Raw genomic sequence first — 57,671 nt, 5'->3', positions numbered from 1 at the left:
GGTCGTCAGCTGGCACACGAGGAGCCCGTCGAGGCCGACCTGGTCATTGGCGTGCCCGACTCCGGCCTGCCGCCCGCGGAGGGGTATTCGCACGAGAGCGGTATTCCCTTTGGCGAGGGCCTCATCAAGAACCGCTACGTGGGCCGTACGTTTATCGAGCCCACGCAGGAGCTGCGCGCCATGGGCGTGCGCATGAAACTCAACCCGCTGCGCGACAACATCGAGGGCAAGCGCCTGGTCGTCATCGACGACTCCATCGTGCGCGGCACCACCATGGTGCAGCTCGTCAAGATGCTGCGCAACGCTGGCGCCAAGGAGATTCATATCCGCATCAACTCGCCCGAGGTCATCTGGCCGTGTTTCTACGGTATCGATACCGACGTGCAGTCGCAGCTTATCAGCGCCAACAAGACGGTCGACGAGATTTGCGAGTATATCGGCGCCGATTCGCTGGCCTTCCTTTCGGTCGAGGGCCTGCTGAAGGTCATGCCCAAGGGCGGTTACTGCGATGCGTGCTTTACCGGCCGCTACCCCGTAGCGATTCCCGAGAGCTTTGGCCGCGATAAGTTTATGGAGGGCTTTAAGCCCCGCAACCTGGATAAGCCGCTGCATTTTGACGACGACGCCGTGGTCGAGAAATACGACGACCGCAGCTGGGAAGAGAAGCACGGCGAGGCCTAAAACCTGCCATGTAGGGACAGGTTCATTTTGGTAGGTTTTACCTGCTGTTTTGTTGATATGACGGCGCGTGCTGTTATGGCGCGCGCCGAAATGAACGCAACTATGAGCACCGTTTGGCGCCCGCGCGGCGCCACGGTAGTGGGAGAGGAAGGCTCAGATGAGCGACAGCAAGCATGTGACGTATGAGGATGCCGGCGTCGATACCGCTGAGGGCGGCCGCGCCGTTGACGCTATTAAGCAGATGGTCAAGGACACCAACCGACCCGAGGTTATCGGCGGCATCGGTGGCTTCGGTGGCCTGTTCTCGGCCGCCGCGCTTAAGGATATGGAAGATCCGATCCTGATCAGCGGCACCGACGGCGTGGGCACCAAGCTCGTGCTCGCCCAGATCATGGACCGTCACGAGACGGTGGGCCAGGACCTGGTCGCCATGTGCGTCAATGACATTTTGGCTTCGGGCGCCGAGCCGCTGTTCTTCCTGGACTACGTTGCCATCGGTCACATCGAGGCCGAGCACATGGCAAAGATCATTAAGGGCGTGGCCGACGGCTGCAAGTTCGCGGGCTGCGCGCTCGTGGGCGGCGAGATGGCCGAGCACCCTGGCGTCATGGCTCCTGCCGACTACGACCTCGCCGGCTTTACCGTGGGTGTCGTCGATCGCCCCAAGATGCTCGACCCCGCGAACGTCCGCCCCGGCGACGTGATTCTGGGCCTGCCTTCCACCGGCGTGCACTCCAACGGCTACTCGCTCGTGCGTAAGGTCATCGGCGTCGACGGCATTAAGCCGGGCACGCCCGGGGCCGCCGCTAAGGCCGAGGAACTGAGCCGTCCGCTCGAGGAACTCGGCGGCGCATCGCTGGCAGACGCCCTGTTGGCCCCCACGCGCATCTACGTCAAGCCGATTCTAGAGCTGCTGCGCGGCGGCGCCAACGTGCACGCCATCGCCCACATCACTGGCGGCGGTATTACCGAGAACCTCAACCGCGCGCTCGCCGACGACGTCGACGCCGTGGTCACCCGCAACGGTGTCGAGATGGGCTGGGACGTTCCGCCCGTCATCACCTACGTGTCGCGCCAGGCCGAGCTTGCGCCCAACGAGGCATGCAAGACCTTCAACATGGGCGTTGGCCTGTGCCTGATCGTCGCCCCCGAGGACGAGGCCGCGGTTACCGAGGCCCTGGTCGCGCTGGGCGAGAAGCCGTTCCGCGTGGGCGAGTGCGTCGAGGGTTCCGGTAGGGTCGTGTACTCCGATGAGCGCTAACGAGCAGATGGCTGCTGCCGAGAGCCTGGGCTTTGTGCCCTACACCCGTCCGACCGGCACCGATACGGCTGAGCCGCTCAAGCTCGGTGTGCTCATCAGCGGTTCGGGTACCAACCTGCAGGCGCTGATCGATCTGATCGCCGCTGGTAAGCTCAATGCGTCGATTGAGCTTGTGGTGTCGAGCCGTCCTTCGGCTAAGGGTTTGCAGCGCGCTGAGCGCGCGGGCATCCAGACGCTCACACTGTCCAAGGATGTCTATGCCGACCCTATTGCCGCCGACGAGATCATCGCGCACGAGCTTCTCGAGCGCGGCTGCGAGTATGTGGCCATGGCCGGCTACATGCGCATGGTGCACACGCCTCTGTTGGCGGCGTTTCCCAACCGCGTGGTCAACTTGCATCCGGCGCTGCTGCCGAGCTTTACCGGTGCGCATGCGATTGGCGACGCCTTTGCGCGCGGCGTCAAGGTAACTGGCGTGACCGTGCATTTTGCCAACGAGATCTACGACAACGGTCCCATCATCGCCCAGCGTGCGCTGGCTGTTGAGGAGGGCTGGGATGTCGACACGCTCGAGGAGCACATCCACGCGATTGAGCACGTGCTGTATCCCGAGGTCGTGCAAATGCTCGCCGACGGCCGCGTCCACGTGCTGGAGAGCGGCAAGGTCGCAATTGACGCGCCTCGCGGCTAGCGGCGCACAGTACAATTTAGCCGAGTAGTCAGGGTGGTCATTGGCGCCAAGGCGCGCGTGGCCACCTTTTGTTTTTGGGTAGTCATCGGGGACGGTCTTTAACGACTAGTCATTCAAGAACGTCGCAGGTGACTAGGTGAGAGAGGTGAGCGCATGGCGGATAACGAAGCTCTGTTTACGCCTGAGCTGGTGTTTTTTGATTGGGAGTGTGCGACGCCGGATGAGGTGTTTGCGCGGCTCGAGGGCGAGCTTGCACCACGTGGCTACATTGCCGACGGTTGGCTCGACGCCGTTCGCACGCGCGAGGATGCCTATCCCACGGGTCTTGCCATGCCGGCGGCAAACATTGCCATTCCGCATACCGATCCGGGGTTTGTGGCCAAGCCCTATATCGCGGTGGTGAAGCCCGCCACGTCCGTGACATTTAACGCTATGGCTGGCATGGGCGCTCCGGTGCCGGCGCAGATCGTCATCAATCTGGGTATTGCCGAGCCGGGCGGCCAGGTCGAGGCCCTGCAGGCGCTCATGAACATCTTTATGGACGCCGATGCCGCAGCCGACGTACTCGGCCAGACCACGCCCCAGGGCATGGTCGACGCCATCCGCCGCCACTTCTAAGGTGGGGCTGAGTCGGCACTTGGGGACTGTCCCTAACTGCCGGCTGCCAGAGCTGTCCCCTTTGCACCAAAATGGTGCAAATTAACCTGTCCCCAATGCACCAAGCGTGCCGCGGGGGCTGCGTTGTGACACAATGGCGTTTGTTCGATTCGTTATGCGAAAGGCCAACTATGGCAAATAAGAAAAAGAACTCCGAGGCCGCGCCGACGCCCGAGCAGCAGGCCCGCGCTGCCTCCAGCTCTCGCAAGAAGCAGCGCAAGACGTACGTGTCTAAGACCGTCAAGATCGTCCTGGTGGTCATCGGCGTGCTGGCGATGCTGCTTTCCGTCTCGGCGATGGCGTGCTCCGGCCTTATGTCGCAGGCCGAGGACACCTCGGGCTACAAGCTGACCGGCGGTGTTGCTGCAACTATCAACGGCACCAACCTCACCGAGGACACCGTGACCAAGCAGATCATGAGCATGCGCACGTCCTACGGCTACACCAAGGACAAGGACTGGGCGCAGTATCTGGTTGACAACGACCTCACGCCCAAGAAGTACCGCAAGCAACTTATCGACTCCTACACGCAGCAGATTCTGCTTCAACAGGCACAGAAGGAGAACGGCGTGACGGTGTCGGACGAGGAGGTCGAGAAGGCCTGGAAGGACGCGTGCAAGAGCGCGGGCGGTGCCAAGGCCTTTAAGAAGACCCTCAAGACCTACGGCTATACCGAGGACACCTACAAGGATTCGCTCAAGGAGAGCCTGGCGCAGCAGAAACTCAAGGATGCCGTCGCGCCCACGAGCAAGCCCAAGGACAGCGAGATCGTCGATTACATCAACGAGAACCTGTCTAACTACAACGATGCCCGCCGCTCGTCGAACATCCTGATCAAGGTTGATTCCGATGCTTCCGACGAGGACAAGGCTGCCGCCAAGGCCAAGGCACAGGAGTGCCTGGACAAGATCAACTCCGGCGAGCTGAGCTTTGAGGATGCCGTGGAGCAGTACTCCGACGACACCGGCTCCAAGGAGAAGAAGGGCGATGTGGGTTGGGATAAGCTCACTACCTTCGTCGACAGCTACCAGACGGCGCTCGAGGGGCTCAACAAGGGCGACGTGAGCGAAGTCGTCGAGTCGACCTATGGCTACCACGTCATCAAGTGCACCGACTACTTCCATGTCGATAATCAGGTTGATGACATCAACCAGGTGCCCAAGGCCATCAAGAAATACGTTTCCAACGTGGTGAAGACGCAGGCGGCCAGCACCGCGTACAGCGAGTGGCTGGAGCAGTACAAGAAGGACGCCGACATTACCGTCAACCCCATGCCCAAGGACGTGCCCTATAACGTGAGCCTGAAGGGCGTCACCAAGAGCTCGACCGACGATTCGTCGACGACTGAGTAATCATGGGGCGGTGCTCGCACGAGTGCCGCCCACGCTATTAGAGAGGATTTGCAGATGACCAACGAAGAGCTGCAGAAGGAAATGATCGCGGCCATGAAGGCCAAGGACAAGGTTCGCCTGTCCATCATTCGCCAGGTTAAGGCCGAGGTGAAGAATATCGAGGTTAACGAGCGCCGCGATGTGACCGAGGAAGACGTCAACAGCATGATCAAGCGTCTGATCAAGCAGACGAGCGAGACGCTGGAGATGTCCATCAAGGCCGGCACCGACCAGGAGCGTACCGACAACCTGACCGAGCAGGTCAAGATTCTGGAGAGCCTGCTGCCCGCGCAGGTTTCGGGCGAGGAGCTCGAGGCTCTGATCGAGCAGGTCATCGCCGAGCTGGGCGCCACGTCCAAGAAGCAGATGGGCCAGGTTATGGGCGCACTCGGCAAGGCCACCGGCGGCAACTTCGACAAGCCGGCCGCGGCAAAGATCGTCGGAGCAAAGCTTGCGTAAGGGCCGAGCGGTACACAGTTGAGGCTGAGGGGGCGTGACCATTGCGGTCGCGCCCCTTTTTGCTGGGCGGTGCTCATTGGGGACAGACTTAAATGAGTGCCCAATGAGCGGGCACTCATTTAAGTCTGTCCCCAATGAGTGGGTTAAAGGTTGCGGGTTCTTTACGGGAATGTAGTGTGGGCTGCGGAAACGTGGTTCTTTCCGTACAATAGTTCAACTCGTGTAAACGCAGGGAAGGGACATTCATGGCAGACATGATCGAGATCAAGCATCTCAACAAGTACTTTGGCGACCTGCATGTGCTCAAAGATATCAATCTCACCGTCAAGCGCGGCGAGAAGCTCGTAATGATCGGGCCTTCCGGTTCGGGTAAGTCGACGCTCATCCGTTGCGTCGATTATCTGGAGGAGCCCACGTCGGGCGAGGTCGTCATCGACGGTACGCCGCTCACCAAAAAGAATCACCTGGAGATGGCTCGCAAGTATAGTTCCATGGTGTTTCAGCAGTTCAACCTGTATCCCAACATGACGGTGCTCGGCAACCTGACGCTCGCGCCCATCAAGCTGCAAAAGAAGAGCAAGGAGGAGGCGACCGAGATCGCCATCGCTGCGCTCAAGCGCGTCGGCATGGCGCATAAGGCCGGCGAGTATCCGCAGAATCTCTCGGGTGGTCAGCAACAGCGCATCGCCATCGCCCGTGCCCTGTGCACCAAGCAGCCCATCATCCTGTTTGACGAGCCGACCTCGGCGCTCGACCCAGAGATGGTCCAGGAAGTCCTGGACGTTATGATTGAGCTCGCGCAGGAGGATATCACCATGATCTGCGTGACGCATGAGATGGGCTTTGCGCGCCAGGTGGCCGACCGCGTCATCTTTATGGAGGACGGCCGCATCCTGGAGGAGGGCACGCCCGAGCACTTCTTCGATAACCCCGAGAACCCGCGCTGCCGCGAGTTCCTGTCCAAGATTCTGCACTAGGTGCGGTGATGGACATGACGGATATGACGAGGGCGGCCGTGTCGCGCCGTCACTTTTTGCAGCTGGCGGGCGCCGGTGTGCTTACGCTGACGGGGGCCGCGCTTACCGGTTGCGGCAACTCCACCAGCGGCGAGGGCTCCGACAAGGGGTCCAAGCTTGCGGCCATTAAGTCGCGTGGCCATCTGAATGCCGGCGTTAAGAAGGACGTTCCCGGTTACGGCTATTACGACACCGCCAAGGGCCGCTTTGAGGGCATGGAAGTCGATTTGTGCTACCAGATCGCCGCTGCCGTCTTTGGCGTGAGCTACAAGGATGCCCGCGCCCAGGAGCTTGTCGAGTTTACCGATGTAACGCCCAAGACGCGCGGCCCGCTGATCGATAACGGCCAGCTTGACGTGGTCGCGGCGACCTACACCATCACCGACGAGCGCAAGAAGAGTTGGGATTTCTCGACACCGTACCGCACCGACTACGTGGGACTCATGGTCAAGAAGCGTTCGGGCTTTACCTCGATTGAGGACTTGGACGGCAAGGTTATTGGCGTGAGCCAGGGCGCTACCACGCAGGGCCTGATCGAGCAGATGATCAAGGACAACGGCTTTAGCTGTAAGCCCGAGTTTAGGGCCTTTAGCGGCTACCCCATCATCAAGAGTTCGCTCGACGCCGGCAATATCGACGTCTTTGCCATGGACCGCTCCACGCTGGCCGGTTACATGAACGAGACCGTTGAGCTGCTGCAGCCCGAGGTCAAGTTTGGCGAGCAGGGCTACGGCGTGGCGACCAAGAAGGGCTGCGACCTTTCGGCCGTGGTCGATCAGGTGATTTGCGATCGCCTGGCCGACGGCTGGCTCGACCAAGAGGTCAAGACCTGGGGTCTTGTATAGGCGCATCGTCCAAGGAAGGAATCGAATGCTCGAAGGATTATTTGACGCCGACCGTTGGTCGACGACATTTCAAAACATGGGGCCCTTCTGGGAGGGCTTTGGCGTGACGCTGCAGGTGGTCGTTGCCGGTCTGCTGCTGTCGCTGGTGCTGGGCACGCTGCTGGGCGTGTTCTCTACCACCCGTTCGCGCGTGCTGCGCGCCATAAGCCGCGTGTACGTGGAGTTTTACCAGAACACCCCGTTGCCCGTGCAGGTGCTCTTTATGTACATGGCCGGTCCGCAGTTTTTGCAGGCCATAACCGGTGCCGACCAGCCGGTGCGCATCGCGCCGTTCGTGCTGGGCTTCTTGGGCGTGGGCCTGTATCACGCGGCCTACATTTCGGAGGTCATCCGCACTGGTATCGAGGCGGTTCCGCGCGGTCAGATGGAGGCGGCCCAGAGCCAGGGCTTCACCCGTGCGCAGGCATACTGGTACATCGTGCTGCCCCAGACGTTCAAGATCATTCTGCCGCCGCTGTGTAACCAGGCGCTCAACCTGGTCAAGAACACGTCGGTGCTGGCGCTTGTGGCCGGCGGCGACCTTATGTACCGTTCCGACAACTTTGTGAGTCTGTACGGTTACCTGCAGGGATATATCGTCTGCTGCCTTATGTACTTCATCATCTGCTTTCCGCTCGCCATGCTGGTGCAGTGGCTCGAGCGCCGCTCCAAGGAGCGTCCGCGCGGCGTGAGCCTGGCCGAGCTGGGGCTCGACAACGTAGAGGAGGCCTAGCGCATGGAAATCTTCAACGCGACCAACCTGCTCTACATTTGGGGCGGCTTTGTTAAGACGATCGAGATCTCGGCGCTGTCGATCTTTTTCTCGCTCATCTTTGGCACGGTGCTGGCGCTCGTTAAGAGCTATGCGCCCCGCCCGTTCCGTATTTTGGTGAGCGCCTATATCGAGCTGTTCCGCTGCACGCCAAACCTGCTGTGGATCCTGTTTATCTACTTTACGGTGCAGGGTTTGGACATTGTGATTTCGACCATCGCCTTTACGCTGTTTACCAGCGCTGTTATGGCCGAGATTGTGCGCGGCGGCCTTAACTCGATTCCGCGCGGCCAGTTTGAGGCGGCACAGAGCCAGGGCTTTGGCTTCTTTGCCACCATGCGCTACATCATTTTGCCGCAGACGTTTAAGACGATCATTCCGGCGCTGTTTAGCCAGTGCACGACCGTCATCAAGGACAGCTCGTATCTTTCGGGCATTAACGTGGCTGAGCTCATGTACACGGCCAACGTTGTGATGGCCCACGCGATCGATCTGTCGCAGGTGCTTATGCTCTACGGCCTGGTGTTTGCGATGTACTTTGTGCTCAACTTTGGTATCTCGCTGCTGGTCCGAGCCTATCAGCGCCGCATCGTGGCCGCATAGTCCTGCTTCCCCAAGCACGGCACCTTGCCCCTCAATCGTCGCTTGCGTACATTTAGTACGCGGCGCTCCTCTTTCGGGGCAATCTGCCGCACTTGGGAAACCAGGACGGTCGTAAGTGACAAAATGGGAATCAGGAATCGCCTATTTCTCATTTGCTAGAAAGGAATCGCGATGAGCGATCTGGAGAATAAGAAGAATCCTGTGGTCATTACCATCGCGCGCGACTTTGGCGCCGAGGGCCACGAGATTGGTCGCATGCTTGCCGACGAGTTGGGGATTCCGCTGTACGATAACGAGCTGCTGGTGCGCGCATCGCTGCGCGCGGGCGAGTCGCTCGATAAGATGGCCGCCTACGACGAGCGTCTGGCCGTGGAGAACATGGCGTTCCTACCCGACCGCTACGATGCGCGTTCGTACTCGGATAAGTTGTTCCAAAAGATGAGCCAGGTGATTTTGGATCTGGGCGAGACCGAGAGCTGCATTATCGAGGGTCGTCTGTCCGATTATCTGCTGCGCAACAACCCCAACCACATTGCCGTGCTGGTGACAGCCCCCTTTGAGGACCGCGTCGAGATTGTGCGCAAAAAGCGTGGCCTTAACAAAAAGAAGGGCGCCAAGCTGGTCAAACAGCAGCAGAAGGCGCGCGAGGCGTTCTATAAGCGCTACAGTGCCGGCAAATGGAAGATGACGAGCGGTAAGGATATCGTAGTCAACCGCGCCAAGCTGGGCCGCGAAGGCTGCAAGGACGTCATCGCCGCGGCCTACCGCTACAAGGTGGCCCAACTCGAAGGCTAACCGACCAAAACCACCACAAAGGGGACAGGCACCTTTGTGGTGGTGGGACGGCCGGCATAGAAAAAGTCCCCGCCGAGCGTGTGCTCGACAGGGACTTTGCCGTTTAATGGCTAGCGCTGAGGGTGATTACTCGCCCAGCAGGCTCTTGGTGATGGAAGTGGCGGCCTTCTTGCCAGCGCCCATCGCCAGAATGACCGTAGCGGCACCGGTGACGATGTCGCCGCCGGCCCAGATGCGGGGATCGGTGGTCTGGCCGGTCTCCTCGTCGGCGACGATGTAGCCCCACTTGTTGAGCTCCATCTTGCCGCCGATCTTCTTTGCGAAGGGGTTGGCGTTGGTGCCGATAGCCGAGATCGCGACGTCGCAGGGGATCTCCTCGATGGCGCCCTCGATGGGCACCGGGCGACGACGGCCGGACTCGTCGGGCTCGCCGAGCTCCATCTTCTGGACCTTGACGGCGCACACGGAGCCGTCTTCGCCAGCGACAAACTCGAGCGGGGAAACGAGCGGCAGAACCTCGACGCCCTCGGCCTTGGCGTGGTGCAGCTCGGCACGACGGCAGGGCATCTCGTCCTCGGTACGGCGGTAAGCGATGATGGCGTGCTCGGCGCCCAGACGCTTGGCGGTACGGACGGCGTCCATAGCCACGTTGCCGCCGCCAAAGACAACGACGTTCTTGCCGTGCTTGGTGGGGGTGTCGTACTCGGGGAACTTGTTGGCCTTCATCAGGTTCACGCGGGTGAGGTACTCGTTTGCGAAGAAGACGTTGGGCAGGTTCTCGCCGGGGACGTTGAGGAACTTGGGCAGGCCAGCGCCGGTCGCCACGTAGATGGCGTCGAAGCCCTGCTCGAACAGCTCCTCGGCCGTGGCCATGTTGCCCACGACGGAGTTGTACTCAAACTTGACGCCCATGTCCTCCAGGCCGTCAATCTCGCGCTTGACGACCGCCTTGGGCAGACGGAACTCGGGGATGCCGTAGACCAGCACGCCGCCGCCGGTGAAGAAGGCCTCGAAGACGGTAACGTCAAAGCCGTTACGGGCGAGCTCGCCGGCGCAGGTGATGCCGGACGGGCCGGAGCCGACGACGGCGACCTTCTTGCCGTTCTTGGGGGCCATCTTGGGCGTGGAGGCGAGCTCGGGGCGATCACCCAGGAAGCGCTCGAGCTGGCCGATGGCCACGGGCTCGGACTTCTTACCACGGATGCACTTGCCCTCGCACTGGTTCTCCTGCGGGCAGACGCGGCCGCAGATGGCGGGAAGCATGGAGTCCTCGCGGATGGTATCGAGAGCGCCGCCGAAGTCCTTCGCGCGGATCTGCTCGATAAAGCGGGGAATGTTGATGTTGACGGGGCAGCCCTCAACACAGAACGGCTTCTTGCAGTTGAGGCAGCGCTCGGCCTCGGCCAGCGCCATCTCCTCGGTGAAGCCCTTGTCGACGGGGCGGAAGTCGCAGGCGCGCTCGGCAGCCGGCTCCTCGTTATCGGGGGTGCGGGGCGACTTCATATCGGCAACGAAACGACCGTTAACTAGTGGCATGCGCAGCTCTTTTCCTCATAGGCCTTGAGGGACTCGCCCTCTTCGGAACGGTAAGCGGCCTGGCGGGCACGAAGGTCATCCCAGTCGACCAGGGTGGCATCGAAGTCGGGGCCGTCGACGCAAGCGAACTTGGTCACGCCGCCCACCTCGACGCGGCAGCAGCCGCACATACCGGTGCCGTCAACCATGATGGGGTTGAGCGACGCGGTGATGGGGGTATCGTACTTCTGGGCGGTGAGGGTCGAGAACTTCATCATCGGAACGGGGCCGACGCAGAAGACCTGGCTCACGGCCTTGTCCTGCAGCAGGCGCTCCAGCGGAGCGGTGACAACGCCCTGCTCTCCGTAGGAACCGTCGTCGGTGGTGATATGGATGTGGTCCTCGTCGAGGAGCTCGCGGAACTGGTCCTCCATGAGCAGGAGGTCCTTGGTGCGGGCGCCCATGATGGCGTGCACCTCGTGACCGGTCTCGACCAGGTGCTTGGCGACCGGGAAGGCAATTGCCAGGCCGACGCCGCCGCCAATGACGGCGCAGGGGCCCTCGGCCATCTCGGTGGGAACGCCCAGCGGGCCCACGACGTCGCGCAGCGACTCGCCGGCTTCGTAAGTGGACAGCATCTCGGTGGTCTTGCCGATCACCATGAAGATGAACTCGACCCAGCCCTCGTCACCGTTCCAGCCGGCCAGGGTAAACGGGACGCGCTCGCCCGTCTCGTTGGCGCGGACCATGAGGAACTGTCCAGCGTGCGCATGCTTGGCGATTGCGGGCGCCTCGATGCGGAACTTGAACACCTTCTCCGAGAACTGCGTCTTCTCCAGGATCTTATACATAGAACCCCTCTCTTGTTAGGGCCGCCGAACCGTGCCTCCACGGAAATGGACGGTAGCCCGAATAAAACCGTACGCGCACAGGCGTTGTGCAGACATACGGTGCAAATTATACCCTCATGGACATGTCACTTACGTGTGTCTTCGGCGGTTGGGAGCAGGGTTTATCCACTTCGACCTGCCAAAGGGGGAGAGGTTTATTTTGGCAGGTTTTATCAGGCAAAACGGCAAAGGGGGCCGGCCTCGCGCTTCGGTGAGGCCGGCCCCCTTTGGAGCGTTGCATATGTATAGCGGCACAGGGTTTATTGCGACGCAGCCGCCGCGGCGTTTCCGCAGATGAAACCTGCCAAAATAAACATCTCTAAATGGTAGGTTTTAGTGCTTGCCGTTGGCGGAAGCGGCGCCGTTTACGTGATCGCGGGCGTAGATTACGCCGTGGACGATGGCCAGACCGGCGGCATCTGCGGCGCGGGCGCAGGTGTCCTGGAAATCCTCGGCTTCGCGGGCGCGCAGCTGCTTGAGCACGTAGTCTGCCACGGCCATCTTGCCGGGAGGGTTGCCGATGCCGGTGCGGATACGGCTAAAGTCGCGGCTGCCCATCTTGTCGATGATGGAGCGCAGGCCGTTGTGACCGGCATGGCCTCCGCCCACCTTAACACGCACGTCGCCGGCGGGAATATCGAGCTCGTCGTGGATGACGAGCAGCTCCTCGGCCTTGATCTTGTACTCGCGGCAGAGCTTGGAGATGGGCCCGCCCGAGGTGTTCATGTACGACTGCGGCTTGACCAGTACAATCTGGCGCTTGCCGTTCTCTTCCTCGGCATCGTTGATGTTGATGAGCGCGACCTCGGCGCCTGCTTGGTTTTTCCAGTACGTGACGCCGGCCTGACGGGCCAGCTCGTCGATCGCCTTAAAACCGGCGTTGTGGCGGGTCTCGGCATACTCATCGCCAGGGTTGCCAAGTCCGGCAACCATGCGAATCTTAAGCGGCTGTGCAGCTGCCATGTTCATCCTTTCGTTGATTTGTCGCCTGCTATGGTGAGCGACCCTGTTGCCGCTGTCAAATGGAGGGCAATTGAGGTTGTTTGGGGGCGTTTGGACGGCCGTCAAAATCCGAGGTGGACAGTTAGTTCAGATACGTATAAGTTCTGAGGACTCGAATTGCTCAATTCAATGCCGATACGTTGTTTTGGAACTTTAGTTAGTCCATATGACGCTGTTTTGAAGTCTACCCCGCTTTCAAATAGGGCGAATGGTATAGAGATAGCTGCAAAACAGCCTAATTCAATGTGTCTATTTATACGTATTTGAACTAACTGTCCAGCCCTGTTCGACGGCGCACGGGTGATTCGCCGTTTAGACCGGCGCAAGGCCGATTCCGGCCCGCAGAGCGTTGAGCCAAGCGGCCTGACGCTTGCGATAGCCCTTGATGCGATATCGGAATCGGACTCCTGCGAGTCGATGCATCGTTTGGGCGAAGGCTTCGAGTGCAACAAGGTCTTTCATTTGGTCGCGATTGATAACCAGGACGTGGATGCCCATTGCCTTGAGGCCATTATTTCGATTGCCATCGTGGATGCGAGCGTTTTGAAGCTCATGCCCAATTCCGTTGTATTCGTTGTCGACTCCGGCGGCCGGGCAATATAGGTCGCAGATGGCGTAAGGGATGCCGGAGGACATGTTAACCGCAAGAGTGTCGAAGTCGATTCGATAGTTGAGTAGCAGGCCTCCCATGGGCAGGCTGCAACATCCGAATCCGCCAAAGCGCATGGGCGCTCCGAGAACGGCTAACATTAGGGATTCGGCTGGGGATGCAGATCCGGGTCGGGCAAGCTTGACTGCCGTGCGAAACGAGGTGTATGAGCTACTTTTGGCGAAGCGCGCGACCGCCTCGAGATCTTCGATGGTCGTGGCGGGCTCGCATTTGTAGTGCGCCTGTTCGTAGCGGGTTTCGTTCTGCTGTTTGGCTGCCGACTGGCCGCCCAGGCAATCAAGATCGCCCGTCGCTGCGCAGCTATCGCCCTTGGGCCAGATGTCGTCATAGGCGATGGGGTAGGTTGCCTCGGGCGGAAGGGAGTAGGTTCCGAGCAGCTCCATAAGGAGCATCAAGGTTTTGGCGACCGATTCATTTTTAGAACAAAGCATGGCTGTCATGGCAGGAGACGTTGCGTAGATGTCGGCCTCGACGTGCATAATTGCACCTTCAGGAAGCGGAGCGGAGAGAATATGCTGAAGAAGTCGCTTGTCGGGGCGTCTGTTGTCTTCGTTTGAAACGAGAAGATCGAGTAGTTCGGAATCATCTTCATTCCAGGCGTCGAGTATCGAAAGTGCGCCAAAGTCTATCGCGTCATTATTGGGAATGCAGCTAGCCAAGGCCTGTGCTTGCTGTTCACTATCAACGGAGTCCCAGGGTAGGGCAGAGTACGCCCGTCGTGCGCGACGAATTGCGCGGAGGGCGGAGAAATGTGAAATCACGGTCGTCATAGCTATAACGTACTAAGTTGGCGGCAGAATGCGACCGCCATACCGTTCTTTTCGCTCAGCGGGGCGCTGTGCGCCATGAACGGCTGGGTGTTATGAAATCGGTGGAATCGGTTGAGGGGATTGCAGGAAATTGAGCTCTGCCGCGAAGGTTGACGATAGCTACTGGACAGTTAGTTCAGATACGTATAAGGCGACGGGCATTCGAGGCGTTTCTAAGGGCCTTCGAGGGTGATTTGAGGGTAAATATGCGGCGGTTGTACTCGAAAACGATGAGCTTTGGGCGGCATGGCATCCGCCGGGGAGCTCAGAAGGCTCCGAACGGCCCTTTGGGGCTTTAAAAAATACGTATCTGAACCAATTGTCCAGGGAAGGTTGGCGAGGGATAGAAAAAGGGCCGGAAGCGAGCTTCCGACCCTTTAAAAGCATCAAAGATGATGCGATGCGCGTTGGACTACAGCGCGAAGTCGCCGCCGACGAGCGTGGAGACGGGCTCCTCGTGGTAAACGGCGGAGATGGCCTGAGCGAACTCCTCGGCGACCGAGATGGTCTTGATCTTGCCGCCGACCTCGACGGGAATGGCGTCGGTGACGAGGCACTCGACGATCGGGGCGTCGTTCAGACGCTCGATGGCCGGACCGGAGAAGATGCCGTGGGTGGCGCAGACGTAGATGTCGCCAGCGCCCATAGCCTTGAGCTCCTTGACGTTGGCGCACAGGGTGCCAGCGGTGTCGATCATGTCGTCGTTGATGATGCAGGTCTTGCCCTTGATGTCACCGATGATGCCCATGACCTCGGCGGCGTTGTGGCGCGGACGGCCCTTGTGGGCGATGGCCAGGTCGCAGCCGAGCATGTCGGACAGCTTCTTGGCGGCCTTGGCGCGGCCCACGTCGGGGGAGACGACAACCAGGTTGTCGGTGTCGAAGTTCATGGCGTTGTAGTACTGGCCAAACAGCGGCAGTGCGGACAGGTGGTTGACCGGGATATCAAAGAAGCCCTGGATCTGACCCTGGTGCAGGTCGAGGGTGATGATGCGGTCGACGCCGGCGCGCTCGAGCAGGTTGGCGACGAGGCGGGCGGTGATGGGCTCGCGCGGGCCGGCCTTGCGGTCCTGGCGGGCATAGCCGTAGTGGGTGATAACGGCGGTGATGGAGCGGGCGGATGCGCGCTTGGCAGCGTCGGTGGCGATGAGCAGCTCCATGAGCATGTCGTTGACGTTGCCGCCGGCCACGGACTGAATCAGGAAGACGTCGGCGCCGCGGACGGTCTCGTCGTAGCGGGCGTAAATCTCACCGTTGGCGAACTGCTTTAGCGTAAGGCCCGAAAGCTCGACCCCAAGGTACTCAGCGATCTTCTGAGCGAGGGGACGGTTGGAGGAACCGGAATACACGCGGATGGACTTGCGCATATTCTCCGACTTCTCGGGATCATTAATCGGCATTACCCTTCTCCTTTATACATCGAATGCCATATAGATGCCTTTTTGCATTGTAACCGTGCGGCGGGGTTAATCGGGTCTTGATAACGTCTTTACCGTCAACGGACACGAACCGACCACTCATCCGGCCGCGCAGGTCACGATAGAAAAAGGAGCCGTCCCCAGGGAACAGCTCCTTTTGTGCTTGGCGAAACGTTATGCCTCGTCGTCCTCGTGCAGACGGCGGCGATAATCGGCGGCCCAGCCCTCAATATTTACCTGACGGGCGCGGCCCAGACCGAGTGCGTCGGCCGGGACCGGCTCGGTGATGACGGAGCCGGCGGCCACGAGTGCGCCGTCGCCAATCTGGGCGGGCGCGACCATCATGGTGTCAGAACCGATGAAGGCATCCTTGCCGATGACGGTCTTGTGCTTGTGGACGCCGTCGTAGTTGCAGGTGATGGAGCCCGCGCCGACATTGACGCCGGAGCCCATGGTCGTGTCGCCGATGTAGGACAGGTGCGGCACCTTGGAGCCCTCGCCGATCGTGGACTTCTTGATCTCCACATGCGTGCCGGCCTTGGAGCCGTCGAGCATGTGGGTGCCCGGGCGCAGGTAGGCGCGCGGGCCGCAGTCGACGCCGTTCTCGATGACGGCCTCGATGGCGATGGTCTCATCGATGATGCAGCCGCTGCCGACGGTGGTGTCGGTGAGGCGGCTGTTGGGGCCGAGCTGGCACTCCTCGCCCACGGTGACGTGGCCGATCAGGTGCGTCTGCGGCCACACGACGGTGTCGCGGCCGATGGTGGCATCGGGGCCGATCCAGGCCTGCGTGGGGTCGATGAAGGTAACGCCCTCGGCCATCCAGTGCTCGTTGATGCGGTCGCGCGCGATAGCGGTGAGCTGCGCGAGCTGGATACGGCTGTTGACGCCCAGGCCATCGCGGTAGTCATCGCAGTGGAAGATGGAGACAGCCTGGCCGTGGCTTTTGAGAATCTCGAGCATGTCGGGCAGGTAGTACTCGGATTGCGCGTTGTCGTTGCCGATCTCGTTAATGTGGGCGGCGAGCTGCGCGCCGTCGAAGGCGTAGCAGCCGGCGTTGCACTCGAGCAGCGTGGCGGCCTGCTCGGGCGTGCAGTCCTTCTGCTCGATGATGCGTTCGATCTGGCCGTCGGCGCCCAGCTTGATGCGGCCGTAGCCGAAGGGGTCGGGCGGGGTCATGGTCATGACGGTGCAGGCGAGCTCGCCGGTAGCGACGGTCTGCGCGAACTTGGCGACGGTGTCGGCGGTGATGAGCGGCAGGTCGCCGTTGAGCACGACGACGGGGCCTTGCGTGATGCCGCAGGCCTCGAGCGCGACCTTTACGGCGTGGCCGGTGCCCAGGCGCTCGGTCTGCTCGACGCACTCGACCTTGGTGGCGCTGTTGGCGTAGGCGCCGTCGATCAGGGCGCGCATCTCGTCGGCGTGGCTGCCGATGACGACCACGACGCGGCTGCAGCCGGCCTTGATGGTAGCGTCGACGATCCACTGGACCATGGGCTTGCCCAGGATCTTGTGCGAAACCTTGCAGTGGTTCGACTTCATGCGGGTGCCCTCGCCGGCAGCGAGGATAATTGCGGTTGCGTCCATGTGATCTCCTGTTACGTTATAGAGACGTGTGTTTGGAAACGATACACGGCGCAATATGATACCGCAGGCATATGATGAGCGCGTAACGATTGGTTTGCGGCGGTTGAGGCTTGCGCCGCCGGCATGGCGTTTGCACTGCTTGCGTGCGGCGTTGGCGGTGCTGCGGAGCTGTCGTTTGAGCGAGGGGACGGGGGTGCCCGTGGACAACATACGAGAGGAGTTTGGCGGCGAGCCCGTCGCGGCGTTCTCGATGTCGCATCCGGCGGTGCCGGCACTCTATATAGTGCTGACGCTGGGGCTCACCATGTTCTCGATGCAGCCGGTGCTGATTGCGCTGTCACTTGCGGGCGGGCTGGCGTATGGATTTGCGACGCGTGGGGCTGCCCGCACGCTGGGCGCACTCCGCTGGCAGCTGCCGGTGATTTTGATTATCGCGCTGGTCAATCCACTGTTTAGCGCCTCGGGCTCGACGGAGGTGTTTCGTATTGGCATGCGTGCGGTGTATCTGGAGAGTATGGTATACGGCCTGTGCATGGGCGGGTTGTTTGTGGCGAGCGTACTGTGGTTTGAGGCTGCGGCGTCGATGCTTGGCTACGACAAGGTGCTTGCGCTTCTGGGTAACGCCGCACCGGTGATCGCGCTCATGATTTCGATGTGCATGCGGCTTATCCCACAGTTTTTGCGCCGCGGTCGTACGGTACTGGCGGTGCAGGATGCGATTGATGTGCCGGGTCGCGCGCCGGCCGATCCCGTGCGTTCGCGCCTACGGGCATCGAGCGTGTTGATGGGCTGGGGCATGGAAGATTCGCTGGAGCGCGCGGACACGATGCGCTCGCGCGGGTGGGGTGCCGCGACGCGTCGTACGACGTATGCGCGGTATCGACTGGGGCACAGCGACGTTGCCGCGCTGGTGGGGCTTGCGCTGTTTGGCGCCGCTGCGGTTGCGGCGGCGTGGGCCGCGACAACGCAGTATTCGTTTTACCCTCAGCTTTCGGTGCCGGCGCCGTGGCCTGGCTATATTGTGTACGCGGCTTGGATGGTGTTGCCCTGTGTGTTGCACGCGATTGACGAGAAGAGGTTTGGCTGATGACCCGGTTGGATAGCTGCTCGGTAACGGGCGGGGCGTGCGGCTCTGATGTGCCTGCGATTGAGGTACGGGGTCTGAGCTTTACCTACCCCGGGGCTGAGGCTGCGGTGCTCGAGGGGCTCGACTGGTCTGTTCCCCAAGGTGCATTTGCGCTGCTTGTTGGCGGTACCGGATCGGGTAAGTCGACGCTGCTGTCGCTGCTCAAGCCCGAGATCGCTCCGGCGGGCGAGCGCACTGGCGAACTGCGCGTGCTGGGCGAGCCCGTCGCCGACATGGATGTGCGGGCATCGGCGGAGCGCGTGGGCTATGTGTTCCAGGATCCCGAGAACCAGATCGTGTGCGAAACCGTGTGGCACGAGATGGCGTTTGGCCTGGAAAACTTGGGGCTAGCGCGTGATGAGATGCGCCGTCGCGTATCTGAGACCAGCTATTTCTTTGGGCTGGAAGATTGGCTTCACCGCGATACTGACACGCTTTCGGGCGGTCGCAAACAGTTGCTGTCGTTGGCGGCCGTTCTGACGCTGCGCCCGCGCGTGCTGCTGCTCGACGAGCCCACGTCTCAGCTTGATCCGGTTGCGGAGAAGAATTTCCTGCACGCGCTGTTTCGTGTGAATCGCGAGCTGGGCTGCACGGTTGCTGTGGCGACGCATCAGCCGCGCCCAATGCTCGAATACGCGACGTGTGCGTACCGGATTGAGGACGGTCGCGTGCGCGAGCTGGCGGATATGGCTTCTTTGGGACGCCGAGAATCGCTGTTTTCCGATGACATGTTGGGGTGGGGTGCCATCCGATGTGCAAATAAAGGAGTATTCAGCAGGCGTGAGGACAATTTGGGCTCTCTGGAGCCGCCCGGGGACGTATCGAGCGCGAAAAAAAGTTCGGAATTGGACAAATCGTCCGAATTTGTGGCGCAAACGTCGCTCGAGAACGGCTCGGAAGCCTTCCCGCGCACGGATGGAAGCAGAATACTCCAAAAAATGCACGGCGGGTCGGCTACCACCCTGTCGGAAGGCTGGTTTCGCTACGATCGAGCGTCCGGCTGGGTGCTGCGCGGGCTCGATGCGTCGTTTTCGGCTGGCGCGGTGCATGCGGTTGTGGGCGGTAACGGCTGCGGCAAGTCGACGATGCTTTCGGTGCTGGCCAAGACTGCCAAGCTGCAGCGTGGTCGTATGGTGCGCGGGGCGGCCTCGGCTGCGCTGCTGCCGCAGAACCCCAAGGCCCTGCTGGTTGCCGAGACGGTGCGCGACGAGCTGATGGAATGGGCCTCGACCTGCGGATATGACGAGAACTTGGCGCGGGAGCGTGCGGCGAGCTTGGGGCTGTCGGGTCTGGATGGGCGCCATCCGTACGATCTTTCGGGCGGGCAGCGTCAACTGCTTGCATTGGCAAAACTGCTGCTAATCGGCCCCGAACTGCTATTGCTCGATGAGCCCACCAAGGGTCTAGACCTGTTCAGCCGCCGCATTATCGCCCGCGCCCTGCGTGACCATGCGAAGGCTGGCGGCACCGTCATCATGGCTACGCACGATTTGGACTTTGCCGAGCAGGTAGCCGACGACGTCGCCATGATGTTTGACGGCGAGATTGCCTGCATGGAGCCCCCGGCCGACTTCTTTGCCGACAACGTGTTCTATAGGGCGTGATGGGATGACAGACTGTCGTTTCTCGCGCTTGCTTGCAAAACTGGAGGTCCCGCTGTTGTTGGCAGTGCCGGCAGTGATGGCTGCGGCGTTGCTGGTGGGCATTGAGCAGGCGGCGCTTGCCATGCTGGTTGTAGTGGCGCTGGTGCTTGCGCTGTTCTTTGCGGGTTACGAGGCATCTCGTCCGGGTTTGCGCCAGATTATGCCCACGCTGGTGCTGGCGTCGCTGGCGGCGGCGGGGCGCATCCTGTTTGGGCCCATTCCCGACTTTAAACCGGTGAGCGCCATCGCCATTATCGCGGGGGCGACGCTTGGCCGTCGCAATGGTTTTATGGTTGGCGCGCTGGCGGCGCTGACCAGCAATTTCTTTTTTGGACAGGGCATGTGGACGCCGTGGCAGATGTATGCTTGGGGGCTCGTGGGATACGTTGGCGGTGCGCTGACGTATGCGGGTGCGTTCGACCGCGCCGACGGCACCGTGCGCATGCCAGCACTGCTGGCGTACGGCTTTGCGTCGGGCCTGCTCTATGGCGTCGTGATCAACGCGTATGACATCATTGGTTTTGTACAGCCGCTTACCTGGGCGGGTACCGTGGCGCGTCTTGCCACGGCGGTGCCGTTCGATATCACACACGGCCTCGCGACCTGCGTGTTCTTGGTCGCCCTGTACAAGCCCTGGTGTCGCCGCATTAACCGTGTCGTCGTGAAATACGGGCTGTAAGGCTGGCTGCGTCGGAGCGGGAATCAATACTGCCGAAGTGCCATTTTAAAACTATGCCGGTTTACGGGGCTAGATTGGCGCAGGCCGACCATACCGGCTTTTTTCAAAATAGAGCAAGCCGTTTACCTGCGGTTTTATTATTACGGAATTGCGCATGGCTGGGGGTTCGCGATTCAGCCCCGTAAACCGGCATAGTTTTGGAATGGCCGGCTGATACGACGGGCATCGTGGCCCCTAGAGAGCCAAATTGATCCATTTTCTTCCGTCTCCAGATGTCCCCAGGAAATCAGTTGACGGCGCTTGCCACGAAACTGGCCCATCTACTACGTTTAGCTTGATACCCCCGACCATGACCGCGTTTTATGAAAAACCGCAGGCTTTCTACCTGCGGTTTTCTTTTTGCGTTGTTCGCTGTGGTTGAGGGTAGTGGCTTAAACGTAGTAGATGGGCTGGTTTCGTGGCGGACGGGGTCACGCGGGCGCCCTTGCGCGGGCAAAAGTGATCTGTATTCCTTCGTCCCCGGGGGATCATTTGGGGGCTAGAGCTCTAGCGTGAGGGTGACAGGGCAGTGGTCGCTGCCGAAGATGTCGCCACGGATACCGGTGTCGCGTACGTTGTCGGCGATTGCGTCGCTTACCAGGAAGTAGTCGATGCGCCAGCCTGCGTTGTTCTTGCGGGCATTAAAGCGGTAGCTCCACCAGCTGTAGACGCCCTCGACGTCGGGGTTTGCCGCGCGCCAGGTATCGGTAAACCCGGCGTTGAGCAGATCGGTAAACTTGCCGCGCTCTTCGTCCGAAAAGCCTGCGTTGCCGCGGTTGGACTTGGGGTTCTTAAGGTCGATCTCTTCGTGCGCCACGTTAAAGTCGCCGCAGGTTACGACGGGCTTGCCGGTTTCGTGCTCAAGCGTGCTCAAAAAGCCGCGATAGGCATCATCCCAGGCCATGCGCACATCGATGCGCGCGAGCTCATTTTGGGCGTTGGGCGTATAGACGTCGACAAACCAAAACTTGTCGAACTCGAGTGCGCAGACGCGGCCCTCGGTTACGGCTTGGGCGACGAGTACGGCCGCCTCGCCCTCGCCGGCGTAGGGTAGCAGCGCGTCGGCGTGCAGCACGCGCTGCGGTTCCTGGCGGCTAAAGACCGCGGTGCCCGAATAGCCTTTACGCTCGGCGTAGCTCCAGGTTTGGTGATAGCCGGGCAGGTCAATATCAACCTGGCCTTCTTGCAACTTGGTTTCTTGCAGCGCCAGGACATCGACATCGAGTTCCTGCGCGATTTGAATAAAGCTCGGGTCCTTTTTGAGCACGGCGCGCAGGCCGTTAACGTTCCACGAGGCAAAGGTGTAAGTCTGAGGCATGGTGTCCTTTCGACGGGGTTGGCAGGCTTAAGATTAACGCAACAAGGGCGGGGTGGGCTCCGTGCATGCTGACTTAAAGGCCGCATGCTGGGACGTCGCCCAACGCTACCCGACCAACAAGGACGGAGAACTCATATGACGCAGGCAATAACGGATCCCAAGCAGGCCTCCGCCGCGCTGGCGGAGCTGTTCGGCACCCACAAGCGCGTGGTCTTCTTTGGCGGCGCGGGTGTTTCCACGGCAAGTGGCATCCCCGATTTCCGCAGCATGGACGGCCTGTATCACCAGCAGTTTGCCTATCCGCCCGAGACCATGCTGTCGCATAGCTTTTACGAGGCGCATCCGGCCGAGTTCTTCGACTTTTACCGCACCAAGATGATCTCGCTTGGCGCCAAGCCCAACCGCTGCCACACCAAGCTGGCCGAGCTGGAGCGCGCCGGTAAGCTTGATGCCGTGGTGACGCAAAATATCGACGGCCTGCATCAGATGGCCGGCTCACAGCGCGTGTTCGAGCTGCACGGATCGGTCCATCGCAACATTTGCCAGTCGTGCGGCGCGGTCTATAGCGCCGAGTGGATTTGCTCGCGCGAGCACGAGGATGCCGCGGGCGTGCCTGCGTGCCCCGCGTGCGGCGGCCGCATCAAGCCCGATGTAGTGCTCTACGAAGAGCCGCTTGACGAGCATGTGTTGACCGGTGCCGTTGCCGCCATCGCCGCGGCCGATGCCCTCATTGTGGGCGGGACCTCGCTCGTGGTGTATCCGGCGGCAGGCCTTACGCGATACTTTACCGGCGATACGCTGGCCATATGCAACCTTGCTCCCACCGATCAGGATGCAAATGCCGACCTGCTGATTTCTTGCGACATCGCGGCCGCGTTTGCGTTCTAGCCCGCGCGCGCGGATACAATAGAAAGACTGAGTGCAAAGCGACCCCGCCGCCAGCTCCCCAAGCTCGGCGGCGTGGGCATTTTAGGAGGATGTTCATGGCGAACGACAGCAAGACATGGCGGTGCGGAAAGTACGAGCTCAGCTTTGACCGTCCGCGCATCATGGGCGTCCTCAACGTGACGCCCGATTCGTTTAGCGATGGCGGGGAGCACTTCGACCCCGATGCCGCCATCGAGTACGGCCTGGCGATGCTCGACGCCGGCGCCGACATCATCGACGTGGGCGGCGAGTCCACGCGCCCTGGTTTTACCCCGGTCAACCCCGACGAGGAGGCTCGCCGCGTGCTGCCCGTGGTGCGCGCGCTGGCCAAGGAGGGCGCCATCGTCTCGATCGACACGCGTCATGTGGCGGTTGCCAAGGCGGCCGTGCGCTGCGGCGCCTCGATCGTCAACGACGTGACCGGCTTCACCGATCCCAAGATGGTCGAGTTCGTTAAGACGAGCACCTGCGGCGTCATCGTGATGCATGCCGGCGAGGTCGCCGCGCCCGCACGCACGCACGCAACGGTGCAGCTCGATACCTCGGCAGCGGCGTTTGTTGCCGAGAAGGCGCGCGAGGCGGCTGCCGAGGCCGCGCGTGAGGCCGAGAAGCCGGCTCGCCGCCGTCGCGGCAAGTTGCTGGGCGAGCCTAAGCCGGAGGCCAAGCTTCCGGGCGGCGTGGTGCAGCCCTCGTTGCCGTTTGGCGAACCGGAGCCCACGTCCGAGCCTTCAAGCGAGCAGGAGACGCCGGCCGCCGAGCAGGCTACTGCCGCCGAGACCGTCGCGCCCGCGCCCGAGGCCACGCCCGCAGCCACCGAGGCCGCATCGGAGTCCAATGACCGCCTGGCCGCCATGATGCGCCGCAGCGCCCGCCGCGAGGAAGCCTACGTGCCCACCTCGCAGCTCCGCCGCTTCACCCTGCCCGATTCGGCGCCCATCATGCGCCGCGTCATGGGCTTTCTGTCCGACCAGGCCCGCACGCTCATCCATGCCGGCGTGTCGCGCGACCGCATCTGCATCGATCCTGGCCCGGGCTTTGGTAAGTCGGCTAACGAAGACATCGTCATCCAGCGCGAGACTGCCAAGATGGCGTCACTGGGCTATCCGCTCATGTGCGCCGTGTCGCGCAAGCGCTTTGTGGGCGCCGTCTCGGGCGTGACCGAGGCCGCCGAGCGCGATGCCGCTACGTTTGGCGTGTGCCTGGGCGCCATCCAGGCCGGTGCCAACATCGTGCGCGTGCACGACGCCGCGGGTTTTGCGCAGTTCCTGAACGGCTACTGGGCGGTTGCCAAGCCGCAGCCGCGCCGCGCGTTTGTGGCCGTGGGCTCCAACCTGGGGCATCGCTGCGACAACATCCGCGCCGCACGCGAGATGATCGCCGAGATTCCACTCACCTGCGTGTCTAACTCCTCCAAGATTTACGAGAGCGAGCCGGCCTACGAGACGCGCCAGGACGCGTTTGCCAACGCCGTCATCGAGATCAAGACCGAGCTGGCGCCGCTGGTGCTGCTCGATGAACTCATGAAGATCGAGGCCGAGCTGGGGCGCGACCGCTCCAAAAAGGCCAAGGCCAACGGTCCGCGCACCATCGACCTGGACCTGCTGTGGATGGATGGCGAGACCCACGGCGGCAAAAAGCTGCGCCTGCCGCATCCTCTCATTGGCGAGCGCGACTTTGTGCTGGTGCCGCTCGAGGACCTGATGCACGACCCGGCGCGGTTCTTCCGCTACAACGGTGTCGAGGTCAAGGAGCCCGAGGACCGCGTGGGCCATATCGTGGGCGAATTGGGGCGTATGTAGATGGTCGAGATGAATGCTGTTGTCGCCGGCACCGAGCTCGACGCGGCGCGCGACGCGGGCCGCGAGGGCGTGTCCGCGGGCTGGTGCGCGTGGAGCGCGGGCGATGCTTCGCTGACGTTTTCGCTGGTTGTGCGCCCCGATGTGAACATGCATGCCTTCCACGGCCTGCCGTTTGTGGCCGCGATGGGCATGATGGACGCGCTCGTGGGCACGGCATCGACGCCGGGGTTGGGCCTTGCCGGTAAGGTGGGTATCCAGTGGCCGAGCGACATTGTGTGCGGCGCGCCCGCATTTGAGACGTCGTTCGCGCGCGTTACCGTGAACGGCGGTGCCGGTGCCGCGGGCATGTTCGGTGCCGTGACGGTGGATATTGAGCTTTCGGCGTTGAGCGAGCTCGGTGTGGATGCGGCCGACGAAGCGCTGGTCGAGGAGTTGGCCGCCGCCGTGCTGACCCGTGTGGACACCTGGGCGGTTGTTGCCAACACGCCGCAGGGCGCTGCCGGTCCGCTGGCTCCCGTGCTGGGCGAGTACTTCGACATGGTGCCGCTGCTGGGCCGCCAAGTTGCGGCGGTGTCGCCCAACGGCTTGCCGCTTGCGGTCGGTGTGTTTGCGGGCCTGGACATCTGGGGTCGTGCGACCATCAAGACCGATGCCGGCGAGCAAGAGTTTCCGCCCGAGGTCGTACGGATTCGCGGGCTGTAACGCGAGGCGCCAGCGCTCAAAGACAACGATGACAACAAGACCCTCCTCGGCAGTGCCGGGGAGGGTTTCGCCTATCTGAGGAATAGGCTTGGCGAACGTTTGCGGGGGAGCTGTGTCATCGGGTGTACTCGACTTAAGCCCCTGCTCTATCCCAGCTCCTGCATGCGGCGGTAGATTTCGCAGATACCCTTGATGGTGAGCTGTCCGTCGACTACGTCGAAGGCATCGGTCGAATCGGCGACGATGCCGGCGAGACCGCCCGTGGCGATAACGGTGGCATCCTCGCGGCCCAGCTCGCGCTTCATGCGCGCGACCAGGCCCTCGGCCATGGCGGCGGCGCCCATCACGGCGCCGACCTTGATGCACTCCTCGGTATCGCGGCCGATGGCGTGCTCGGGCGCCTCGAGCGGCACGCTGGCGAGCTTGGCGGCTCGGGCGGCGAGCGCGTCCATCGAAATGCGGATGCCCGGCGCAATCGCTCCACCAATGTAATAACCGTCCTCATCGATGACGTCGATATTGGTCGCGGTGCCAAAGTCCACCACGATTGCCGGCGCGCCGTAGAAAGTTTCGGCCGCAACGGCGTTAGCGACGCGGTCGGCACCTACGGCCTGGGGACGCGCCGCGCGCAGCTTGGTCACCGCGGCCGTCTGCGGTCCGATGACGATGGCATCTGCGGCAATGCGGTCGGCCACGGCGTGCCATTCGCGCGAGAGCTGCGGCACCACGCCCGCAAAGGCGATCGCGTCGACCGCGTCGAGCGAAAGGCCGTACATCTTAAAGAAACCCATCAGGCGCACATGGATCTCGTCGGCGGTATAAGAGCGGTCGGTGGGCATGCGCCACGACTGCACCAGCTCGTCTCCGTCAAACAGGCCCATGGCCGTCTGCGTGTTTCCCATATCGATAGCGAGCAGCATGTCTACTCCCAGTGTTGGCATAAAAGGACGCGCACCATTGTATACGCGCCGCCGACGGCTCTCGGCTGCGATTCGTTTACGGTGATAGGGGCTGAGGGGTTTAAATATGAAGGAATTATGCTCCACGAGATTTTCCTTGCCGTTTACCGAACTCCCGCGTAATATTCTTTCTTGCGCACATGAGGCGCCCAGACATTGCGGGGTGGAGCAGTCTGGTAGCTCGCCGGGCTCATAACCCGGAGGTCGTAGGTTCAAATCCTGCCCCCGCGACCAAGAACTTGCAGCTCGTCGGCCTAGCCGGCGAGCTTTTTTGTTATTTCGGGACCGTGTTTTCGGTCCAATTCTCGGCCTCTCAAACAAAATCTCGATCTGTAACATCTAGACCCGATTTGGGCGGCTAGGTGTTACAGATCGAGAAAAACCTGTTGTTGGGCTCATCCCATCCGCCTGCCGCTACCTGCTGTCCGCCGATTTCCGTTGCGCTGCTGTATTCCCATGCCATATCCTCTAGACAACTACGCGGCATCATCGCCGCCGCGCCTACAAGAGAGGAATGTCCATGACCGCACCTGCATCCAAGCTGCTCCAGCCCATTACGGTTGGCCCCCTTGAGCTCAAGAACCGCATTATGTTCCCGCCGCTGACCACCGGCTACGAGGAGCGCGACGGCTCCATTGGCGAGCGCAGCCTGGCTTTTTACGAGCGCCTGGCCCGTGGCGGCGTGAGCTACATCGTCATCGGCGACGTTGCTCCCGTCATGACCGCGAGCCCCACGCCCAAGCTGGCGACCGACGCCCAGATCCCCACGTTTAAGGCCCTGGCCGACGCCGTCCACAAGCACGGTGCCAAGGTTGCGCTGCAGCTGTTCCACCCCGAGTACGACGTGCCCGGTGTCGGCCGCATGGTCATGGGATCCATGGCTGCCGCCAAGGCCGCGCAGGAGGCCAAGGCCGCCGGCGACGAGGAGACCTTTGCCGCCAAGATGGCCGAGTCCAACGAGATCCGCAACCAGGCCTACGCCAAGCTGCATCACGACATGCAGCACTTTGTGAACGAGGCGAGCGTAGAGCAGCTCACCCAGATCAAGGAGGCCATCGCTGCCTCGGCCGCTCGCGCGCAGCAGGCCGGCATCGACGCCATCGAGGTCCACGGCGACCGCTTGGTGGGTTCGCTGTGCTCGGCCATCCTCAACCAGCGCACCGACGAGTACGGCGGCTCGTTCGAGAACCGCGTTCGCTACGCGCTGGAGGTCGTCGCTGCCATTAAAGAAGCCGCGCCGCAGCTGATGGTGGAGTACAAGCTCCCCGTGATCATGGAGAACCCCGACGGCACGCCGCGCGGCAAGGGTGGCCTGCAGCCCGACGAGGCCTGCGAGTTTGCCAAGCTGCTCGAGGGCGCGGGCATCGACATGATCCAGGTCGCGCAGGCCAACCACACCGGCAACATGGGCGACACCATTCCGCCCATGGGCGCCATGCCCTACAACTGGACGCTGTCCGTGGCCGAGCGCGTCAAGGCCCTGGTCTCCGTGCCGGTGGCAACCGTGGGCCGTGTTGTCTCGGTCGAGGCCGGCGAGAAGATTCTGGAAGACGGCGCCGCCGACGTCATCGCCTATGGCCGCTCGCTCATGTGCGACCCCGATATTGCGCTGAAGGCCGCCACGGGTGAGCCCATCCGCGAGTGCCTCAACTGCAACAAGGGCTGCGTCGATGCGATTCAAAACCGCAAGTACATCTCGTGCGTGCTCAACGCGGAGAACGGCGACGAGGCGACCATCGCCATTAAACCGGGCGAGGGCGACAAGAAGATCGCCGTGGTGGGCGGCGGCATCGCCGGCCTGGAGGCCGCACGCGTGGCGGCCAAGCGCGGCTACGACGTGACCATCTACGAGGCGAGCGATCATTTGGGCGGCCAGATTGTGCTGGCGGCTGCGCCTCCGCGCAAGGACGAGATCATGCGCTCGGTCGAGTACTACGAGAAGATTCTGCCTGGCCTGGGCGTGAAGGTTGAGCTCAGCCATGCCGCTACCGCTGAGGACCTCAACGCCGCCGACGCCGCGATTGTGGCCGTGGGCGCGCACGACGTGGTCATCCCCGTTCCGGGCGCCGACTCGGAGAAGGTCGTCTCGAGCTGGGACGTGCTGGCCGGCAAGGTGGAGCTCAGCGGGCGCGTCGCCGTCATTGGCGGTGGCCTGGTGGGCACCGAGACTGCCGAGTACCTGCTGCAGCACGGCTGCGAGGTGGCGATTGTCGAGATGCTCGACAAGATTGCCGCGGGCGAGTCCGAGACCATTCTGCCGCTGATTATGAGCGACTTTGCAGAGCACAACGTGGAGCAGCACGTGAAGACCCGCCTGACCGCCATTACCGACGAGGGCGTGGAGGCTGTTCGCACCACCGAGGACGGCGCCGAGGAGCCGGTGAAGATCGCCTGCGATTACGTGGTGATGGCCGTGGGCTCCAAGGCCAACGCGTTTGACTTGGATGGCGTGACGGTGCCCGTGACCCGCGTGGGCGACTGCTCGGGCGAGCGCACCGCCGACATTGCGAGCGCCATTCGCACGGCATATCACGCGGCCAACGAGCTGTAGTTGAACATCGCGGCCAGGCGGGGCGGTAGCACGGATCCGTCTCGCCCGGCTGTGTCCCGTCGGGTGTCAACCGGTGCGGGGCCTGCAAGCGCAGCAGGTCCCGCCCTTTTTGTTTTGCTCCGGTGGATGGCAATGCGCGGTAATCATGAGGAGTGAGGACGTCTACTGTCCTGCAGATCACTCAAAATTATTGGGGGAGGGGTTAATAACTATATCCTCTATACCAAAGGACATAAAGAGATGCCAATTTTGTTGACAAGCGAATGACGATTAGCTGCGAGTCAGCTACCAGCGTAAATAATCGATAAAGAAATGTCGTAATTTGGTGCCAAATGCCCAGATAACGCCGCGTCTATTTTAATTAACTGCTTTGAGCAAACGCTAAAATGCTACTATCTAACTTGCACGTAAGAAAGCAGATTAACGGTTAAGGCTAAGAAGTGGCAGGTATGTCGGAAGCAACTAGGACTCGCACGCATGCGCCCGAGGTTAGGCAGCGCGCCGTCGAGATCCTTCAAGAGGGGGTCGGTCATCGCGCCCTCGCCGCGGAGCTTGGCATTCCCCAGGCCACGGCTCGTCAGTGGGCCCGCGCGTATGCCGTGGGCGGTGCCGACGCCGTTCTCAATGCCGGTTCGCATCATCACACCTATTCGTACGACGTAAAGCTCGCTGTGGTTAAGGACCGTCTGGAAAACGGCTTGACGGTTCGCGAGGCCATGATCAAGCACAAGATTCCCAGCGAGTCTTCGGTCAAGGCTTGGTGCCGTCAGTACCGCGAGGGCGGTGAGGCCGCACTGGTCGATAAGCCGCGCGGTCGCAAGCCGCGCGTTAAAAAGGCGGAATAGCAAACGGGATGGTGCGCCCATAGGGGCGCATTTTTCTTGCCGCGCCAACTTTTTGGACCGGCGCGAGCCTGTCGGGACATCCTCCAAAGTGGCCAATAAACCGCGCGCAGTGGCCCGCGCGCCTGTCGCTGCGATAGGGGAGCGTCGCCCCACTGCTCCAAAGCGGACGTGCCCTTACCCCGTACGCCTAAAACTCCCCAGTTGACCGAAAACCTGCCGCCGCTGCTCCTCAATTGAGCTATAACGTTAAACAATTGCAGCGTTTTTGCATGGGGGAGTGATGGTATGACGCTACTGTATTTCCTTACCCTGTTTCCGCTGGTACCGGCGCTGGGCATGCTGCTCGCGCGCGGTGACCGCGCCCGCGATGCGGTGGGGCTCATAGGTTCCGGCATTATTATGGCGGTGACAGTTGTAGTCGCCGTCATGTTTTTTGGCACGGGTCCGCAGAGCTTTGAGGTTGCCCCCGGCACCTCGCATGTGCTCTCGATCATCAGCTCCGCCATCGATGTCATCCTGTGCGCCGTCATCCTGTACAACGCGTACAAATATAGGAACGCGCTCACCACGGTGCTCGGCATAGTCCAGCTGGTGGGCTCGCTCGCCTTTGCAGCCATGACGCTGCCCGCGGCCGAAGCCGTCACGGCGACGCCGCTCTACCTGGACTACATGAGCGTGATCATGGTCCTCGCCGTCGGCATTGTCGGCAGCCTAATCTGCGTGTATGCCCTGGGCTACATGAAGGACTTCCAGGCCCATGACGAGCACGAGGCCGCGCTGCGCGGGCAGACCGCGCCCGACCGTCGCCCGCAGTTCCTGGCGCTTATGTTCCTGTTCCTCTCGGCCATGTTCGTCATCGTGACGAGCGATAACCTTGAGTGGCTGTTCTGCGGCTGGGAAATCACCACCGTGTGCTCGTTCCTCATGATTGGCTACACGCGCACGCCCGAGGCCATCAAGAACGCCTTCACCCAGATCATCCTCAACATGCTGGGCGGCATCGCGTTTTTGGCCGGACTCATGTACCTGCACGTTAACGGCATGCCGCTGACCATCTCGGGCATGATCGAGCTTTCCGGCGCCGGCACCGCGCAGTCCGCGCTGCTGGTGATGCCGGTCATCTTGCTATCGCTCGCCGCCCTTACCAAGGCCGCACAGATGCCGTTCCACACTTGGCTGCTTGGCGCCATGGTTGCCCCCACGCCCACGAGCGCCCTGCTGCACTCGTCAACCATGGTCAAGGCCGGCGTGTTCCTGATGGTCAAGCTGAGCCCGCTCTATGCCATCTATCCCGTGACCGGCTTTATGGTCACGAGTGTGGGTGCCATCACGTTTTTGCTCGCTGCCCTCATGGCCATCTCGCAGAGCAACGCTAAGCGTGTGCTCGCGTACTCCACCATTTCCAACTTGGGCCTCATCAGTGCCTGCTTGGGTGTCGGCGCGCCCGAGGCCGTATGGGCGGCCATCTTCCTGATCCTGTTCCACACGGTGGCCAAGTCGCTGCTGTTCCTGTGCGTGGGCACGGCCGAGCACCATATCGGCAGCCGCAATATCGAGGACATGGACGGCATGTTCAGCCGCATGCCGCACCTGACGCGTCTGATGATGCTGGGCATTATGGGCATGTTTGTGGCGCCGTTTGGCATGCTCGTGTCCAAGTGGGGTGCCCTGGTGGCGTTTGCGCAGACTGGCAACGTGCTCATGATCATGGTGCTGGCCTTTGGCTCGGCCACGACGTTCTTCTTCTGGGGCAAGTGGCTTGCCAAGCTTTCGGGCGTCGACCCCACGGCTCAAAACGTTGAGGTCAATGTCCATAAGACCGAATGGATGGCCCTCAACACCATCGCCGCGCTGCTGATTCTGTGCTGCGTGGCGTTTCCGGTTATCTCGAGCGGTCTGGTGTCGCCTTACTTGGCCATGGTGTTTGGCCGCGTGCCGTACGTTATTGGCAAGGACGCCATGTATCTGATGGTGGTTATCGTGGCTTTTATCGCCGTGGTGCTGCTGACTTCATTCCGCGTGAGCAACAAGCCGCACGTCAACGTGTACCTTTCGGGTGTGGGAACCGACAAATATCGCCATTTCCGCGGCTCGATGGGACACGAGGTGAAGGCCGAAAAGCGCAATTGGTACTCGGAGGACGCCCTTGGCGAGAAGCGTATTGGCCCCGCGGGCAGCGTCGTGTGCTGCAGCATTATCTTGTTTGCGCTGCTGTGTTGCGCGTGGATTGGGCCCGAGCGGCTTGCCATGAGCGCGCCCTCGGTGCTGCGCGGTAAGTATTTCGAAGGCTCGGGTGTCGTGGGCATATTTATTGGTACCGTGGTGTTTGCCCTGCTGGCGCCGCTTGTGGGCGGCCTGATCGACGGTCTTGACCGTAAGCTTTCGGCTCGCATGCAGGGCCGCGTGGGCCCGCGCCTGCTGCAACCCTTCTACGACGTTGCCAAGCTGCTGCGCAAAGCCCCTGCCAGCGTAAACACCATGGACGATACCTACATGGCGTGCGCGCTCATCTTCACCGTCGTGGGCGGCGGCATCTTTGTGTCGGGCTCCAACACGCTGCTGTGCGCTTTTATGGTGACGCTCGCCGCGATCTTTGTGGTGTTGGCGTCCGCCTCGACGCAAAGCCCGTTTGCCCAGGTCGGCGCCGACCGTGAGTTGCTGCAGGTTATGAGTTACGAGCCCGCCGTTCTGCTGATGAGCGTGGGCCTGTACCTTGCCACCGACAGCTTCGATTCCATCGCCGTGACGGGGCAGTCGGCCCCCATCATCGTGTACAGCGCACCCATTTTCCTCGCGTTGCTCGCGGTGCTCACCATCAAGCTGCGCAAGTCGCCGTTCGATCTTTCGTACTCGCATCACGCGCATCAGGAGATTGTCCAGGGCGTCGCCACCGAGATGAGCGGCGGCACGCTGGCCAAGATGACCCTTATGCACTGGTGCGAGACCGTGCTGTTTTTGATGTGGGTGGGCATGTTCTTTGTCTGGGACAACCCGGTGAGCTGGGTGGTCGCCCTGGTCGTGATGGTCGCGACGTATTTTGTCGAGGTCCTGATCGACAACACCTTCGCACGCAGCACCTGGCGCAGCTGCTTTAGGCTCGGATGGGGCGTGGCGCTGGTGTTTGGCCTGCTCAACCTTATGCCCATCCTCGTCGACGTATTTATTTAGGAGGCGGCATCCATGGATCATAAAATGTCGCGCTCGCCGTGGGTTATTCATTACGACGGTTCGAGCTGCAACGGATGCGATATCGAGGTGCTGGCCTCGCTCACGCCGCTGTTCGATGCGGAGCGCTTTGGCGTGGTCAACACCGGCAACCCCAAGCATGCGGATATCTTTTTGGTGACGGGGTCGGTCAATGCCCAGAACCTGCCTGTCGTGCGCCAGATCTACAACCAGATGCTCGAGCCCAAGTGCGTGGTGGCGTGCGGCATCTGCGCGTGTTCGGGCGGCGTGTTCCGCGATGCCTACAACGTGATCGGCGGCGTGGACCGCGCGATTCCCGTGGACGTGTACGCGCCCGGGTGCGCCATTCGCCCCGAGACGGTGATCGATGCCATCGTGGAGGCGTGTGGCATCCTGGACCAGAAGGAGGCCGTGATGCGCGCCGGCGGCGATCCGCTCACCGTGGGCGGTGCCGCTACTTGGGACGGTGGCGTTGAGCTGGGCGAGGACGGGTTTGTGGCTGCTGCGGAGGCCGGCGACGCGACCGCCGCTGCAAAGGAGGCCGAGTAATGCAAAAGGCTATCTATACCACCGTCGGGATCGACGAGCTGTTGCCGCATGTTCAGGCGCTCAAGGGCGTCGGCGCGCGCTTTGTGCAAATGCACGCCGAGCGCAACGTCGACGACGGCACGTATCGCTTGGTCTATACGTTTATCAACGTTCGTGCTGCTCAGGAGCATATCGCGCAGGACGGCAGCTATGCGATCGAGAACCTGGTGATTGAGGGAATTAATCAGTACCAGGAGATTCCGTCCATCAGCTCGTACTATCCGGCAGTATTCCCGTTTGAAAACGAAGCGCACGACCTGTTTGGTCTTGCCATCACCGACATGCAGGTCGACTTTAAGGGCTTTTTCTACCAGGTTTCGACTGGCGAGCCCATGAGCGTCATCACGCCCGAGGTGAAGGCCGCGCGCGAGAAAGCCATGAAGGTCCGTGCCGCTGCCGAGGCCAAGGCGCGCAAGGCCGCGGCCGAAAAGGCCGCCGCTGCGGCTGCTGCAGGGGAGGGCGCTGCGGGCGCTGCCGTCGCTCAGCCCGCTGCGGCTGCCGGCTCCGATGCCCAGCATGACGATGCCGCTGCCAAGGCCGCGCTCAAGGCTGCCGAGATGGAGGCAAAGCTCGCTGCCATGGATCCCGAGAAAGCGGCCAAGGTCCGCGCGGCGCTTGCCGCCAAGGCCGCCCGCGACAAGCAGAAAAAGGAGGCGTAAGGTCCATGGCTCATCGCTCCGTAATTCCGTTTGGCCCGCAGCACCCGGTGCTGCCCGAGCCGCTTCATCTGGACCTGGTGATCGAGGACGACCGCGTCATCGAAGCAATTCCGCAGATCGGCTTTGTGCACCGCGGACTCGAGAAGCTCACCGAAAAGCGCGATATGCATCAGTTTGGCTACATCGCCGAGCGCATCTGCGGCATCTGCGCCGTGGGCCATAGCTGTGGCTACGCCAGCGCCTGCGAGCGCATGCTCGGCATCGAGGTGCCTGGTCGCGTGCAGTATATCCGCACCATTCTGCATGAGCTTTCGCGCATTCACTCGCACCTGCTGTGGCTGGGCCTGCTCGCCGATGCCTTTGGCTTTGAGGCGCTGTTCTATCGTTCGTGGACGCTGCGCGAGCAGATTCTCAAGATCTTTGAGAGCACTTGCGGCGGTCGCGTGATTCTGTCGATTAACGAGATTGGCGGCCTTAAACACGACATTGAGGATTCCGAGCTGGCGGGTATTGTCCAGACGCTCGACGCTATGCGCCCTGACTACGAGGCCGTGGTGCATACATTTTTGGACGACAATAGCTGCGGCGAGCGCCTGCATAGCGTGGGCGTGATCAGCAAGAAGGACGCGCTGGATCTGTCGATGGTCGGCCCGTTCGGTCGCGCCTCGGGCGTGGATTATGACGTGCGCATGTTCGGTGACGGTGCCTATGCGGACTTGGCTGCGTTTGAGCCGATTGTTGCCACCGATGGCGACTGTTATGCCCGCTGCCAGGTGCGTTGTGCCGAGGTTACGCAGGCCATGGACATTATCAAGGAGCTTGTCGGCAAGATTCCGCACGACGGTATCGGCGGGCGTACCAAGCTCACGCCGGCCGACGGCGCGCGCGGCGAGGTTGTGATTGAACAGCCGCGCGGCGAGGCATATTACTATGTGCGCGGTAACGGCACCAAGAACCTGGACCGTTTCCGCGTGCGCACGCCGACGTCGCAGAACCTGGCGGGTCTGACGCATGCGCTGCAGGGCGTGCTCCTTGCCAACGTGCCCATGATTATCCTGACCATCGACCCCTGCATTAGCTGCACGGAAAGGTAGGCGCGGCATGAGTTTACTGACATTTGCCAAGACGGCCTTGGGCTCTATGGTCAAGCAGCCGGTAACGGTGTGCTATCCGCAGGAGAAGCTCGCGGCACCCGAGCGCCTGCGCGGGCATATCGTTAACGACATGAACGTGTGCATCTGCTGTGGCATGTGCGCGCGCCGCTGCCCGGCGGGCGCACTCGCGGTCGATCGCAAGGGCGGAACGTGGTCGATCGACCCGTATGCCTGTGTGGTGTGCGGCGAGTGCATCGAAAGCTGTCCTAAACACTGCCTGAGCATGGACACCGCCCGCACTCCGGTTGCGGCGGACAAGACTCTCACGGTAGAAACCAAGCCGGAGTAGCGTTTGGATGGGGCCGGTGGGGCAAAAATGCCCCACCGGCCCCGCGCGTGAACGCGCGGTTGGGCCGCCACGAACAAAACTATGCCGGTTTACGGAGCTGGATAGCGAACCTCCGACCATACGGAAAATCCCAAAAACAAAACCGCAGGTAGAACGCCTGCGGTTTTTCATAAAACGCGGTTGTGGTCGGGGGTATCGGGTCAAACGTAGTAGATGGGCCAGTTTCGTGGCGAGCGGTTCCGGCTGATCCCTTGGGGGCGGAGGAAAACGGATCATTTTGGTCCCGTGAGGCTGGCGGAGGCACTCGTGCAGGGCCGCCCGAACAAAACTATGCCGGTTTACGGGGCTGAATCACGAGTCCCCAACCATGCCGATATTCGTGAAAATAAAACCGCAGGTAGACGAGCCGTCATTTTGCAGAAAACGTGGGTATGGATGGGGGCCCTGAGTTTAGCCCCGTAATCCGGCATGGTTTTGAAATGGCATTAAATCGATAACGGCCATTTTGCTATGCCGGGGCGGTCGGTCGTCGGATAATTACCCTCGCAGGTAGGCGATGGCGATCTGCGTGCGGTTACGCAGGCCCATTTTGGCAAGGATTGAGCTGATGTGGTTGCGCACGGTGCCTTCGCCCATGTAGGCGGTGGCGGCAATCTCCTTGTTGTCGAGGCCGCGGGCGATGAGCTCTGTGACTTCGAACTCGCGGTCGGTCAGGCTGGCAAAGGCAGCGGGCCGGCGAGGCGTGTCGGCCTCGGACCCCGCCCCATCAAAGTCGATATCCTCGATCGCCTTGCCCTCGAGTACGCGTTTGCCGTCCATGACCTGCGCCAACGCTGGAGGAATGGCGGCGACATCGGTTTTAATCAGATAGCCGCGGGCGCCCAGTTTAAGCGCCGACACAATGTACTCGTCATCCGAGAATGTCGTCAGAAACACCACGTGCGCCGTGGGGTCGCGCTCAAGGATTTCGCGTGCCGCCGAAAGGCCGTCGCGTCCCGGCATCTGAATGTCGAGCAGCGCGATATCGGGTGCGTGCTCGGCGTAAAGCGCCACCGCATCGTTGCCGTTGGCACCGGTGTCCACCACTTCGATCTGCGGCTGGGCGCCCAGGATAATCTTGAGCGAATCGACCACCAAGCGGTCGTCGTCGACAACGATGAGCCTCATCAGCCCTCATCTCCTTGCTGTTTGGGAACGGTGGCAAACACGCGCCAGCCGGGGGAGCCGGCACGCGGGCCGGCGGAGAAGGTGCCGCCAAGCGCCTCGATGCGCTCGCGCATGGAGGCAAGCCCCATGCCCTCCGCGGCGCCGCGGCTGCTTGCTTGGACCCCGCCCGCGCCATCGTCGGTAACGATGAGCTGGTAAAACGACGGATGCTCCATGCATCGTACAGTGACGGTCTGGGCGCAAGCGTGGCGCATGGTGTTGGAGAGCGCCTCGCGCAGGACCGCCGCAAAGCAGTTGGCGACGTTTGCGGGCGCATGCTCGGTCATAACTTCAAGCTTAATCTGCGGACCGCCGTCCGAGCGCGCGCCTTCAACGATGCGCTCGAGCTGCACGGAAAGCTCGACGGCGTTGTCGTTGAGCGCGTGGACGCTGGTGCGCACAAGCTGGAGCGCCTCGTCAACCGTGCGTTTGACGTCGGCGAAATCGGCGGCAACCCCGGGCTCGTCGGCGTGGACCACGCGTAGGGCTTCGGCCTGCAGTGAAGCGCGCGTGAGCTGGTGCCCGACGTTATCGTGGATCTCGCGCGCGATGCGGGCGCGTTCGGCGAGCGTCGCGAGCTCGACTTCGTAGTCCTGGCGGTCGGCGAGGTCGCGGTTGCGCGCTTCGAGCGCGAGGGCTCGTTCTTGCAGCCCGTCGCGGGTACGGCGCATGCGCTGTTGCTCGCGCTCCAGCTGGGCGGTACGTAGCGATAGCAAGGTGGCGGCAACCGAAAGGATGGCGGTCAGCAGGAGCGTTCGGGTGGTGAGCGCGCCGCCGCGAAGGTCCGCGACGAGTGCAAAGACAAAGGTGGCGCCAATGCCCAGCGCGACCCAGGCGTGCTCACGGCGCACCCGCCGCGCGATGTCATAGAGGGCGAGAGGCGCAAACGGCACAAACGGCGGCACGAAGACAGCCGCGATGATGTAAGCGTAACTTGCGGCCTCGCATATGCGGCGCGTACGTTCCTCCTGTGTGACCTCGGCCAGCGAGGTGGCAATAACGCCAAGGCAAAACGCCGCGACCAGATGAGCGTCCACGGCAAGACCCATGGCGGCCGCAATACAGCACGCCAGCACGATCGATTTGTCGAATAGCCTGTTCATACGGGTATTGTACGCGATGCCGCGCATGGGGGAGGCGCCACCCGGAGCAATCGTGACATTCCTCCCACGCGCCGGGGCGGTCGCGTCGGCGGGCCGCGCGACCAAGCTCCGCACTCGTGACAAAGCTCACTGGTGCGCGCCGTCCGCTCCTGCGATGATGCAATCGTACCGGGCCACGACCAACAGAAGGGCCGCCTCATGACAGACATCGTCCACGTCGAAAACCTCGTCAAGCGCTATGACGATCTTATCGCGCTCGACCACTTTAACCTGAGCATCGCCCCCGGCGAGATCTTTGGCCTGCTGGGTCCCAACGGCTCGGGCAAGACCACGTCCATCAACTGTATCCTGCAGCTGCTTGCCTACGACAAAGGCACCATCGAGCTCTTTGGCGAGCCCATGACGCCCGCTCGCTACGACCTCAAGCGCCGCATCGGCGTGGTGCCGCAACAGGTGGCGGTGTTCGACGAGCTCACCGTGCGCGAGAACATCGACTATTTCTGCAGCCTTTACGTTAGCGACCGCAAGCGCCGCCGCGCGCTGGTGGACGAGGCGATCGACTTTGTCGGCTTGGGCGACTTTACCAAGTTTCGCCCCGGCAAGCTCTCGGGCGGCCTGGCGCGTCGCCTCAACATCGCCTGCGGCATCGCGCACAAGCCCGAGCTCATCTTCTTTGACGAGCCCACGGTGGCGGTCGACCCGCAGAGTCGCAACGCCATCCTGGAGGGCATCTGCCGCCTGCGCGACGAGGGCGCCACGGTGGTGTATACCAGCCATTATATGGAGGAAGTCGAGCAGATCTGCAGCCGCATCATGATCATGGACGGCGGGCGCGTGCTGGCGCAGGGCACCAACGACGAACTCAAGCGCATGATTCAGATGGGCGAGAAGATCGTGATCGAGGTCGGCGAGGTGCCGAGCGCGGCGCTCGGTGCCGTCGCGAGCCTGCCGCATGTCCTGGACCTGTCGGCGACGGCGGGCCAGCTCACGTTTTCGTGCGAGGCGAGCCCGCATAACCTGACGGACATTCTCGATGCGCTGCGCTCGCATGACGTGGCGCTTGGCCGCATTTATTCCGAGCCGCCGACCCTCAACGACGTGTTCCTCGAGATCACCGGCCGCGAGCTGCGCGACTAGGGGGCAGCCATGTTCAACACCATTATCATTACGGTCAAGACGCTGCTGCGCCGACCGAGTACGTGGGTCTGGGGCGCTCTCTTTCCCATCGCGCTTTCCACGATGTTCATGTTTATGTTTGCGAATCTGAGCTCCGACGGCACGGTCGACCCGGTGCCGGTTGCCGTCATAGCGGACGAGGCCTGGGACGCCTCGACCTTTAAGGACGTGGCGACGTCGCTTGCCCAGGAAGGCGACGACCGGCTGCTCGAGATCCACGAGTGCGATGACGCAGCCGATGCGAACCGTGCGCTTAAGGCCGGCGAGGTCGCGGGCATCTATACGGTCGACGATGCGGGCACGCCCAAGCTCACGCTGCTATCGAGCTACGACAGCTCGCGTGCCTCATCGGTGCTCACCGACCGCAGCATCCTGGAGACGGTGGCAAGCTCGTATACGCAAAATGCCGAGCTCATGCGCCAGATTTCCCAGGACAACCCGGCGGCGCTCGCCGACCCGGAGGCGGTTGCGCGCGCCCTGTCGCTCGAGGGCGGCACCCGCCGCGTAAGCCTGACACGCACCACGCCCGATGGCACGGTCATCTACTACTACGCGCTCTTTGGTCTGGTGGCGATGATGTCTGCCGAGTTTGCCGCCTTGAGCGTCGTCGATTTGCAGCCCAATCTGTCGGGCCTTGGGGCGCGCCGCTGCGTGGGCGGTCTTTCCAAGACGGCGTTGCTGGCCGGTATCTTTGTGGGCTCGTGGCTGGTCTCCTTTGCCTCGATGACGATCGCGATCGGCTACGTGCGCCTGGTGGTCGGCTTCGACTTTGGCGGGCGCGAGGGGCTGTGTTTGGTGGGCGGCGCCGCTTCCGCGCTTGCCGCCACGGGCTTGGGACTCTTTGTGGGCACGCTGCCCGTTAAGGGCGGCAAGGCGTCCAAGTCGGGCATCCTCACGGGCTTTGCCACCACGTGCGCCCTGTTCGCCGGCCTCTACGGCGAGCCGGCGATGGCGCTTGCCGACGACGTCGCCCGCGCCTGCCCGGCCGAGTGCTGGCTCAACCCCGTCAAGCTCATCTGCGACATGTTCAACCGCCTGTATTTCTTTGAGGACCTGGGCCCCTTTGTCGTTCGCGCCGGCGCACTGGTCCTTATGGCGCTGCTGTTCGTTGCCGCCGCCACGCTGATCTTTGGAAGGAGCCGCTATGAGCACCTTTAAGACCGCACTTCGCATGGCGCTCGCGCACCCGTTCTACCTGCTTATCTACACGGTGTTCATTTCGCTGATGGGTGTGTTTATCGCGGCATCGGTGAGCTGGAACTCGTCGCAGCTCACCGAGTACAAGCCCTACGATGCCAACGTGATCGTGGTCGACCGCGACGACAGCGACCTTTCGCGTGCGCTTACCAAGCATCTGGGTTCGCGTTTTGAGCTGGTCACGGGCATCGGCGACGATACGTACGACCTTGCGGACGCGCTCTCCAAGAGCAACAGCGCCAAGGGCAGCGCCGACTGCGTGTTCTTTATCCCGGAGGAGTTTGAGGACGACCTCGTTGCGGCTGCCCGCGCGGGGGAGGCCCTGCCCAAGCTCGACGTGACCTACGGTTCCGGCACCATGGCGGCGGCGCTTTCGTCTGCCGAGGCCTCGCGCTGGATCTCGCTCGCGGGCGCTGCGGCGGCGCTTGAGCCCGCTGCTTCTAACGGCGACGTTGCCAAGGCCGCCGAGCATGCCGCTGCAAAGCGCGCGGAGGTCCAGATCGAGCAGGTCAAGGTCGACTCGACGGCTGCCGCCACGCTCGAGTCGTATTTCAACTTTGGCGCGTACGCGATTATCTCGTCGGTCATCGTATCGGTGGGGTTGGTGTTCTCGGGCATGAACGAGCCCGAGCGCGTGCGTCGTATGGATGCCGGCCCGGTCTCCGAGCGCCAGCGCTCGCTTGCCGTGTTCGCGGCTGCCGCAGTGCTCACCGTCTGCATCTGGTTTGTGTCGAGCATGATGGGCGTCGTGGGCTTTGCCGGCGCGGTTGCCGAGGTCGGCGTGGGTCGTGTGTGCCTGGCGCTGGCGGCGACGTTTGCCCTGGCGTGCACGCCTCTGGCCGTTGGCTTTGCCCTTTCGAGCCTGGGTGCGCGTGAGGAGCTGCTCAACGGTGTGGGCAACCTGCTCGGCATGCTCATGACGTTTTTGGGCGGCGCTTGGATGCCGCTGTCGCTCATGGGCTCGGCCGTGCAGACGGTGGCGCACTTTGTGCCGACGTATTGGGTGAACGACGCGATCGGCAAGGCGCTTGCTTCGGACCTGACGTCTGCCGTGTTGGGCGACATCGCCTGCGACCTGGGCGTCACCGTGCTCTTCGCCGCCGCCATTGCCGCCGTAGGCCTGGCTCTCGCACGCGCCAAATCCCGCGCCTAGTCTGAAATAAATCCTAGGCCTCGCCCCAAAATAGTTCGCCAAGGTTTACTATTACGTTCATAAAGTAGTACGAGGCTAACAATGGGGGGATACCATGGCAACGCAGGAAGCCTATGTCCAGGTCAAGGATCTCAAAAAGCACTACGGCGACGGTGATGCGCGCCTGACGGTACTCGATGGCATCGACACGTCCATCAATCGCGGCGAGATCTGCGTCATGCTGGGACCCTCGGGCTCGGGCAAGTCGACCTTTCTCAACCTGATCGGCGGCCTGGAGGATGCCGACGGCGGCTCCATCATGGTGGACGGCTGCGACCTCACGGTGCTCAAGCCTGCCGACCTGGGCGAGTATCGCCGCCGTGAGCTGGGCTTTGTCTTCCAGTTCTACAACCTGGTGCCCGACCTCACCATCAAGGAGAACATCGAGGTCACGGCGCACCTGTCCAAAAACCCGCTCAATGTCGACAACCTGCTGCGTTCGCTGGGCCTTTACGAGCACCGCAACAAGTTCCCGCGCCAGGTCTCGGGCGGCCAACAGCAGCGCTGCGCCATCGGCCGTGCGCTCGTCAAAAACCCGGGCCTGCTGCTGTGCGACGAGCCCACGGGCGCGCTTGACTATAAGACGTCCAAGGAAATCTTGCAGCTCATGGAGGATGTCAACCGCACCTACGGCTGCACCATCATCATTGTCACCCACAATGCCGCCATCGCGCGCATGGCCAATCGCGTGCTGCGCCTGCGCGACGGGCACATCGTCGAGGATGAGCTCAACGAGTCGCCCGTCGCGGCCGCCGAACTCGATTGGTAGGCGGCGCCATGACACCTCTCGCAAAACGTCTCCCGCGCGAGCTGCGCCGCAATATCGGCAAGTACCTGGGCATCTTTTTGCTTATGTGCGGAAGCATCGCTCTCACCTCGGGCTTTTTGCTCGCAGCGCATTCCATCGGCTGCCTTATCGACGACATGCGCGATGCGTACACGATTGAGGACGGCCGCGTGACCACCTCCTTCGAGGTCACCAAAGACCAGCTCAAGGCCGCCGAGGACGCGGCCGACGACGTCGGCGGCGTCACGCTCTACAAGAATTTTTCCATCGACGCCATCATCAAAAAGACCGCCGGCGACGACGGCACCAAGCGCACGCTGCGCACCTATGCGCACCGCACCAAGGTCGATATCGCGTCCTACTGTGAGGGCAGGGAACCCAAGGCGGACGACGAGGTGGCCATCGACCGTGTCTTTGCCACCAATAACAACCTGTCCGTGGGCGATAAGGTCGAGCTTGAGGGCCGCACCTATACCATCTGCGGCATCATGACCCAGCCCGATAGCCAGGCGCTGTTCCTCAACAATTCGGACTTTACGGTGAACACCATCACCTATGGCGTGGCCGAGGTCACCGACGCCGGCTTTGCCGCGCTCGAGGATGCCGGCGGCGCGCCTGCCTACACCTACTCCTTTACCTTTACCGATCGCGACCTCCCCACCGCGGATCGCATCGATGCGGAGCAGGATATGGTCGAGGCGCTGACCGATGCCGATGCGCGCGTGGACGATCTGGTCGATGCCGATTCCAATCAGGGCATTGGCTATGCGCGCGATGACGTGGACGGCGACTCCATGATGTGGATGACGCTGCTCGACATCATCATCGTGATCATGGCGTTTGTCTTTGTGGTCCTTACCGACGCCACCATCGAGGAGGAGAGCGCCATCATCGGCACGCTGCTCGCCAGCGGCTATCGTCGACGCGAGATCGTGCTGCACTACCTTGCGCTTCCCGCCATCGTGGGCGTGGTCGCGGCGCTTTTGGGCACTGCGCTCGGCGTTGTGTTCTTTACCGAGCCCATGCGCAGCCTCTATTACGGTTCGTATAGCCTGCCGCCCTTCCAGGTGTACTGGAGCTGGGAGATCTTTGTGAAGTGCGCCGTGGTTCCCGCCGCCGCGCTCATCCTCATCACGCTGGTGGGCCTGCTTCGCAAGATGGGCAAGACGCCGTTGCAGTTCCTTCGTCACGAGGCGAGCGGCAAATCGGGCACCAAGCGCGGCTTGCAGCTGCCGGAGCGCATGGGTTTTGTTTCCCGCTTCCGCCTGCGTATCTTCCTGCGCAACCTGGGCAACTTCGCCACACTCTTCGTGGGCATTGCGTTTGCGTCGCTGCTGCTGCTCTTTGGCCTGGCGATTCTGCCCACGATGACGCACTATGCGGACAACCTCGAGACAGGCCTGGTCGCCGAGCACCAGTACACGCTCAAGGCGCCGCTGGAGCTCGAGGGCACTGCCGAGGAGCGCGAGCAGTGGTCGGCACTCGAGCACTTGCAGTCGGTTGACGGCGCACTGCTTTCTGCCGCCCAGGATGCCGATGACGAGCTTGACGACGCGGCCGATGCTGCGCAGGCGGCAGCCGATGCCGCGACCGCATCTCCGTCTGCCGAGAGCCTGACCGCAGCGCAGGATGCGCTTGCCAAGGTCCAGGACAAGAAGGGTGCGCTCTACGCGCGCCTCGATGACCTTGCCGATGCCCTCGGCTGCGACCGCGACGAGGCTATCGACCTGATTGACAAGGCCTCTAAGATCGACACTGACAACGATGATATCCACCCGGTCAACACGACCGACAACGGCGCGGGCGCAATCGCACAGGCCGAGAAATATGCCGTTTACCAGCTGCAATACGACCGCGGCGATGGTAATGGCGAGGAGACGATTTCCGTCTACGGCATCTCGCCCGATTCGCGCTATTGGAAAGATCTCAACGTCGGCGATGGGCGCGTTGTCTTTGGCGGCGGTCTGCTCGATAAGTTTGGCTGGAGCGAGGGTCAGAAGGTCACGCTCAGCGACAAGTACGAGGGCGAGCATTATTCCCTTGAGTACGCGGGCAAGGACTGTGCCTGGGGCTCCAAGTCGGACATGAATATCTATATGAGTATCGACGACTTTAACGAGCTGTTCGGCAACGACGCCGCCTACTTTAACGGCTATGTGAGCGACGAGAAGCTCGACCTCGATGCTCGTTACTTTGCCGGCGACACCACGCCCGACGACATGCGGGCCGTGGGCGACCAGTTCATCGGCATGATGAGCAAAATGATCGGAATGATGATCGGGCTCGCGGTGTTTATCTTCCTGCTGTTTATGTACCTGCTGACCAAGGCGGTGATCGACCACAGCGCCCGTTCGATCAGCTACATGAAAGTCTTTGGCTATCGCGATAGCGAGATCTCGCATCTGTACATCCGCTCGATCACGCTGTGCGTGGCGGCGTCGCTCGTGCTGAGCCTGCCCGTGATCATTAGTTCGCTCACGGCCATCTTCCGCTCGATGCTGCTCGCCTACAACGGCAATATCGAGATCTATGTGCCCGCTTGGTCTATGGCTGCATGCGTTGGCATTGGCTTCGCGACCTACCTGGTCGTGGCGCTGCTGCACACGCGCTCCATCAAGCGTGTGAGCCTGGCCGAAGCTCTCAAGGTGCAGGAGTAGTCATCGGGGACAGTCTTTGCCGATTCGCCGGTTCGCCGGCCGTGCTGGCAAGGACTGTCCCCAGCTGCCGGCAGGAAAGGAACGTCCCTGGCTGTCAGGTGGCGAGGCACTCATTTAAGTCCGTCCCCAATGAGTGGTTTCAGTCATTTAAGTCTGTCCCCAATGACTAGGTGCCGTACTTGACTTTAACTCTGCTTTAACTGGTACCATCCTCTATGTCTGTAACGCCATATAGACCGAGGGGATATATCTATGACCGCAACTACACCCGCAGCACCCGCCAAGGTGTACTTCACCAACCTGCGCACGCATGCTCGTGAGAGCCAGCTCGACAAGCTCAAGCGCCTCATCCGTCACGCCGGTATCGAGCAGATCGACTTTGAGAACAAGTTCGTCGCCATCAAGATTCACTTTGGCGAGCTGGGCAACCTGAGCTTTTTGCGCCCCAACTACGCCCGCGCCGTCGTGGATGTCGTGAAGGAGCTGGGCGGCAAGCCCTTCCTCACTGACTGCAATACGCTCTATGTCGGTAGCCGCAAAAACGCGCTCGAGCACATCGACACCGCCTACCAGAACGGCTTTACCCCGTATGCCACGGGTTGCCAGATCATCATCGCCGACGGCCTCAAAGGCACCGACGAGGCGCTCGTCCCGGTCGAGGGCGGAGAGTACGTGCACGAGGCTAAGATCGGTCAGGCGCTCATGGATGCCGATATCGTGATTAGCCTCACCCACTTTAAGGGCCATGAGCAGGCCGGCTTTGGCGGTGCCATGAAGAACCTGGGCATGGGAGGCGGCAGCCGTGCCGGCAAGATGGAGCAGCATGCCGCCGGCAAGCCGAACGTCGCGACCGAGCACTGCATTGGCTGCCATGCCTGCGAAAAGATCTGCGCGCACAACGCCATCTCGTTTGACGACATCCGCGAGCGCGAGCTTGCCAACGGTAACACCCGCACGGTTCACGTCGCCGCTATCGACCACGATCGCTGCGTGGGCTGCGGCCGCTGCATTGCGGCATGCAACCAGGACTGTATCAAGCCCGGCTATGACGCTGCGGCCGACGTGCTCAACTGCAAGATCGCCGAGTACACCAAGGCCGTCGTCGACGGCCGCCCGAGCTTCCATATCTCGCTTGCCATGGATATCAGCCCCAACTGCGATTGCCATCCCGAAAACGACACGCCTATCGTCAACGACATCGGCATGTTTGCGAGCTTCGACCCGGTCGCCATCGACCAGGCCTGCGCCGATGCCGTCATGGCATCCGAGCCGCTGCCCAACACCGAGCTTACCGATAGTGCTGCCAAGATGGAGCACAATCACGAGCATCTGGAGGGCGAGCAGGCCAAGGACCCCTTCTGCATCACGCATCCCGACACCGACTGGCGCGCGTGCATCGCGCATGCCGAGAAGATCGGCCTGGGCACGAGCAAGTACGAGCTCATCGAGGTCAAGTAGCGCCTAGCTATTGGACAAATCAAGCGCCTTTGTAGCGTAAGCTGAGCAAAAGCCGCCCGTGAGCACAGTGCCCACGGGCGGCTTTTTGGAAGTGCTAGGGGGTTAGATAGACCAGTAAACCGTACTATTTGCCTAAAAATACTCGTCGAGGAAGTCGTCGACCGTATTCCAGTAAAGCTCTGGGTCAACTTGCGCACTCTTGGCGTGGGTGGCGCCATGGATAGTGAGCTTTTGCTTGACCTTGCTGGCGCACGCGTCGTAGTTTTGGTCGAGCATGTCGTACGGTACAAAGGTGTCCTGGTCGCCGTGGATAAACAGCATGGGAACCGTCGCGTGTTTGAGTTGCTCCACACTGCTCGCCTTATGAAAGTCGTAGCCCGCGCGCACGTTGCACACCAAGTTTGCTACATCGAGCAAGGGAAAGCTGGGCAGGCCGAACACGTCCTTGAGCTGCAGGGAAAACTCGTCCCAAACACTCGTATAACCGCAGTCCTCGATAATGCATTTTACGTTTGCAGGCAGAAATTCCCCCGCGACGTTCATAGCGGTTGCTGCACCCATCGATTCGCCAAAGACCAGGATGCGCGCCTGGGGGTCAGCCTGAACGATCCGCCCAATCCATGCAACGACATCGAGCCGCTCGGGCCAGCCCATGCCGATATAGTCGCCGCCGGAGCGCTCGTGGGCGCGGGCGGCGGGTGCGAGTACGTTCATGCCGCGGTCGTGGAATCGCTTGACGTATCGGGCCATACCGATGGGCTCGTTGGTATATCCATGCAGGCAGACGGCGTAGTCGTGCGTGCTCTCCGACGCAGCAAAATACCAGGCGGCAAGCTCGGTCCCGTCGTCCGCGGTGAGGCTGCTGCTCTCGCGGTTCTCTTTAAACCACGCCCGCGCCTCGGTTTCCTCGGCATCCATCTGCTCGCCCTTTTCGGCGTCCTTGCCGTCCTGCATCATCTTCATGGTGTAGGACGCTTGGGGATTCAGGGCAAAGTCGAACAAGAAGTTGCCGGCAAACCCCAGCAGCGCGATAACGAGCACCAGCGCAACGACGCCAGCTATCTTGAGCTTTCGATGGGAACGTGCGTTTTGAGACATAAGAAGCTTTCCTATAAGATGTTAATACATCAACATTTAATGCAAGCGCATTATGGACGTTCGCCGTTGATGCGTCAACAGACAAAGAATGGGTAAACAAAGGGTCACGTATGGTGCAAATTTCGCACGTACCTAGACGCTTTGATATAGTGTTGAGAACTCTTTACGTTGGAGGATGTAACCGGCATGTCCGATTCGAGCGACAGTTCTAAGCCGCGACCCAAGATCGCGGCCGTTCCACACTACACGGTGGGTGAGGAGATCATGAACTCCGTCACCCATGGTGTCGGCTGCCTGCTGGGTATCGCGGGCCTGGTGCTCCTGATCGTATTCGCTGCCCTGCGCGGCGGAGGCCCGGCCCACATGGCCGCGGCAATTGTCTATGGCGTCAGCATTATCCTCGAATACCTAGCCTCCACGCTCTACCACGCGATTCAGCCCGCGCGCGCCAAGCGCGTGTTTCGCATCATCGACCACAGCTGCATCTACCTGCTCATAGCCGGCAGCTATACGCCGTTTTGCCTCATCACGCTCGCAAACGACGGCGGCGCTGTGCTGTTCTTTGCCGTATGGGCCATCGCCATCATCGGCATCGCCCTCGAGTGCTTCCTACGCGAGCGCCAGCCGCATTGGGTAAGCGGCCTGGTCTATCTGCTGATGGGCTGGCTCGTCGTCTTTAAGCTGCCCGAGCTCGTGTCGCTGCTCAACCCCGTGGCACTCGCCCTGCTCGCCGTCGGCGGCGTGTGCTACACCGTGGGCGTGCCGTTCTATATCGCCAAAAACGTGCGCTACCTGCACAGCGTGTTCCACCTGTGGGTACTCGCCGGCAGCATCTTCCAGTTCATGGCGGTGATCCTCTTCGTAATCTAGCGATCGCGCCTGCGCCCGCGGGCCCGTCCGGGTGCCCGCCTGGTGCAACTGCCCTATCCGCCATCAACGTTTTGACCTGACGTCCCGAATCTTGGAGGTTCGAGAAACTCCCGATGGACATAACCATCTCCCTTATCACCACCCTCGTTTTGACCCTCATCAACGGCTACTTCTCTATGTCCGAGATGGCGCTCACCACGGCCAAGCGCGCCGTGCTGGAGCACGAGGCCGAGGAAGGCGACAAGCGCGCCGAGCGTGCCATTAAGCTAGCTGCCGACTCCGACCAGCTGCTCGCCACCATCCAGGTTGCCATTACGCTCGTGGGCTTCGCCTCGTCCGCCGTCGCCTCGACGAGTCTGTCCGACCCGCTCGCCACGTGGCTCATGAGCTTTGGCATCGCGCCGCTCTCCGCCATCGCGCGCGGCCTGGCGCCGGTCATCATTACCGTCGCGGTCGCCTTCGTATCCATCGTGATCGGCGAGCTCGTCCCCAAGCGCATCGGCCTGGCCAATGCCGAGGGCGTGTCCAAGCAGGTCGTGGGCCCGCTTTCCGTGTTCCAGAAGATCGCCCGTCCGCTCGTGTGGCTGACTGGCGCTTGCTCCGATGGCCTGGCCCGCATCCTGCGCATCAAGAGTGCCGACGACCGCCAGAACGTCTCGGAAGAAGAGATCAAGTACATGGTCTCGGAGCAGGACGACCTGCTCGACGAGGAAAAGCGCATGATCCACGAGATCTTCGACCTGGGCGACACCGTTGCCCGCGAGGTCATGGTGCCGCGCGTGGACACCACCATGTGTGAGGACGACGAGACGGTCGCCGACGTGTTGTCCACCATGCGCCAGACCGGCTTTAGCCGCATCCCCGTCTATCACGAGGATCCCGACAACGTCGCCGGCATTGCGCACATCAAGGACCTGATTCAGCCCGCGCTCGACGGCAAGGGCGACCAGCCCATCGCCGGTTTTTTGCGCGACGCCACTTTTGTGCCCGACACCAAGGACATCCTGCCGCTGCTGTCCGAGATGCAGACCTCTCACGACCAGATCGTGGTGGTCGTGGACGAGTACGGCGGTACGGCCGGCATTATCACCATCGAGGACATCGTCGAGGAGATCGTCGGCGAGATCGAGGACGAGTTCGACCCCGACAACAAGTATCTCACGCGCCTTTCGCGCCGCGAGTGGCTCGTTGATGGGCGTTTTTCGTGCGATGACGCGATTGAGCTTGGTTGGCCGCTCGAGGAAAGCGATGATTATGAGACCATCGCCGGCTGGATTTTGGAGCTTTGCGACTCGGTGCCCGACATCGGAGAGGTGTTTGAGGTCGCGGGGTACAAGTTTAAAGTGCAGTCGATGCGTGGCCAGCGCATCTCGCTCATTCGCGTGATCGCTCCGGCCGAAACCGATAAGAAGGATTCCGAGTCTTCGGCAGAGAAGCCGGCGGCGTCGGGTGCGGGCTCTGTGGATCCGCACGATGGCGACGAGTAGGGCAAGGAAGAGTAGGGGAGAGTTATGGCAGGCCTGTTCAACATCCTTAAGGTCACCGTCAGCGAGGACAAGATCTGCGCGCATGTGCTGGTGAACCCCGGCATGCCGCTCATGACCTCGGAGGATATCGAGGCCACGGCGCGCGTGTATTACCTGGTGCCGGCGATTGCCAAGCACCTGTGCCTGGGTGATTCCGGTCGCGAGTTCCAGGACTGCATGGGCCAGACCGAGCTCTGCCACCTGCTGGAGCACGTGACGGTTGAGCTCATGAACGAGACCGGGCTTGCCGGCAGCATCTCGTGCGGCCGCACGCGCGTAAGCGAGCACGACGAGCGCGTTTTTGAGGTTGAGCTTTCGTGCCCCGACGACGCGCTGGCCATCGGCGCGCTGTCTTCGGCCACCTTTATGATGGACTGGGCGTACCTGCACGCCGACCAGCCTGCCCCCGACGTGGAGGGCACGGTCGCGGGCCTGCGCAACCTGGTGCTGGGCATGCGCGCCGGGGCCGAGGGCAAGGATCCTCACGAGGCCGTCGCCGCTGCGAACGGCGAAGATGCTGCCGAGGACGAGGGCGCTGACGAGGGCGATGCGCCGGTCGACGCCGAGCCCGTTTCCGATGCGACCGCCGAGCCCGTTCCCACCGAGCCCCAGGGTGTCCCCAACTTTGACGACGAGCCCCAGGTGGCGATTGATACCGAGGGCGCGGTTGCCGAGAACCACGAGGCCTCCGCTGCCGTCTTTGGCGGTGCTGCGACGGTTCCGGCAGGACCTGCGCATGAGGGCAGCCTGCCGCTCGTGGACGGCGCCGGCGAGGACCCGGGTGCCACGGTGGCCATGCCGGCTATGCCTCAGGAGTAGGCCTACGCGTTTATCACCATCACGTACCTGCGCCTTTGCCGTACGCAGATGAGCGGAGCGGCAAGTGATGCGCTGCGGGTATAATGGACAGCATTCAAACGGTGGGCACCGACGTGCCCGCAGGAGAGGAATGATCATGGGTAAGACTTTCAGCTTTGTCTCCGGCGCACTTTTTGGTGCCGCTGCCGGCGCTATTGTCGGCGTTGCTCTGGCCCCGCGCTCGGGCGCCGAGACCCGCGCCATGGCTGCCGATATCGCCAACGACGCCTGGGACAATATGCGCGACACCTACGAGCACAGCGCCGAGGAGGCCCGTGCTGCGGTGAATGACTTTGGCCCGATGGTCGACGCCAAGACCGACGACCTGCGCGCCAAGGTCGACCTGGCCCGCGAGCGCATGGACCAGCTGCGCGAGCAGCTCAACGACGCCATTTCGGGCGGCAACGTGACGCCTGCCGCCGACGTCGTGGTCGAGAACGCCGTCGAGGCTGATACCGAGGCTGCGGAGCCCTCGACCGAGGCATAATGCGCGCCGGGGATTTTGTCGGCGCCAAGATCTATCGCAAGCCTACCGAGGACAAGCGCACCAAAAAGGACGGCACACCGCGCAGCCCTAAAAAGCTCGGAAAGATTCACTTTCCGGTCTTTACCCCGGGCGGTACGCGCGTGGTCGGCTTTATGGTCCGCCAGTCCGATATCGCGGGCATGATCGAGCGTCCCGACCGATTCGTAGCGCTCGACGCCATTGGTGTCTACGAGGGCGCCATTGCGGTCGATGACGTCAAGGACACGTACGATTCCGCCGCCGCTAAGCGCCTCGACATCAACTTGGACGATTGCATCATCTGGGTCGGTATGGACGTGCGCACGGAATCGGGCGACGTCGTGGGCTATTGCTCGGACGTTGAGTTCAAGCCACGCTCGGGCATCGTGCAGGCATTCTATGTGACCGCCGGTGCTGCTTCGAGTGTTTTGGTTGGTGACACGCAGGTGCCGCCGACGATGCTGCGCGGCTACGAGAACGGTGCGATGGTCGTCTCGGACGAGGTCAAGTCGCTCGGGTATTCGGGCGGTGCGGCCGCCAAGGCCGCCGAGGCCAGCGTCGTGGTGGGCGACAAGGTCAAAAAGGGTGCCAAGGTACTCGACGACAAGGGATCGGTTGCCGTGGACAAGGGCAGTCGCGCACTGGGCAAGCAGCTCGGCAAGACGCGCGGCATGTTCAAGGCCTTTAAGGACGAATACCAAAAGGCGAGCGGAGGCTCGTCAAAAGCTACAAAATAGCGACGTACCAAATGATGGGAGGCAAGCCGGAGACCTGTTGCTCCGGCTTGCTGTGTTTATGGGGGAGGGCACATGCACCAAAACGGATCCAACTTAAACGGGCGTTCGGGTGCGCATCCGACAGCGCGCCGCGACCTGGGGCAGCTGCCCAGCGGTCAGCGCCGCCGTCACCGTAAGCCCGGCGCGATGTATCTCAACCATAGCCGCGGCTTTAGCGATCGCAGCGCGCGCATCGGCAACAGCCGCACACCCCGTCGTTCGTCTCGCCTGCCCTATGCGCTGATCGCCGTGGGTTGCGCGCTCGTGCTGTTTATCGCTGCCGTCGTGGGCTACGTCAACCGCAGCGTGGACGTGGAGCTCAACGGCCAGAAGACCGCGGTGCGCGTGGGCTCTACGCTGCAGAATCTCATCGACGAACAGGATTTGACTGACACCTACGACGCAGGCGACCTGCTAGCCGTCGATGACAGCGTGCTCAAGCGCCATGGGGGCGAAAAGCTGTCGGTGAAGGTCGACGGCAAGCGCGTGAAGCAGGGCAAATGGGATAGCCGCGAACTCGAGGGCGGCGAGAAGGTGACGGTCAAGGATGGCCGTAACACTTACGAGAAGCACGAGGTTCAGGCTACGGTTATCGAGCCCAAGCTCAAGGTCGAGGGCACGGGCGCTATCGAGTATGTGCAGACATGGGGTGTCCAGGGCCGATCCGAGGTGTGGGTTGGTGAGCGGTCAGGCAAGACGCAAGACCGCGGCGAGGTTGTGCCCGCCACCGATTGCGTTGTTGCGTGCGCCAGCGTGGCGCCCAAGGGCAACAAAAAGTACGTGGCGCTGACGTTTGACGAGGGTCCGAGCGGCGCCACCAAACAGATCTTGCAGGTGCTCAAGGAAAAGGGCGTCACCGCGACGTTCTTCCTTTCGGGCGATGCGGTCGAGGCCTCGCCTGCCACGGCCAAGGCGATTGTCGATGCCGGGTGCGAGATCGGATCCAACAGCTACAGCGACGATTCGCTCAAGGGTCAGGACCGTGAGGCGGTACGCGAACAGATCACGAAAGGCACCGACGCGATTAAGTCGGCGACCGGCGTGAAGACGATGCTGCTGCGTGCTCCCTACGCTGCCTTTGACGAGCAAAACTGGATTGATGCGATGGACCTGGTCTCCGCCGTGGTCTCGTGGAATATTGACTCGGGCGACTGGCTGCTCAACGGTGCCGACGAGCAGGTCTCGACGGTGCTCGATTCGGTGACGCCGGGCAATATCGTGCTGCTCACCGATAGAGACGAATGCGCCGAGCAGATGCTCGAGGCGCTGCCGCAGATTATCGACGGCCTCATTGCCGACGGCTACAAGATCGTGACGCTCAGCGACCTGGTCAAGACGGACACGTCGCTGAGCAAAAAGCTCACCTCGCTGACGAAGGTCACCATGCCCAAGGACGCCGTGTTCCCCCAGCTTGCCGAGGACGAAGATACCACAGAGTAGTCATTGGGTAGTCATTTAAGAACGTCCCCAATGACTATGTCACGGATGCGTCAGCGTTTGGTATGCCTGCAATGTGCAGCGCATAAATTCGATGCCGCAGGGCGATGCTGATGCTATAGTTACTGCGGTTAATGAGGGTCAAGAGAAAGGTTACAGGTGAAATCCAAACCTCGACCATACAGTCGATGACCCCATGCAGGTGCTTTTTGCGCATGCACGGGGTGTAAGCGTCGAGCGGCGTGCCGCCCGCGCATGCGTATACATATCCAGAAGCCCCCGGACGTCGCACATGCGGCCGCGTCCGGAGGAATAATGATGGGGAGCACCATTGAATTATCTGAGTGAGATGCTCAAATTGCCGGTCTTGGACGTCGATGGAGAAAAGCTCGGCGTGGTGAACGATTTTGGTATTGCTACCGGCGAAGTTTTTCCGCACGTGACGTCGCTCGCGTTCCGCGGTCCCGGCAAGACGCCGTTTATGATCAGCTGGCGCAAATGGGTCGACCGTATCGACGAGACGGGTGTACACCTTAAGACGTCGGCCACCGAAATCCGTTTTTCGTACCTGCAGCCGACCGAACTCTTGCTTGCCCGCGACGTGCTCAACAAGCAGATTGTCGACACGCAGGGCATGAAAGTCGTGCGCGTAAACGACATCAAGTTTTCCATGTCGGGCGAAAATCAGCTGCGCCTGCTGGGCGCCGAAGTGGGCGCCCGCGGTCTGCTACGCGCGATCAGCCCCGCACTCGAGCATATCGTCGAAGGCTTTATGAAGCACCTGGGCAAGCCGCTCAGTGAGGACATCATCGCTTGGTCCTACATGGACCTGCTCGATCGCTCGACCAAGAACATTCAACTCTCGGTGTCGCATAAGACGCTCGGCGAGCTGCACCCTGCCGACATCGCCGACATTATCGAGCAGCTCGACCCGCGCCTGCGTGCGCAGGTGTTTGCACAGCTCGATACTGCCCAGGCCGCCGAGGCCATCTCGGAGTTCGATGACGACGAGCTTATGACCGAGATGCTCGAGGGCCTGTCCGACACGGACGCATCGTCGATGCTGGCCATGATGGACCCGGACGACGCCGCCGACCTGATCGACGAGCTCGATTACGAGAAGGCCGAGAAGCTCCTGCGCCTGATGGGCGTCAAGGAGGAGAAGGCGATTCGTAACCTGCTGGGCTATGAGGACAACACCGCCGGCCGCATCATGACCTCGGAGTTTGTCTCGCTGCCCGCCACGGCGACGGTCGGCGATGCCATCGAGGCGATTCGCAAACTCGATGAGGACTTCGAGAGTGTCTATTACGTCTATACCGAGGATCCGAGCGGCATGCTCACCGGCGTGCTCTCGCTGCGCACGTTGATCGTGGCCGACCGCGATGCCACGCTGGGCCAGCTCGCCTATCGCGACCTGGTCTACGTGTCGCCCGACGAGGACCAGGAAGACGTGACGGACGAGATGACCAAGTACGACCTGGTTGCCATCCCTGTCTGCGACGAGAACCGTCATATCCTGGGCATCGTGACCTTCGACGACGCCATGGACGTTATCGCCGAGGAGCATCAGGAGGACCTGCAGATCGCCGGTGTCGGCTCGGGCGATAGCGCGTCGGACGACTCGACGAACGTGCTCAGCTGGTTTGTGCATCGCCAGTACTGGGTTGTCGTGTGGGGCATTGCCTCGTGCATCATGGCAACGGTGCTGGGGACGGCGCTCGGCTCCGCGCATCTGGTGGTGTTCCCCATGTGCGCCATGCCGCTCGTGCTGCTTGCTGCCTCGCGCATGGTGTCGTTCGTCAAGAACTACTTCTTGGAGTATGACGGTCACGACGACGAGCCCAAGCCGTATCTGGGGTTCTTCTTCCAGAGCACGGGCATGGGCCTGATTCTGTCACTCGTGACCTACCTGTGCGCCCAGCTGGTGCGCACCGCCGCGTTCCCCGATGCGCCCATGTTTGAGGAGCAACTCTTTACCGGGTCCTTTAATATCGCTGCCATCATTTGCCTGGTTGGCAACATGAGCGCCGTGATTTACCTGATGGTGCTGTTCTGGCGTGACGAGCATGACCTCAACACGTCGGGCACCGCCATGAACGTTATTGCCGTCATGATCTCGTGCGTAGCGTACTGCGCCGCTGCGGTGCTGCTCACCATGTCGGTCATTGGCTAGGTGGTCGCGTGCAAAATACCAAGCAAAAGTCGGGCACCAAGCAAAAGTTGACCATCGCGGCCATCTTTGGCGCTATGGGCCCCGGTCTGCTGGCGGCGCTTTCGGGCAATGACGCCGGCGGCATTGCAACGTATTCCAGTGCGGGCGCCAGCTATGGCTACAAGATGCTCTGGATGCTTCCCGTCATGACTGTGCTGCTCATCGTGACGCAGGAGACCGCGGCGCGCTGCGGCTGCGTCACGGGCAAGGGCCTGGCATCGCTCATCCGCGAGCGCTTTGGCGTGCGCAAGAGTGTACTTGCTATGGCGGCGCTGTTGATCGCCAACACGGCTGTGACCATTTCGGAGTTTGCGGGTATCGCCAGCGGCCTTGCTCTCTTTGGCGTGCCGGCGAGCATCTCGGTGCCGTTGGTGGCGCTGCTGGTGTGGATGCTTACCATGTCGGGTAGTTTCCAGCGCATCGAGAAGATTCTGCTGCTGGTAAGCTGCGTCTTCGTGACCTATATTGTCGCCGCGTTTATGGCTGGCCCCAACTGGGGTGAGGTCGCGGTCGACCTGGTCGTGCCTAACATTCAAAATGACCCCAGCTACGTGTCGCTCGTGGTCGCAACGATCGGTACCACCATCGCGCCGTGGATGATTTTCTTGGCGCAGAACAACGTGGTCGACAAGAACGCGGGCGAGGACGATATCGTGCTGCAGCGCATCGATACCGTGAGCGGCTCGCTTGCCGCCGATGTCATTGCCGGCTTTATTATCATCACGACCGGTACGGTGTTGTTCCCGGCGGGCATTCAGATTAGCGATGCTGCCGATGCTGCCCGTGCGCTGGAGCCTATTGCGGGTCAGTGGTCCACGGTACTGTTTGCCTCGGGCCTGGTCGCGGCGAGCTTCTTGGCTGCCTGCGTGCTGCCGGGCGTTACGTCGAGCGCTATCTGCGAGGCATTTGGCTGGGAGCGCGGTGCCGACCGCAGCTGGGACGAGGCCCCGGTCTATCGCGGCATCATTACGGCCATCATCGGTATCTCTGCCGTGCTGGTGCTTATGCCCGGCGTCGATCTGTTCCAGATTATGATGACCTCGCAGGTCATCAATGGCGTGCTACTGCCCGTGGTTCTGGTGTTCCAGGTGGTTATTGCCGCTGACCGTCACATTATGGGCACTAACCGCAACGGCCGCGTGTGGAATGTGCTCACTTGGGCGACTATCGGTGTGATTACGGTGCTCACGGTCGTCATGTTTGTTCTGCAGGCGATGGGTTACAGCGCTTAGCGCCTCTTTTGGACTCCAAACAGGCCGCAGCGATGGGCTGCGGGCTGTTTTTGTCTGCTATAGGGTGTTAGTTATATGGCAGTGGGCAAAAAATGCCAAATATGAGTACTGTTGCTAAGTGAATAGCATTTACATTCAAGAAGATAATAAACATAACCTATAGTATGTTCATTAAAATTGGCTCCAATACGCCTTAAACCAGTCAGGTTGGCTGCTTTAGGGGGTTGTAGGGTTCGCTCGGACGTCATTTTGGGTGGTTTTGCCTGCTACTAAAATGGTAACAGTACTCATATTTGCCCTTTTTTGCCCACAGACCTTTGAGGGTGCGGCGAAAAGGGCTTGTTTTGATTGTTTGGGGCAGGCGCGAGGCGCGGAAACGATGTCTGGAGCGACGGAGCGGCCTGGAATTCATCCGTAGAGGTCTTCATTGGCTGCGCCAGGAGTGTCCCTAGGTACCGGTACATAAGGAACGTCCCTAACTGCCGGAGGGGGCGTCTGCCGTGGCAGACGCCCCCTCCGGATGTGGGAAGTTTGCGCTGCAGGTTACTTGTCGGTGCCCAACTTGTGCGGCTTGAAGGCAAGCGCATTGATGAGTGCGTCGGTGGCAGACTTGACGGCTGCCGGCTGCGGATCGTTGACGTGATCCTCGGGATGCACGGGCAGGTCCTTCTTGACTGCGTCGTGGATCAAGTTGAGGTACTCAGTCACGCCAGTGGTCGATAGGTGCGTGCCATCGCCATCGAACAGGTCGTTGCGGTTGGCGCTGTATCCGTACCAGTCGATAACGCGCACGTTCTTGTAGCGCGTGGCGGCG

Annotated in this window: 50 protein-coding genes and 1 tRNA gene (2 of these 51 only partly in view); 39 read left to right on the top strand and 12 right to left on the bottom strand. The window is 61.7% G+C overall.

Annotation, left to right across the window (positions count from 1 at the left end; genetic code table 11):
* From KTF55_RS02780 to KTF55_RS02730, 11 genes are all read left to right on the top strand, one after another.
* Positions 1–681, top strand: partial view of an amidophosphoribosyltransferase gene (locus KTF55_RS02780; RefSeq protein WP_118289420.1) — the final stretch only. It extends 990 nt beyond the left edge of the window; 681 of the gene's 1,671 nt are visible here — the last part of the coding sequence; its start codon lies off the left edge, out of view; its stop codon occupies positions 679–681.
* 157 nt (positions 682–838) lie between these two features.
* The gene (purM, locus tag KTF55_RS02775) at positions 839–1,942 is read left to right on the top strand and encodes a phosphoribosylformylglycinamidine cyclo-ligase (protein ID WP_217107381.1); all 1,104 of its coding nucleotides are present in this window, start codon (positions 839–841) and stop codon (positions 1,940–1,942) included.
* Positions 1,932–2,633, top strand: coding sequence for a phosphoribosylglycinamide formyltransferase (gene purN, locus KTF55_RS02770; RefSeq protein ID WP_217107382.1), 702 nt, complete (start codon positions 1,932–1,934; stop codon positions 2,631–2,633). The genes purM and purN overlap by 11 nt, the downstream gene beginning before the upstream one ends.
* 153 nt (positions 2,634–2,786) lie before the next feature.
* Complete coding sequence (locus tag KTF55_RS02765; RefSeq protein WP_217107383.1) at positions 2,787–3,251, top strand: PTS sugar transporter subunit IIA; 465 nt, start codon at positions 2,787–2,789, stop codon at positions 3,249–3,251.
* A gap of 170 nt (positions 3,252–3,421) precedes the next feature.
* The gene (locus KTF55_RS02760) at positions 3,422–4,642 is read left to right on the top strand and encodes a peptidylprolyl isomerase (RefSeq protein WP_217107384.1); all 1,221 of its coding nucleotides are present in this window, start codon (positions 3,422–3,424) and stop codon (positions 4,640–4,642) included.
* A 54-nt stretch (positions 4,643–4,696) separates the two neighbouring features.
* Positions 4,697–5,140, top strand: coding sequence for a GatB/YqeY domain-containing protein (locus tag KTF55_RS02755; protein WP_006235801.1), 444 nt, complete (start codon positions 4,697–4,699; stop codon positions 5,138–5,140).
* A 245-nt stretch (positions 5,141–5,385) separates the two neighbouring features.
* A complete protein-coding gene (locus tag KTF55_RS02750) occupies positions 5,386–6,117 on the top strand; it encodes an amino acid ABC transporter ATP-binding protein (protein ID WP_022094215.1) in 732 nt (243 codons plus the stop codon).
* Between the two features lie 8 nt (positions 6,118–6,125).
* Positions 6,126–7,001, top strand: a complete 876-nt coding sequence (locus tag KTF55_RS02745; protein WP_217107385.1) for a transporter substrate-binding domain-containing protein — start codon at positions 6,126–6,128, stop codon at positions 6,999–7,001.
* 25 nt (positions 7,002–7,026) lie between these two features.
* Positions 7,027–7,773: an amino acid ABC transporter permease gene (locus KTF55_RS02740; RefSeq protein ID WP_035136546.1), complete on the top strand. Its 747-nt coding sequence runs from the start codon at positions 7,027–7,029 to the stop codon at positions 7,771–7,773.
* Between the two features lie 3 nt (positions 7,774–7,776).
* Positions 7,777–8,415: an amino acid ABC transporter permease gene (locus tag KTF55_RS02735; RefSeq protein ID WP_055285379.1), complete on the top strand. Its 639-nt coding sequence runs from the start codon at positions 7,777–7,779 to the stop codon at positions 8,413–8,415.
* Positions 8,416–8,586: 171 nt separating this feature from the next.
* On the top strand, positions 8,587–9,210 hold the full coding sequence (locus KTF55_RS02730; RefSeq protein WP_055251542.1) for an AAA family ATPase: 624 nt from the start codon (positions 8,587–8,589) through the stop codon (positions 9,208–9,210).
* Between the two features lie 126 nt (positions 9,211–9,336).
* Here the strand turns inward: KTF55_RS02730 and gltA are convergent, their stop codons facing one another.
* The 6 genes from gltA to glmU form a co-directional block, all read right to left on the bottom strand.
* The gene (gltA, locus tag KTF55_RS02725; protein ID WP_217107386.1) at positions 9,337–10,746 is read right to left on the bottom strand and encodes an NADPH-dependent glutamate synthase; all 1,410 of its coding nucleotides are present in this window, start codon (positions 10,744–10,746) and stop codon (positions 9,337–9,339) included.
* Positions 10,737–11,576 (bottom strand): sulfide/dihydroorotate dehydrogenase-like FAD/NAD-binding protein, encoded by an 840-nt coding sequence (locus tag KTF55_RS02720; RefSeq protein ID WP_006235793.1) that lies wholly within the window; start codon positions 11,574–11,576, stop codon positions 10,737–10,739. Before KTF55_RS02720 ends, gltA begins: the two co-directional genes overlap by 10 nt.
* 372 nt (positions 11,577–11,948) lie before the next feature.
* Positions 11,949–12,578, bottom strand: coding sequence for an aminoacyl-tRNA hydrolase (gene pth, locus KTF55_RS02715; RefSeq protein ID WP_022094030.1), 630 nt, complete (start codon positions 12,576–12,578; stop codon positions 11,949–11,951).
* Positions 12,579–12,929: 351 nt separating this feature from the next.
* Positions 12,930–14,057 (bottom strand): endonuclease domain-containing protein, encoded by a 1,128-nt coding sequence (locus KTF55_RS02710; RefSeq protein ID WP_217107387.1) that lies wholly within the window; start codon positions 14,055–14,057, stop codon positions 12,930–12,932.
* 451 nt (positions 14,058–14,508) lie between these two features.
* A complete protein-coding gene (locus KTF55_RS02705; RefSeq protein ID WP_055285377.1) occupies positions 14,509–15,495 on the bottom strand; it encodes a ribose-phosphate pyrophosphokinase in 987 nt (328 codons plus the stop codon).
* A gap of 192 nt (positions 15,496–15,687) precedes the next feature.
* Entirely contained in the window at positions 15,688–17,100 is a 1,413-nt protein-coding gene (glmU, locus tag KTF55_RS02700; RefSeq protein ID WP_217107388.1) for a bifunctional UDP-N-acetylglucosamine diphosphorylase/glucosamine-1-phosphate N-acetyltransferase GlmU, read from the bottom strand.
* Positions 17,101–17,299: 199 nt separating this feature from the next.
* Here glmU and KTF55_RS02695 point away from each other — a divergent pair, with 199 nt between their 5' ends.
* From KTF55_RS02695 to KTF55_RS02685, 3 genes are read left to right on the top strand one after another with little or no spacing between them, the layout of a single operon-like run.
* Positions 17,300–18,187: an energy-coupling factor transporter transmembrane component T gene (locus tag KTF55_RS02695; protein ID WP_226790505.1), complete on the top strand. Its 888-nt coding sequence runs from the start codon at positions 17,300–17,302 to the stop codon at positions 18,185–18,187.
* A complete protein-coding gene (locus KTF55_RS02690) occupies positions 18,187–19,830 on the top strand; it encodes an ABC transporter ATP-binding protein (protein ID WP_217107390.1) in 1,644 nt (547 codons plus the stop codon). Before KTF55_RS02695 ends, KTF55_RS02690 begins: the two co-directional genes overlap by 1 nt.
* Before the next feature lie 4 nt (positions 19,831–19,834).
* The gene (locus KTF55_RS02685; RefSeq protein WP_217107391.1) at positions 19,835–20,548 is read left to right on the top strand and encodes a DUF6580 family putative transport protein; all 714 of its coding nucleotides are present in this window, start codon (positions 19,835–19,837) and stop codon (positions 20,546–20,548) included.
* A 538-nt stretch (positions 20,549–21,086) separates the two neighbouring features.
* Here KTF55_RS02685 and KTF55_RS02680 read toward each other — a convergent pair.
* The gene (locus KTF55_RS02680) at positions 21,087–21,905 is read right to left on the bottom strand and encodes an exodeoxyribonuclease III (RefSeq protein WP_217107392.1); all 819 of its coding nucleotides are present in this window, start codon (positions 21,903–21,905) and stop codon (positions 21,087–21,089) included.
* 135 nt (positions 21,906–22,040) lie between these two features.
* Between KTF55_RS02680 and KTF55_RS02675 the strand changes: the two genes are divergently transcribed.
* The 3 genes from KTF55_RS02675 (at position 22,041) to KTF55_RS02665 (ending at position 25,333) form a co-directional block, all read left to right on the top strand.
* Positions 22,041–22,793, top strand: a complete 753-nt coding sequence (locus tag KTF55_RS02675) for an NAD-dependent protein deacylase (RefSeq protein ID WP_217107393.1) — start codon at positions 22,041–22,043, stop codon at positions 22,791–22,793.
* A 95-nt stretch (positions 22,794–22,888) separates the two neighbouring features.
* On the top strand, positions 22,889–24,631 hold the full coding sequence (gene folP, locus KTF55_RS02670) for a dihydropteroate synthase (protein WP_217107394.1): 1,743 nt from the start codon (positions 22,889–22,891) through the stop codon (positions 24,629–24,631).
* Positions 24,632–25,333, top strand: coding sequence for a hypothetical protein (locus KTF55_RS02665; protein WP_217107395.1), 702 nt, complete (start codon positions 24,632–24,634; stop codon positions 25,331–25,333). It abuts the gene before it with no gap.
* 146 nt (positions 25,334–25,479) lie between these two features.
* Here the strand turns inward: KTF55_RS02665 and KTF55_RS02660 are convergent, their stop codons facing one another.
* Positions 25,480–26,253: a type III pantothenate kinase gene (locus KTF55_RS02660; RefSeq protein WP_195919405.1), complete on the bottom strand. Its 774-nt coding sequence runs from the start codon at positions 26,251–26,253 to the stop codon at positions 25,480–25,482.
* 196 nt (positions 26,254–26,449) lie between these two features.
* Here KTF55_RS02660 and KTF55_RS02655 point away from each other — a divergent pair.
* The 8 genes from KTF55_RS02655 to KTF55_RS02620 all read left to right on the top strand — a co-directional run bounded on the left by KTF55_RS02655 (position 26,450) and on the right by KTF55_RS02620 (position 35,564).
* Positions 26,450–26,526 (top strand) — tRNA-Met (locus tag KTF55_RS02655).
* Positions 26,527–26,812: 286 nt separating this feature from the next.
* Positions 26,813–28,843: a bilirubin reductase, long form gene (gene bilR, locus KTF55_RS02650; RefSeq protein ID WP_226790504.1), complete on the top strand. Its 2,031-nt coding sequence runs from the start codon at positions 26,813–26,815 to the stop codon at positions 28,841–28,843.
* Positions 28,844–29,292: 449 nt separating this feature from the next.
* A complete protein-coding gene (locus KTF55_RS02645; protein ID WP_217107397.1) occupies positions 29,293–29,688 on the top strand; it encodes a helix-turn-helix domain-containing protein in 396 nt (131 codons plus the stop codon).
* Positions 29,689–29,973: 285 nt separating this feature from the next.
* Complete coding sequence (locus tag KTF55_RS02640) at positions 29,974–32,856, top strand: proton-conducting transporter membrane subunit (protein ID WP_217107398.1); 2,883 nt, start codon at positions 29,974–29,976, stop codon at positions 32,854–32,856.
* Between the two features lie 12 nt (positions 32,857–32,868).
* Positions 32,869–33,423 carry an NADH-quinone oxidoreductase subunit B family protein gene (locus tag KTF55_RS02635; protein ID WP_195192721.1) on the top strand — a complete coding sequence of 185 codons (555 nt, stop codon included), beginning with the start codon at positions 32,869–32,871 and terminating at the stop codon, positions 33,421–33,423.
* Entirely contained in the window at positions 33,423–34,121 is a 699-nt protein-coding gene (locus tag KTF55_RS02630; protein ID WP_217107399.1) for an NADH-quinone oxidoreductase subunit C, read from the top strand. Before KTF55_RS02635 ends, KTF55_RS02630 begins: the two co-directional genes overlap by 1 nt.
* 5 nt (positions 34,122–34,126) lie before the next feature.
* Complete coding sequence (locus KTF55_RS02625; protein ID WP_217107400.1) at positions 34,127–35,215, top strand: nickel-dependent hydrogenase large subunit; 1,089 nt, start codon at positions 34,127–34,129, stop codon at positions 35,213–35,215.
* 7 nt (positions 35,216–35,222) lie between these two features.
* Positions 35,223–35,564, top strand: coding sequence for a 4Fe-4S dicluster domain-containing protein (locus KTF55_RS02620; protein ID WP_217107401.1), 342 nt, complete (start codon positions 35,223–35,225; stop codon positions 35,562–35,564).
* Between the two features lie 537 nt (positions 35,565–36,101).
* On the opposite strand, the gene KTF55_RS02615 is transcribed toward KTF55_RS02620, so the two are convergent.
* The gene (locus tag KTF55_RS02615; RefSeq protein WP_217107402.1) at positions 36,102–36,731 is read right to left on the bottom strand and encodes a response regulator transcription factor; all 630 of its coding nucleotides are present in this window, start codon (positions 36,729–36,731) and stop codon (positions 36,102–36,104) included.
* Entirely contained in the window at positions 36,731–37,873 is a 1,143-nt protein-coding gene (locus KTF55_RS02610) for a sensor histidine kinase (protein WP_217107403.1), read from the bottom strand. The genes KTF55_RS02615 and KTF55_RS02610 overlap by 1 nt, the downstream gene beginning before the upstream one ends.
* Positions 37,874–38,071: 198 nt before the next feature.
* On the opposite strand from KTF55_RS02610, the gene KTF55_RS02605 reads away from it, so the two are divergent.
* The 6 genes from KTF55_RS02605 to KTF55_RS02580 all read left to right on the top strand — a co-directional run bounded on the left by KTF55_RS02605 (position 38,072) and on the right by KTF55_RS02580 (position 46,340).
* Positions 38,072–39,010, top strand: a complete 939-nt coding sequence (locus KTF55_RS02605; protein ID WP_195361864.1) for an ABC transporter ATP-binding protein — start codon at positions 38,072–38,074, stop codon at positions 39,008–39,010.
* 9 nt (positions 39,011–39,019) lie between these two features.
* On the top strand, positions 39,020–40,207 hold the full coding sequence (locus KTF55_RS02600) for an ABC transporter permease (protein WP_217107404.1): 1,188 nt from the start codon (positions 39,020–39,022) through the stop codon (positions 40,205–40,207).
* On the top strand, positions 40,194–41,399 hold the full coding sequence (locus KTF55_RS02595; RefSeq protein WP_022094549.1) for an ABC transporter permease: 1,206 nt from the start codon (positions 40,194–40,196) through the stop codon (positions 41,397–41,399). The genes KTF55_RS02600 and KTF55_RS02595 overlap by 14 nt, the downstream gene beginning before the upstream one ends.
* A gap of 94 nt (positions 41,400–41,493) precedes the next feature.
* Positions 41,494–42,207, top strand: a complete 714-nt coding sequence (locus KTF55_RS02590) for an ABC transporter ATP-binding protein (RefSeq protein ID WP_161144992.1) — start codon at positions 41,494–41,496, stop codon at positions 42,205–42,207.
* Positions 42,208–42,215: 8 nt separating this feature from the next.
* Complete coding sequence (locus KTF55_RS02585) at positions 42,216–44,882, top strand: ABC transporter permease (protein ID WP_217107405.1); 2,667 nt, start codon at positions 42,216–42,218, stop codon at positions 44,880–44,882.
* A 252-nt stretch (positions 44,883–45,134) separates the two neighbouring features.
* On the top strand, positions 45,135–46,340 hold the full coding sequence (locus tag KTF55_RS02580; RefSeq protein WP_217107406.1) for a DUF362 domain-containing protein: 1,206 nt from the start codon (positions 45,135–45,137) through the stop codon (positions 46,338–46,340).
* 132 nt (positions 46,341–46,472) lie between these two features.
* Here the strand turns inward: KTF55_RS02580 and KTF55_RS02575 are convergent, their stop codons facing one another.
* Positions 46,473–47,438 carry an alpha/beta hydrolase gene (locus KTF55_RS02575; RefSeq protein ID WP_217107407.1) on the bottom strand — a complete coding sequence of 322 codons (966 nt, stop codon included), beginning with the start codon at positions 47,436–47,438 and terminating at the stop codon, positions 46,473–46,475.
* Positions 47,439–47,624: 186 nt separating this feature from the next.
* On the opposite strand from KTF55_RS02575, the gene KTF55_RS02570 reads away from it, so the two are divergent.
* From KTF55_RS02570 to KTF55_RS02535, 8 genes are all read left to right on the top strand, one after another.
* Positions 47,625–48,308 carry a hemolysin III family protein gene (locus KTF55_RS02570; protein ID WP_217107408.1) on the top strand — a complete coding sequence of 228 codons (684 nt, stop codon included), beginning with the start codon at positions 47,625–47,627 and terminating at the stop codon, positions 48,306–48,308.
* Between the two features lie 113 nt (positions 48,309–48,421).
* The gene (locus KTF55_RS02565; protein ID WP_117716175.1) at positions 48,422–49,795 is read left to right on the top strand and encodes a hemolysin family protein; all 1,374 of its coding nucleotides are present in this window, start codon (positions 48,422–48,424) and stop codon (positions 49,793–49,795) included.
* Between the two features lie 24 nt (positions 49,796–49,819).
* Positions 49,820–50,653 carry a hypothetical protein gene (locus KTF55_RS09940; protein WP_226790502.1) on the top strand — a complete coding sequence of 278 codons (834 nt, stop codon included), beginning with the start codon at positions 49,820–49,822 and terminating at the stop codon, positions 50,651–50,653.
* Positions 50,654–50,789: 136 nt separating this feature from the next.
* Positions 50,790–51,179 (top strand): YtxH domain-containing protein, encoded by a 390-nt coding sequence (locus KTF55_RS02555; protein ID WP_035136593.1) that lies wholly within the window; start codon positions 50,790–50,792, stop codon positions 51,177–51,179.
* Entirely contained in the window at positions 51,179–51,934 is a 756-nt protein-coding gene (locus tag KTF55_RS02550) for a PRC-barrel domain containing protein (RefSeq protein ID WP_117848356.1), read from the top strand. The genes KTF55_RS02555 and KTF55_RS02550 overlap by 1 nt, the downstream gene beginning before the upstream one ends.
* A gap of 72 nt (positions 51,935–52,006) precedes the next feature.
* Positions 52,007–53,413, top strand: a complete 1,407-nt coding sequence (locus KTF55_RS02545) for a polysaccharide deacetylase family protein (RefSeq protein ID WP_226790501.1) — start codon at positions 52,007–52,009, stop codon at positions 53,411–53,413.
* Between the two features lie 328 nt (positions 53,414–53,741).
* Positions 53,742–55,586 (top strand): magnesium transporter, encoded by a 1,845-nt coding sequence (locus tag KTF55_RS02540; protein WP_217107409.1) that lies wholly within the window; start codon positions 53,742–53,744, stop codon positions 55,584–55,586.
* 74 nt (positions 55,587–55,660) lie between these two features.
* On the top strand, positions 55,661–56,857 hold the full coding sequence (locus tag KTF55_RS02535) for an Nramp family divalent metal transporter (RefSeq protein ID WP_117637211.1): 1,197 nt from the start codon (positions 55,661–55,663) through the stop codon (positions 56,855–56,857).
* A gap of 543 nt (positions 56,858–57,400) precedes the next feature.
* Here KTF55_RS02535 and KTF55_RS02530 read toward each other — a convergent pair.
* Positions 57,401–57,671 carry the final stretch of an acyltransferase family protein gene (locus tag KTF55_RS02530; protein ID WP_217107410.1) on the bottom strand. The gene runs 1,946 nt beyond the window's last position, so only the last 271 of its 2,217 coding nucleotides appear in the window; the start codon falls outside the window, past its right edge — the gene reads right to left on this strand; it ends in the stop codon at positions 57,401–57,403.

Origin of the sequence: Collinsella sp. MSK.8.10, assembly GCF_019041915.1 — a bacterium.
Classification (GTDB): domain Bacteria; phylum Actinomycetota; class Coriobacteriia; order Coriobacteriales; family Coriobacteriaceae; genus Collinsella.
The sequence above is the reverse complement of the archived record's forward strand: the minus strand, read 5'-3'. Positions and strand labels throughout refer to the sequence as shown.

Coding starts and splice junctions, on each gene's coding strand:
- purM (WP_217107381.1), top strand. CDS start 839: ATGAGCGACAGCAAGCATGTGACGTATGAGGATGCCGGCGTCGATACC.
- purN (WP_217107382.1), top strand. CDS start 1,932: ATGAGCGCTAACGAGCAGATGGCTGCTGCCGAGAGCCTGGGCTTTGTG.
- KTF55_RS02765 (WP_217107383.1), top strand. CDS start 2,787: ATGGCGGATAACGAAGCTCTGTTTACGCCTGAGCTGGTGTTTTTTGAT.
- KTF55_RS02760 (WP_217107384.1), top strand. CDS start 3,422: ATGGCAAATAAGAAAAAGAACTCCGAGGCCGCGCCGACGCCCGAGCAG.
- KTF55_RS02755 (WP_006235801.1), top strand. CDS start 4,697: ATGACCAACGAAGAGCTGCAGAAGGAAATGATCGCGGCCATGAAGGCC.
- KTF55_RS02750 (WP_022094215.1), top strand. CDS start 5,386: ATGGCAGACATGATCGAGATCAAGCATCTCAACAAGTACTTTGGCGAC.
- KTF55_RS02745 (WP_217107385.1), top strand. CDS start 6,126: ATGGACATGACGGATATGACGAGGGCGGCCGTGTCGCGCCGTCACTTT.
- KTF55_RS02740 (WP_035136546.1), top strand. CDS start 7,027: ATGCTCGAAGGATTATTTGACGCCGACCGTTGGTCGACGACATTTCAA.
- KTF55_RS02735 (WP_055285379.1), top strand. CDS start 7,777: ATGGAAATCTTCAACGCGACCAACCTGCTCTACATTTGGGGCGGCTTT.
- KTF55_RS02730 (WP_055251542.1), top strand. CDS start 8,587: ATGAGCGATCTGGAGAATAAGAAGAATCCTGTGGTCATTACCATCGCG.
- gltA (WP_217107386.1), bottom strand. CDS start 10,746: ATGCCACTAGTTAACGGTCGTTTCGTTGCCGATATGAAGTCGCCCCGC.
- KTF55_RS02720 (WP_006235793.1), bottom strand. CDS start 11,576: ATGTATAAGATCCTGGAGAAGACGCAGTTCTCGGAGAAGGTGTTCAAG.
- pth (WP_022094030.1), bottom strand. CDS start 12,578: ATGGCAGCTGCACAGCCGCTTAAGATTCGCATGGTTGCCGGACTTGGC.
- KTF55_RS02710 (WP_217107387.1), bottom strand. CDS start 14,057: ATGACGACCGTGATTTCACATTTCTCCGCCCTCCGCGCAATTCGTCGC.
- KTF55_RS02705 (WP_055285377.1), bottom strand. CDS start 15,495: ATGCCGATTAATGATCCCGAGAAGTCGGAGAATATGCGCAAGTCCATC.
- glmU (WP_217107388.1), bottom strand. CDS start 17,100: ATGGACGCAACCGCAATTATCCTCGCTGCCGGCGAGGGCACCCGCATG.
- KTF55_RS02690 (WP_217107390.1), top strand. CDS start 18,187: ATGACCCGGTTGGATAGCTGCTCGGTAACGGGCGGGGCGTGCGGCTCT.
- KTF55_RS02685 (WP_217107391.1), top strand. CDS start 19,835: ATGACAGACTGTCGTTTCTCGCGCTTGCTTGCAAAACTGGAGGTCCCG.
- KTF55_RS02680 (WP_217107392.1), bottom strand. CDS start 21,905: ATGCCTCAGACTTACACCTTTGCCTCGTGGAACGTTAACGGCCTGCGC.
- KTF55_RS02675 (WP_217107393.1), top strand. CDS start 22,041: ATGACGCAGGCAATAACGGATCCCAAGCAGGCCTCCGCCGCGCTGGCG.
- folP (WP_217107394.1), top strand. CDS start 22,889: ATGGCGAACGACAGCAAGACATGGCGGTGCGGAAAGTACGAGCTCAGC.
- KTF55_RS02665 (WP_217107395.1), top strand. CDS start 24,632: ATGGTCGAGATGAATGCTGTTGTCGCCGGCACCGAGCTCGACGCGGCG.
- KTF55_RS02660 (WP_195919405.1), bottom strand. CDS start 26,253: ATGCTGCTCGCTATCGATATGGGAAACACGCAGACGGCCATGGGCCTG.
- bilR (WP_226790504.1), top strand. CDS start 26,813: ATGACCGCACCTGCATCCAAGCTGCTCCAGCCCATTACGGTTGGCCCC.
- KTF55_RS02645 (WP_217107397.1), top strand. CDS start 29,293: ATGTCGGAAGCAACTAGGACTCGCACGCATGCGCCCGAGGTTAGGCAG.
- KTF55_RS02640 (WP_217107398.1), top strand. CDS start 29,974: ATGACGCTACTGTATTTCCTTACCCTGTTTCCGCTGGTACCGGCGCTG.
- KTF55_RS02635 (WP_195192721.1), top strand. CDS start 32,869: ATGGATCATAAAATGTCGCGCTCGCCGTGGGTTATTCATTACGACGGT.
- KTF55_RS02630 (WP_217107399.1), top strand. CDS start 33,423: ATGCAAAAGGCTATCTATACCACCGTCGGGATCGACGAGCTGTTGCCG.
- KTF55_RS02625 (WP_217107400.1), top strand. CDS start 34,127: ATGGCTCATCGCTCCGTAATTCCGTTTGGCCCGCAGCACCCGGTGCTG.
- KTF55_RS02620 (WP_217107401.1), top strand. CDS start 35,223: ATGAGTTTACTGACATTTGCCAAGACGGCCTTGGGCTCTATGGTCAAG.
- KTF55_RS02615 (WP_217107402.1), bottom strand. CDS start 36,731: ATGAGGCTCATCGTTGTCGACGACGACCGCTTGGTGGTCGATTCGCTC.
- KTF55_RS02610 (WP_217107403.1), bottom strand. CDS start 37,873: ATGAACAGGCTATTCGACAAATCGATCGTGCTGGCGTGCTGTATTGCG.
- KTF55_RS02605 (WP_195361864.1), top strand. CDS start 38,072: ATGACAGACATCGTCCACGTCGAAAACCTCGTCAAGCGCTATGACGAT.
- KTF55_RS02600 (WP_217107404.1), top strand. CDS start 39,020: ATGTTCAACACCATTATCATTACGGTCAAGACGCTGCTGCGCCGACCG.
- KTF55_RS02595 (WP_022094549.1), top strand. CDS start 40,194: ATGAGCACCTTTAAGACCGCACTTCGCATGGCGCTCGCGCACCCGTTC.
- KTF55_RS02590 (WP_161144992.1), top strand. CDS start 41,494: ATGGCAACGCAGGAAGCCTATGTCCAGGTCAAGGATCTCAAAAAGCAC.
- KTF55_RS02585 (WP_217107405.1), top strand. CDS start 42,216: ATGACACCTCTCGCAAAACGTCTCCCGCGCGAGCTGCGCCGCAATATC.
- KTF55_RS02580 (WP_217107406.1), top strand. CDS start 45,135: ATGACCGCAACTACACCCGCAGCACCCGCCAAGGTGTACTTCACCAAC.
- KTF55_RS02575 (WP_217107407.1), bottom strand. CDS start 47,438: ATGTCTCAAAACGCACGTTCCCATCGAAAGCTCAAGATAGCTGGCGTC.
- KTF55_RS02570 (WP_217107408.1), top strand. CDS start 47,625: ATGTCCGATTCGAGCGACAGTTCTAAGCCGCGACCCAAGATCGCGGCC.
- KTF55_RS02565 (WP_117716175.1), top strand. CDS start 48,422: ATGGACATAACCATCTCCCTTATCACCACCCTCGTTTTGACCCTCATC.
- KTF55_RS09940 (WP_226790502.1), top strand. CDS start 49,820: ATGGCAGGCCTGTTCAACATCCTTAAGGTCACCGTCAGCGAGGACAAG.
- KTF55_RS02555 (WP_035136593.1), top strand. CDS start 50,790: ATGGGTAAGACTTTCAGCTTTGTCTCCGGCGCACTTTTTGGTGCCGCT.
- KTF55_RS02550 (WP_117848356.1), top strand. CDS start 51,179: ATGCGCGCCGGGGATTTTGTCGGCGCCAAGATCTATCGCAAGCCTACC.
- KTF55_RS02545 (WP_226790501.1), top strand. CDS start 52,007: ATGCACCAAAACGGATCCAACTTAAACGGGCGTTCGGGTGCGCATCCG.
- KTF55_RS02535 (WP_117637211.1), top strand. CDS start 55,661: ATGGGCCCCGGTCTGCTGGCGGCGCTTTCGGGCAATGACGCCGGCGGC.